The sequence below is a fragment of the Streptomyces sp. bgisy159 genome (genome assembly GCF_057707805.1).
Genome location: NZ_JBYIQX010000044.1, coordinates 1 through 56,225, shown reverse-complemented (window position 1 = coordinate 56,225; position 56,225 = coordinate 1). Strand labels below are relative to the sequence as shown.

Genomic DNA, 56,225 nt, shown 5'->3' with positions numbered 1-56,225 from the left:
CGGCGGGAGAGCGTTCGCCGGGCACGTTCCTCGGCCTGGCGTCGTGGTCGCGGCGGCGGCGCACTCCCGACGCGTTCCGCTCCGCGGGCGCCTGGTCGGCGGGCCTCGCCGCCCGGCGGCGATCGGGCGGCCCCGGCTGCGCACGGGCTGCGCCGGGCACCGGTGTCCGGACGGGAGCCCGGTCCGGGACGCGTCGGCGGCGCCCGGGCCCGGCTGACGAACACCGACGCCGGCGGCCGCAAACGGCACCGCCGCGTCTGCCGGACACCGCGGCGGACGCCCACGGTCATCGGGTGCCGCACGGGTCCCGACGGAGCCTTGCCCTGGAGGCGGCTACTGCCGCGACCGCATGGGTTGCTCGGCTTGCGCCCTCCCCCGCCGGGAGGCGTCCTCGGCGGCGCCCACCGCTGTTCGTGCCGCGTCCACGAAAGCCGCGATCGCCGGGTGCGTGCCGCCGCCCGCGCGGAAGGCGACCTTCGAGCGGCGGAAGAGGGGCAACCGGGTCAGGACGACGTCCTGCGGGGCGTGCACGGTGGCCATCTCCGGTACGAATCCGGCTCCTTGCCCGATGGCGGCCAGTGCCAGGACCGTACGGAAGTCGTTGACCTGGTGGCGGATGCGCGGCTGGAAGCCGGCCGCCTGACAGGCGCGTACGGCCATCGCGTGACCGGTCGTGCCGTCCCGGGCCGTGATCCATGCGGACCCTGCCCACGGTCCGAGCAGTTCCGCCAGCGTCTCGCCGCGTGCGGCGGGACCGGGTGGCGAGGCGCTGTCGGCGGGGCCGGCGGTGGCCAGGTACATCGGCTCCTCCAGCAGGGGCACCTGGTCGACCGTGGTGTCCGGTGTCGCGGGCACGAAGTCGTAGTCGTGGACGAGCGCCACGTCGAGTTCGCCGGCGCGCAGGCCGTCGGAGACCCGCGCCGAGTCGATCTCCCGCACCATCGGTTCCAGAGCGGGATGCCGCTGGGCCAGCGCGGCCAGCGTGGTTGGCACGATCGCGGGCCCACCGGAGGGGAACGTCCCGATCCGCAGCGGCCCGCCGATGCCCTCGCGGACCCCGGCCAGCTCGGAGACCGCCAGTTCGAGTCGTTCGAGAACGGCGTCGGCGTGGGCGACGAGAGTGCGGCCCGCGGGTGTGAGGACCACCCGTCTGCCGCTCCTCTCCAGCAGGGGCACGCCCGCCTCGCGCTCAAGCACGCTCAGTTGCTGGGAGACGGCCGAGGCGGTGAAGGTCAGTGCCTCCGCCACCGCCGCGATGGTGCCGCGTCGGTCCAGTTCGCGCAGCAGGTGGAGACGTCGCACATCGAGCATAAGGTGAGCTTACGCATAAGCGAAGAAGCATGAACTGGATCTACTGGTTCGGGTCCGCCAGGCTGGGCTCATGAAGCCTGAAGCGACCCTGACCGGCCTGTTCGTCCCCTTGGTGACCCCCTTCACCGACGACCTGCGCCTCGCCCCGGACACGCTCGCCCGCCTCGCCGACGAGGCCCTGTCGGCCGGTGCTCGCGGACTCGTCGCCCTGGGCACCACCGCGGAGGCGGCCACGCTGACCGCCGAGGAGCGGCAGGCCGTGGTCCGCATCTGCTCGGCCGCCTGCCGGGCCCACGGAGCACCGCTGATCGTCGGCGTCGGCACCAACGACACCGCCGCCGCCGTCACGGCCCTGCGAGAGCTCGCTCGGAGCGGCGACGTCGCCGCCGCGCTGGTTCCCTCGCCGCCCTACACGCGGCCCGGTGAGGCGGGAACACTGGCGCACTTCACGGCACTTGCCGAACACGGGGGCCTGCCCCTGGTCGTCTACGACATCCCGTACCGCACCGGCCAGCCCCTCGGCACCGGCACGCTGAAAGCGCTCGCAGACCTTCCTCAGGTCATCGGGGTCAAGTACGCGACCGGTGCGATCGACGCCGCCGCGATGGAGCTGCTCGGCTCGTCGACGCCCGGCTTCGCGGTGCTCGGCGGCGACGACGCCGTCATCTCGCCGCTGCTCGCAGCGGGCGCCCGCGGCGGCATCCTGGCGTCGGCCAACGTCCGCACCGCTGACTTCGTCCAGCTGATCGACCTCTGGCGTGGCGGCGCAGCCGAACCGGCCCGCAGGCTGGGAGCCGAGCTGGCCCGGCTGTCCGCCGCGCTCTTCGCCGAGCCGAACCCGACGGTGATCAAGGGGGTGTTGCACGCCCAGGGCCGCATTCCCAGCCCGGCCGTCCGACTGCCGTTGCTGGCTGCCTCGGCCTCTTCGGTCCGACGGGCGGCGGACCTGGTCGTCGCCCGTCCCCACCGGCCCCTCCAGGAGAGTGCGGCCTGACACTCGCCCGAGGCCCGCGGAGAGGAGTCCGATGGACGACGGCACCTTCTCGTGCGCGACGCGTCGAGCTCGCTCACGGCTTCGGCGGCGGCGCAGGAGGGCCAGGACTCAGGCAGGGAGCCGATAGCTGGAGCAGGACCCGGTCGTCAGGATCGGCAGGACCGGAAGGACCGGAAGGATTCGTCCGCGAGTCGCCTCCTGAGTCGAGGAGGGCCGCTGAGCGGGGCGACGCACCGCGCGCTGCCGCCGGTCGCGGGAGCGCTCCGAGCGCCGTGCAGACACCCCGGGTCAGCTCACGACCACTTCCGCCCACCGGCTGGTGCCACCGAAGTGCTCCCGGACGCCGCACCGGTCCGACAGCGCCATGACGATGTCGATGCCGCGGCCCTGCTCGTCCGGGGCTCGCTCGGCTGCCGACTGTCCGGCCGCGGGCGCGGGCCCCCTGTCGGTCACCTCGACCCGCAGTACGGTGGCCCGTCCGTGCCCCATGAGCCGCGAGAGCCGAAGCGTGGCCGGGGGCTGCGCGTGGACGACCGCGTTGGTGAGGAGCTCCGAGGCAAGCAGGAGCACGTCGTCGACGACGTCCGCGCGCAGGTGCCAGCCGGTGAGGACCGCGCGTACGCGTCGCCGGACGGCCGGGACGGCCACGTGAACGTGGGGCAGCGGAAACACGTGTACGGCCTGCCGCTCGCCCACCTCGCACGGCGCCGCTTCTCCGCGAGGAGCCGCTTCCTCGTCGGGAAACACAGTGCCGACCTGCGTCACTGTCATGTGCCCTCCTCCGGGTCGCGCTGCCGGCCAGCAGAAGGCCGGGCGTGAGGGAACGCTACGGAGCACGCCGCGACCGGTCAACGAACAGGGGTCGGCATTACCGAACGACGGTCCCCGCACCGGCTCGCCGGTCGTACGATCGAGTCATGGTCGGCCCTGTGCAGTCCATAGAACGGGCAGCGGCGATCCTGCGTCTGCTCGCCGCCGGCCCGCGCCGACTGGCACTGGGCGAGGTGGCGTCGTCGCTCGGGCTGGCCAAGGGCACCGCTCACGGCATCCTGCGCACCCTGCAGCACGTGGACTTCGTCGAGCAGGACACGACGACCGGGAAGTACCAGCTCGGGGCCGCTCTGCTCCACCTGGGCACCAGTTACCTGGACGTCAACGAACTACGGTCGCGCTCCCTCAACTGGGCCGACGCCCTGGCCGCCCGCAGCGGGGAGGCCGTCCGCCTGGGCACGCCCCTGGAAGGCAAGGTGCTCATCGTGCACCACGTCTTCCGGCCGGACGACACCCTCCAGACGTTGGACGTGGGCGCGCTGCTGCCGTTGCACGCCTCCTCGCTCGGCAAGGTCCTGCTGGCCTTCGGGGCCGCGCCGATCGAGCCCCTGCTGACGGCCGGACTCCAGGCGTACACCCGGCACACCCTGGTCCTCCCGGAAGACCTGACCAGGGCACTCGGCGAGATCCGTGAGCTCGGATGGGGAGCCGAGACGCAGGAAATGAGCATGGGTGACGCAGGAGTAGCCGCGCCGATCCGCGCCCACGGCGGCCTCGTGGTGGGCGCGATCGGCGTGTCCGGGCCCGTCGAACGGATCTGTGACACCAAAGGCCGGCCCCAACCGGCCCTGATCACCCTGCTCCGGGAGGCCGCACGGGCGATCTCCAGAGACCTGGGCGCGGCCCGCTGGTAGGCCCCGGCGGCTTCGCCACGCATCGGAAGGCAGGTCCGATCATGGTTGCACGGTATGTGATGTCCATCGACCAGGGCACCACCTCCACCCGATGCATCCTGTTCGACCACCGCGGGCAGCTGGTGTCGGTCGCCCAGCGCGAGCACCGCCAGTACTTCCCCCGTCCGGGCTGGGTCGAGCACGACGCCGTCGAGATCTGGCGCAACCTTCAGCGCGTGGTGCCCGAGGCGCTGTCCGGTGTCGGCGTGGACGCCCGGCAGATCGCCGCCGTCGGGATCGCCAACCAGCGAGAGACGACCGTGCTCTGGGACCGGCGCACCGGCACTCCGCTGGGCAGGGCGATCGTCTGGCAGGACACCCGCACCGGCGCGCTGGTCGACGACCTCAGAAACCGGCCGGGAGACGACTTCTTCCTCGAACGCTGCTGCCTTCCGCCCTCGACCTACTTCTCCGCCCCTCGGATCCGCTGGCTGTTCGACCACGTCGACGGGCTGGAGCAGCGCGCCCGGGCGGGCGAGGTGCTGTTCGGCACGATGGAGAGCTGGCTGATCTGGAACCTCACCGGGGGAACCGACGGCGGCCTGCACATCACCGACGCGACCAACGCCAGCCGCACCATGCTGATCGACATGCGGACGCTGGCCTGGGACACCGAGCTGATGGAGTTCTTCGGGGTCCCGCGCCGGATGCTGCCGGAGATCCGGCCCTCCGCCGAGGACTACGGCGAGGCCCGCGCCCTGCTGCCCGGCGTGAGGATCACGGCCGCCCTCGGCGATCAGCAGGCAGCGCTGTTCGGCCAGACCTGCTTCTCGCCCGGCGCGGCGAAGTGCACCTACGGGACCGGCAGCTTCCTGCTGATGAACACCGGTACCGACGTCGTCCGGTCCCGGCACGGACTGCTCACCACCGTCGCCTACAAGATCGGGGATCAACCAGCCGTCTACGCCCTGGAGGGCCCGATCGCCGTCACCGGCTCACTGGTCCAGTGGTTCCGGGACCGTCTGGGCCTGATCAACAGTGCCCCCGAGATCGAGACCCTGGCGCGCACGGTGGAGGACAACGGCGGCTGCTACATCGTCCCGGCGTTCTCCGGTCTGTTCGCACCCCACTGGCGCAGTGACGCCCGCGGTGTCATCGTCGGCCTCACCTCGTACATCACCGCGGGCCACCTGGCCCGAGCGGTACTGGAGGCCACCGGCTGGCAGACGCGGGAAGTCGTCGACGCCATGAACGCCGATTCCGCTCTGGCCCTGAGCCAGCTCAAGGTCGATGGAGGCATGACATCCGACAACCTGCTCATGCAGTTCCTGGCCGACGTGCTCGACGTTCCCGTGGTGCGGCCCCTGGTGGCCGAGACGGTCTCGCTGGGCGCGGCCTACGCCGCCGGTCTGGCGGCCGCCTACTGGCCGGATCTGGAGGTCCTGCGCCGCAACTGGCACCGGGCCGCCCAGTGGCTGCCGGCCATGGACCCGCAACGGCGGGAACAGGAATACGACAACTGGAAGCGAGCCGTCGAGCGGTCCCTCGGGTGGATCCGGTCCCCCGGACCCTCGTGAAACCCTCCTGGCGCGCGTCGCCCGCGCTGTAGGCATCCTCTCAGAAGCCGTCGAGGAATGTGGGCGCGTGCCGTTTCCGCGAAGTCCTCCTGATGCCCCGTCAGCGGCGTTCCGAGTCGATCGGCAAGAGACTCCGCGTCCACGCTCAGCCGTGCCTCAGGGGGTGCCGCGAAGTCGACGTCGTCCGCTCGGCAGTCGGACCAGATCGTGCCCCGGTGCCTGCCACTGGTGGTCAGCCACCATCTCCGGGCGCCGGTCAGAGGTCTCGGCAGATCTGGCGAGCCTTGGCCAGGTCCTTCTTCACCGCCGGGTCGAAGTCGAAGACCCGCGCGTGGCGCTCCTGTGAACGGCGGACGGCCCGGGCGAGCTCCTCGTACTTCGGGTCGCCCGCCGCGGCTGACGCGGACAGTGTCCCGGCTGCCGCATAGCGGTTGAGGGCGATCTCGCCGGCTGGGCCCTTCTCGGCGTACTTCTCCGGGTCGAACCCGTCGAGTGCCGCACAAGCGGCACGCGCGTCCGCTGCCGGGGTCCCGTCGGCGGCGGTGGAGGCAGGGTCGGCGCTCAGTACCCACACGGCGCCCGTCCCCGCGGCTCCGAGAACCACCCCGGCCAGGAGGGACAGCATCACGGTCCTGGCGCGTCCGACGGGCCGTTGGGAGGCCGACGAGACGGGAGCGGGGGTGGTGTGAGACTGCTGTGGCTGCATCCGGCCAAAGGTATCGTGACCTGATCTCCGCTCAGCGGGCGGTCCGACGTACCACTCCAGCCGGCCACCGGCGGGCGCTCCCTGCGCCCGTCCGGCGAACCTGCCCTCGCCTGAGATTCGTTGGGTGGACATCCGGTCGGCCCGGCATGGTCCGCGGCGCCCGCCGCTCCGGTCGGTGAAGTCCCCGTGTGCCGCCGACGCGACGGCCTCGCTCACCCGGAGACACACAAGCAGGAGGGCATGCCGGCGTTCACCCGCTCAGAGGGCGGTTTCGTAGTCCTTGAGAGAGCGAGCAGCCGCCCAGCCTCGGGACAGGGCCTTGGACACGTCCAGGACCACGGAGTGTGCCAGCTGGTCCACGGCGTAGCGGGTGAGCGGCGGCTCCGCGTGCGGGCTCAGCCGGGCCAGCTTCTGAGTGGCTTCCGCCAGGGTGCGGGCCAGGCCCAGCGGGATGTGGCGGAGGCGGGCCCGTACGCCGTGGGCGCGTAGCACCGTGCGGATCGCCTCGTCGCGGTCGTAGGGCGCCGGGTCGGCGATGTTGTAAGCGCCCGGCGGCCAGTCGGCGGCCAGCAGGCAGGCGTCGGCGAGGTTCTCGACGGCGGTCAGGCTGAGGCGGACGCTGGGGCCGGGCAGCACGAGCAGTCCTCGTCGGACGCGGAACAGCAGCCGGGGCACCAGGTGGGGGTCCCCGGCCCCGTAGACCGCCCGCGGCCGCAGCACCACGGCGTCCGCGGCGAGCGCCAGCGCCTCACCGGCGGCCTTGGTGCGGCCGTAGGCGTTGAGGTGCCCGCGTACCGGATGGTCCTCGGTGATGCGGGAGCGCCGGGTGCCGGGTGCGTAGACGCTGGCGCTGCTCACCCACACCACGGGCCGGCCGGCGGCCGCTTCCAGGAGCCGCGCCGTCCCGTGGACGTTGACGGCGTGCATGGCGTCCTCGGCCGGTGAGCCGGGCACGGGGTCGCCGACGGACGCCGCGCAGTGCACGACGAGGTCGGCGCCGGACAGGTCGGGCACCTCGCGTGCCGCGTCCCAGGGAATGTGTCGGCCGACCGGGCCTGGTCGGCGTCCGACGCACAGGACGTCGGCGCCGCGGGCGGCGGCCGTGGTGGCGACGTGGGAGCCGCAGAAGCCGCTCGCGCCGGTGACGGCGATCGTGGTCATCGGTTCTCCGTGGTGGGACGGGCGCCGGCCGCCCGGACGGTGAGGGAGTGCCAGCCGGGCAGGGCCGCGTCCCGGTCCACGCGGGCGCCCCGGACCGTGGGCCGGTGGGGGGCGAGCGCGGCGAGGGTGTCGTCGAGCTGGGTGCGGGCCAGGCGCGCGCCGGGACAGGCGTGGGGGCCGGCGCCGAAGACGAGCTGGGCGACGGTGCGCGGTGCCGGGTGACGGGCGTCCGGCGGCCGGTCGTGCGAGCGGGCGGCGTGCCGTGCGACGAGGACGAGGCGGTCCCCGGCGCGTATCGGGCGGCCGGCCAGTTCCGCGTCGGCGGCCGCCACGCGGGGCAGCAGCGGGGAGGGGGCCGTCACCCGCAGCAGTTCGTCGACCAGGGTGGGGCGCAGCCGGTCGTCGGCCGCCTGCTCCCAGAGTCCCGCGTCGGCGCACCAGGCGGCGGCGCGTGGGAGGGCGGCGACGGTGGTGTTGACGGCGGCGACCGCGAGCATGGCCCGCAGGGCCGGCTCCGTGGCGTCGCCGGGCGCCGGGGTGAGCAGTGCCTCCAGCCGTGCGGTGGCCGCGGTGGCCGCGCGTGCGGTGCCTCGTGGCCGGGGGCCCGGCAGGTGGTCGCGTACGGCGGTGGATGCCGCCGCGGCGGCGGCAGCGGCGATGTCCTCCGGGTCGCCGGTCGTGCCGAGCAGCGCGCGGACGGTGGCTCCGGCCAGTTCGCGGGCCAGCGGTACGAGGTCGACGTCGCGGCCTTCGGCGAGCGGGGCGAGGCGGCGGTGCAGAACGTCCTGCCACACCGGTCGCAGCCGCTCCACCCCGGCCACGCCGAGATCGTCGGCGACGGCGCGTCGGGTGGCCCGGTGGCCGGTGCCCTCCTGGTCGAACAGTGTGCCGCCCGTGGACAGTTCGCGGGCCGCGCCGCCGGTGGTGCCGGTGGCGGTGCGGTCGAGCGGGATCCGGGTGAGGGCCTGGCGGTAGGGATCGGTGCCGTGCACCACTACCGTGCCGCCGATGCGGGCGACCGCGCGGCGGCGGACGGCGGCGAGGAGGGCGAACAGCACGGGGTGCGATCGAGTGTAGACGCGCCGGTCGCGGCGCCGGGCGGCGCGGGTGGCGCGGGTGGTGGTGTGGGGCGGCCGGGTCATCTGATGTGTACCTGTTTCGGGTCGGAGGGTCGGTAGCGGCGGTCCCAGCTCCACAGCAGGGTCCGGCGGGCGCCCCAGGCCCGTAGGCGGCGCAGGCTGGCGTGGACCACCATGCGCTCGGCCCGTGCGATCCGGTCGCTGTGCTCGCGGGCCCGGTTGAGGAGGACGACGTCCTCGGGCGGGCCTTCCAGCGGGGTGCGGGGCGTGCCGCCGCAGCGCAGGTAGAGCGCGGCCGTGATGGCGAGGTTGTGACCGTGGCACAGTACGTAGGGCGTGCGGTAGCGCGGGTGTCGGTGCTCCGCGCGGTAGCGCCCGTACAGCGCGGTGGCCCGGACGACCGCCGGGAGCAGGTACCGCTCGGCGAGCGTGGGCCGCTCGTCGCGGCGCGGGAGGCTGCGGCCGCAGGCCATCTCGGTGCCCTGTGCGAACTCCCGGCGCGCCGCGGCGATCCAGTCGGCGGCGGGCAGGCAGTCGGCGTCCGTGCGTACGAGCGTCGTGGCGCCGTGTGCGACGGCGTACCGGAATCCCGTGTCGGCGGCGGCCCCGGTGCCGCGTTCCTCCTCGTGGACGAGGCGCACCGGGAAGGGCGCGCCGACGGCGAAGCGGCGTACGACGCGGGAGGTCGCGTCGGTGGAGGCGTTGTCCACGACCACCAGGGTGAAGTCCGTGTCGGTCTGGGCGGCGAGTGCGGCGAGGGTGGCCCCGATGCCGGCTTCCTCGTTGTAGGCGGGAACCACGGCCCACAGTGACGGTGTGCCGCCGGGCGCGGTCATCCCCGGCCCCGTTCGGCCAGTCGCCGGGCGGCGAGGCGCGCGGTCGCGGCGCGGTCGGGCTTGAGGGAGCGGCCGGCCAACGGGATGTCGGTGAGCAGTACGGCGTCGGGCCGGGCGGAGCCCATGCGTCGCAGCGGCCCGGCCAAGGCCGCGCGTAGCGCGGCGCGGTCCGCTCCGGGCTCCGGCTGGACGACGGCGACCAGCCGTTCGTCCCCGTCGTCGGCCGGCACTCCGACGAGCAGGGCCAGTTCGACGCCGGGGACGTGCAACGCCGGCTCGTACAGCCCGGGGTAGATGTTCTCGGCGTGCCGCAGGACCATGTCCTTGCGGCGGCCCTCCAGCACGATGCGACCGCTGTCGAGGCGTGCCCGGTCGCCTGTGGCGACCCACGGGTCGGGCTCCTCGCCCAGGTAGCGATCGCGCGCGGCGGGACCGGACAGCAGCAGCTCCCCGGAGGCGTCGGTCTTGGCCGCCACTCCGGGCAAGGGGATGCCGACCAGGTCGCCCTCCGCGGTGAAGGCGGCCTTGTCGGCCTGTTCGACCGCCGCGGCGGGGAACAGCTCGGTCAGCGCGTAGACGCCCCACGCCTCGTCGGCGCCCGCGTGCTTGACGCGGCTGAGCAGCTCGGCGCTCGCGGGGGCCGAGCCGGTCCACACCCGCCCGCTGAACCGGCCGCCCACGGCGAGCAGCCGGCGCAGCTGCGGCGGGGTCAGATAGGTGGCCTGGGGTGCCAGGCGGCGCAGTTGGCGGGACAGGACCTGCGGGGAACGGGCGGGCAGTGCCACCGGTGCGCCGCCGGCGAGGGAGGGCACGAGGACGAAGAAGGTGCCGCCGAGTACGGGACGCCCGGCCCGGGGCCGTACCAGCCCGGCCACCGCGGCCATGCCGGCCGCGAGCGAGGAGCGGGTGTGCACCACCGCCCGGGGCCGGGAGGTGGTGCCCGAGGTGAACACGATGACCGCGTCGCCGTCCTCGTCCACCGGGCGCGGCAGCGGTGCGGCCCGCGGGCCGGTGTCCAGGGCGGGGGCGCAGCCGGGAAGCCGCGGCCCCACCGTGGTCACCGGTCCCAGCTCGGCGAGGTCCGGCAGGGCCAGGCGGGCGCGGCGGGCGAGCGGCCGGGCCCATCCGGCGGCCGCCTGAGCGGTGGCGTCGGCGAGGACGACGTCGGGCCGGGCCAGGGCGAGCCGGGTGCGCAGCACGTCCGGCCCCGCTCCCGGGTCGAGCACCGCGGCCCGCGCGCCGAGTCGGTGCACGGCCAGCATCACCGCCAGGGCCCGGGGCCCGGGGCGCACGGCGACGCCGACGGTGCCGCCGCGTGCGATGCCTCGCGTGTGGAGGGAGGCGGTGTAGCGGTCCGCGAGGTCGGCCAGCTCCCCGTTGGTGGCCCGGGTGCGAACGGCCCCGGTCCGGGTGGTGCCGAGGACGGCGGGCCGGCCGGGGTGGCGCCGCAGGGTGTGGGCGAGGGTGTCGAGCATCAGCGTGGGTCCTCCCCGTGACGGCCGGGCCCCTTGTCGAGGTACCAGCGGGCGGTGCCGACCAGGCCGTAGGCGCGCAGCCGGCGGGTGGAGTTCTCCACGACCATGTCGCGGGCGTGGACGACGGCGGTGGTGTGGCGGCGCACCCGGTTCAGGAAGAGCCGGTCGGTGGGCGAGGGCCGGCGGGGCATCCCGCCGACCGCCTCGTAGAGGGCCGCGGTGACGGCCATGTTGTTGCCGGCGTGCATCCGGTAGGGGGCGAGGTAGCCGTGACGGCGGTGGTGGGCCGGGCGTACCCGGCCGAAGAGGGCGGCGACGCGGACCAGCGTGCGGAAGGCCGCGCGCCCGACCGGCCCGTGCTCGTCACGGCGTGCCTCGATCCGTCCGCACGCCAGGCCCGCGCCGTGCCGCAGAGCGCTGCGGGCACCCGCCGTCCATCCGGGGTGGGGCAGGCAGTCGGCGTCGGTGCGGGCCAGCAGCGTCGCGCCGTGCTCGATCGCATACCGGAAGCCGGTGTCCACGGCGCAGCCCACGCCCTTCTCCGGCTCGCTGAGGACGTGGACGGGGAAGGGCGCCCAGCGGGCGAAGTCGTGGGCGACGGCCGCGGTGCCGTCGCTGGAGGCGTTGTCCACGACGACGAGGGTGAAGTCGCGGTCGCGCTGGGCCGCGAGCGCGTCCAGCGTGGCGCCGATCCGGGTCGCCTCCTGGTGTGCGGGCACCACCACCCACAGGGACCTCATGCCTTCTCCCACACCATCGTCATGATGCTCACGCCGCCGCCCAGGCCCACGAACAGGATCCGGTCGCCGGGACGGAGCCGGCCGTGGACGCGGTCGAGCTGCACGCCGAGCGTGGCGCTGGCCATGTTTCCGAGTTCTGGGACCGTGACGACGAGCCGGTCCCGGGGGACACCGGTGAGTTCCACGAACCGCTCCAGGTACGGCACGGTGACCTGGTGCACCAGGATGTGCCGGAAGTCGCTCCACGCCAGTCCGGTGCGCTGCCGCATCCGGTCGAGCACCGAGGTGCCGACCTTCTCGAACACCTCGCGCAGTTCGCCGCCGTCACCGTGGAAGTACGTGTGCTCGTCCCCTCGGGGATGGCGCGAACCGCCGCCGAGGATGCCGCCGACCGGCCAGTGCTCGGAGTGGGTCTCGGTGTCCACGTCGAGGATGCCGCCCCGGTCCACCGCTTCCAGGACGACCGCGGCCCCGGCGTCGCCGAAGGTGTAGCCCGCGAACCCGTCCCGGAGCTGGTCGGGGCCGCGCGGATCGTGCCGGACCGCGCGGCTGGGGGTCTCCCCGGTGACGACCAGGGCGTGCCGGGCGCGGCCGGCGAGGATCATCGCCCGTGCCGTGTCGATGCCGTTGACGAAGCTGTTGCACGCGTTGGTCACGTCCAGCGCGTGCGCACGGGACCCGAGTTCGGCCTGGACGATGTGCGCGGTCGCCGGTTCGGCCACGTCCCGCGTGGCGGAGGCGAACACCAGCAGGTCCACGTCGTAGGGGGCGAGCCCGGCCCGCGCCAGCGCCGTACGCGCCGCCCTCACCGCGAGTGTCGAGGCGTACTCGGACTCCGCGGCCGTGCGGCGCGAGGTGATGCCGGTGACCCGTTCGAGCATGCGCGCCGGCAGGGACAGCCCGGAAGCCGCGGCGAGCCGTTCCTGCATCTGCCGGGACGTCACTTCGTGCTCCGGCAGGCTGGACGCCACTGCGGTGATGCCCACCCGGTGGCGCGCCGGCTCGTGGGCAGCGTGATCTATGTGCATGGGCTGGACGCTACGAGCGCATCAGGGCCACCGCCTGAGCGCTGGTACTCAACTGCCCTAGGTGATCGGCTCGGCCACCGGCTCTCTGCTCGCCCCCGTCGCACAGGCGGCCACCGGGAGATCGGCCGGCGCTGCCACCGGTCAACGCCTCGGCCACGGCGGGTGCGGAGAGCACGCGGCCGTCCGCCGGGCAGGCTGTCTGGTTCTGCGGCGGGAGTTTCCGGGCGAGTCCGGCGGTGGCTTCGGCGAACACCTCGCTTCCCTTGGCCGTGACCCTCATCCGGACGATCCGGCCCGCGCCGCGCCACCCGACGCCGGCGCCCGGTGGCTGGGCCGTGGAACCACCGGAAGCCCTATACCCGTGGCCAACCAGGTCAAGTCCGGCCGCGCAGGGACGCGACGGGCCCGCACCGGGACTTGAAACGACCGATGCCGCAGGGTGAAGGGTCGGCGAACACCGTCCGCACGGGGTTCTGTCATGCGGTTGCCCCGCCGTAGCGTCGCCGGTATGTCTGACGTTTCCCGTCGTGGGGTTCTCGGCGCTCTCGCCGGTGGAACCGCTCTGTCCTTCCTGCCGGCGTCCTTGCACCGGGCGATGGCTCTGCCGATGCCGCGCGGCGGCCTGCGTGCCGTCGAGCACGTGATCGTCCTCATGCAGGAGAACCGCTCCTTCGACCACTACTTCGGGACACTGCGAGGGGTCCGCGGATTCGGCGACCGTACGCCGTTGAGGCTGCCCTCCGGGGCGGGTGTCTTCGAGCAACCGCGTCCCGGAGGCGGAAGGGTCCTGCCGTTCTCGGCCCGCCGGGCAGCGGTCGAAGCGGGTCGCCCGGAGAGTGACATCCAGTTTCTGGGCGCGCTCGCGCACGGCTTCCGCGACGCCAACCAGGCCCGGGGCGAGGGCTGGTGGAACGACTGGGTCGCTGCCAAGACACAGAGCACCATGGCCTTCTACGACCGGCGGGACATCCCCCTCCAGTACGAACTGGCCGACCGCTTCACCGTCTGCGACTCCTACTTCTGCTCGGTCTACGGCTCGACCAACCCCAACCGCAACTACCTGTGGACCGGCACGACCGGCCACGAGCCCGACAGCGCCGCACGCGCCGTCACCAACGCCGCCTACGATCACGACCACGCGGGCTACACCTGGACCACCTACCCCGAGCGGCTGGAAGCCGCCGGGATCTCCTGGCAGATCTACCAGGAGTGGGACAACTTCACCGACAACGCGGTGGAGTACTTCCGCACCTGGAAGGAGATCGGCCGCAAGATCCTCTCCAAGGTCAGCGGCCGCTACGCCACCACCGAGCACTTCTACGAGAGCCTGCTGACCAGGAGCCCCGAGCAGCGCCAGGCCGAGCTGGCCGAGTTCCAGCAGGGTGTCGACACGCTGACCGAGGCGGAGCGCCGGCTGTTCCTGCGCGGCGCCTACCGCTCCGAGCCGGACACGCTCGTCCAGCGGATCAGGTCCGACATCCACCAGGGCACCCTGCCGAAGGTCAGCTGGATCGTGCCGACGGCAGCCCTGTCCGAGCACCCCAGCAGCTCCACCCCGGTCGGCAGCGCCAACCTCGTCCACGACCTCCTCGACGCCATCGCGAGCGACCCGAAGACCTGGTCCAGGACGGTTCTCTTCCTCAACTTCGACGAGAACGACGGCTACTTCGACCACGTGCCGGCCCCGGTCGCGCCCCGGCCGCCCTCGGGCGACGACGCCGACTGGTTCGACGGCAGCCCGGTGGGCCCCGGCCCGCGGGTGCCGATGACGATCGTGTCGCCCTGGACCGTGGGCGGATTCGTCAGTTCCCAGGCGTTCGACCACACCTCGGTGATCCGGTTCCTGGAACGCTGGACCGGGGTGCACGAGCCCAACATCAGCGCCTGGCGCCGCAGCGTGTTCGGCGATCTGACGTCGGCGTTCGACTTCCACAGCGGCCAACGCCCGCCCGAGGTCGAGCAGCCCGGCCCCGTGCCGGCACCGGTCGGCCGCTGGCATGCCGTTCCGCCCGCGGACCAGTCGCTGCCCGAGCAGGAGCCCGGTACCAGGCGGACCCGCCCGTTGCCCTACCGGTTGTCCCTGCGGACCGAGGTCACCGGCGACCGTGTCCGCCTCAGGCTCGGCAACGACGGCTCCACCGGCGCCTGGTTCAGCGCCCACCCCGGTGACGGCACCGCGCCGCGGACGTGGACCGTGCCCGCGACCGGAACAGCCGACCACGAACTCCCGTACGGCGACGACGGCTACGACCTCCAGGTGCACGGTCCCGGCTGGTCCGTCTGGGAGGTGCGCGGCACCGGTGTGGGCGCCGAGGCGTACCTCGCCCCGCATCCGGTCGACGGCCACCTGAGGATCGTGTGCTCCAACCCGTCCTCCACCACCCGCACCCTTCTCGTCGGTGAATCGGTCCACCCCCACGGGCACCGCGACCGCGTGCACACCGTCACCCTGAGGCCGGGCGCGTCCCGAACGGTGCGGCTGCGCCCTGCCGGCCACGGCTGGTACGACGTCGTGGCCGTCGACCGCGACGACCCGTCCTTCCTGCGCCGCATGACCGGCCGCCTGGCCCACGACGGGCCGGGGGTCACCGATCCGGCGACCGGCACCCCCCACGCGCTGACGGCGGTCATCGGCCTGCCCGAGCCCCCGCCGTCGCTGGACACACCGTTCACGCAGGGCAGTCCCACCGATGTCGTCGTCACCCTGCGCAATCAGAGCCGCCAGCGGCTCGACGGCCTCTCCACCGCGCTGGTCGTTCCGTCCGGCTGGACGGTCGAACGAACCGCCACGGCTCCGAGAACTCTCGCGGCCGGTGGCTTCGCGGACGTACGCTTCACGGTCACCCCCCGCAGCGACGCCTCCGCGGGCCGACTGGCCGTCGCCGCGCACGCCCAGGGTGGCGGACTGCTCCGGCTCGCCGACACCCGGGTGCGCACCGGAGTCGCCCCCGCTCTCACCGTCGCGCTCAGCGGCCCGGCGCACTCCCCCGGCACCGACGGCGCCGTTCTGTCCCCGGGCAGACCCGCCACCGTGCGGGCCGTCGTCACCAACGCGGGCAGCACGCCGCTCACGGCCCTGGCCGCCACGCCCGCCCTTCCGGAGGGCTGGAAGGCCACCGCCCGTGGCACCGTGCCGGCATCCGTCCCGGCACGGTCGAACGTGACCCTGTCCTGGGACGTCGTCCCACCGGTCTCGGCGGCACGCGTCCGCGTCACCCTCAGGACCACCGTCACGGCTGAGCGGAGCGACGGCGGGAGCGCCCTGGAAGCGTCCGCGGCCCTGCCCGTCGTGACCGGTCCGGTCATGACCGGCCACCTCCTCGCGGAGGACTTCGAGTCCGCCGCCCCCGCACTCGCCCCGGCCGCCGATCTCCCCCGCCCCGGCCTGCTCGGCTGGACCCGGACCACCCCCGTCGGCTGGACGGTCACCAACGCGCCGGACATGCCGCAAGGCAGCCGGGAACTACAGGGCTGGACGCTCATGTCCAAGCAGTTCTGGTTCCCCGCCGGGCAGAATCGCCCCCACTTCACCCGCGGGCTCGGCGTCGTGGCCGTGGCCGACCCCGACGACTGGGACGACACGGGCGGCCCGTCGGGCCGGGGCCGCTTCGACTCGACGCTGAGCAGCCCGTCGGTGGACATCCCGCCCGGCACGTCCACCCTGCACCTGTCCTTCGACTCCCACTACCGGCAGGAGAGCCCGCAGGAGGCCGAGGTCACGGTGGACTTCGACTCCGGCGACACGGTGCGGTTGCTGCATTACTCCAGCGCCGCGTCCGGCAACAGCAACCACGGCCGGGACCAGGAGAACCTGCTGGTCCGGCTCTCCTGCCCGGTCCCGGCCGGGGCCACCTCGGCCAGGGTGAACTTCCGCCTCTTCAACGCGGGCAACAACTGGTACTGGGCCATCGACCACATCCGTCTGGGCACCGCACCCATCGCCGACTCCTGATCGGAATGCCGAGCGGCCGGCGTGACGGGTGGTGCGAGTCGGCAGCACCGCCCGTCGCGCAGGAGGCCGGGGCCGGGGGACGCCCGGCTGCCGCGGTCGTACGTACCCGTCTCCTCGGACGCGTCGCACGCGGGCCCGGGGCGGCGGGTGCCGCTCCTACAATCGGACCTGCGGAGCCACGGCGGCCATGGCCCGGTCGAGGGCGTCGGCGAAGGTGCCGCCGGAGCCGCTCTCCAGCCATGCCCGCTGGGCTGCGACGAGGCAGCCGAAGGCGGCCGCGGTGATCGCCCGCAGGGTCGGGTCGGCCGCGGGACAGGGCGTGCCGGCCTCGGCGGCACGCCGGCTCAGCTCGTCGACGACGACCTCCTGCATCTGCTGCTGCTTCTCCAGGTAGCTGCCGAGCAGGTTCGGCGTGCTGAAAATGACCCGCTGGATCGGTGCGGCGACGGAGTCCTTGTCGAGGTCGTCGACGTGCGGCACCAGTAGATCGAACAGCGCCCGCAGCGACTCCCAGACCGGCTCGCCGGCCGGGCGGGCGCGCAGTCCCTGGAGCATTTCGTCGGCGAGGTAGTCGACCTTGCCGATGACCAGGTCTTCTTTGGTGGGGAAGTAGCGAAAGACACTCCGCTTCGACATGCCGACCGCGGCGGCGATGTCGTCGATGGTCGTCGCCTCGTAGCCGCGCTCGATGAAGAGGGCGTTGGCGGCCTCCGTGATCTCGCGCCGCACCGCCTGTCGCGTGCGCTCCCGCAGCCCGGACCTCGTCTTCTCCGTCGTCACCGGCCCAGGGTATCACTCACGGCCAAGATTGACACTCGATGACATGTTTGTCATTGTGTGCTGGGCGCTGTGTATCACCCCTGCCACGGAGAAGGGCGGACCGGCATGACTACGACCCGGCTCACGTCGGCGCCGCGATCCTCCCGGTCGCGGACGCCGCCGAGCCGCCGCTGCGGGTCTTCTCCGGCACCGCGCCTCGCGATCTCCGGCCCGGGCCGCGCCGCGCACCCTCAGGTCCGGCGCGCCCACGCGGCCGTCGCAGGGCCGGCCGAGGGCCACTGATCCGGGCCTCGGAACGCCCACGGCACCTGCCGAAGACACCAGAGACACGCAAGAACGAGCGAAAGACAGGCAACGACATGTCCAGCAACACCAAGGTCGCACTCGTCACCGGTGCCTCCTCCGGCATCGGCGCCGACACGGCGCTCCGGCTCAGGGAAGCGGGCTACACCGTCTACGGCGCCGCACGGCGCGTCGAGCGGATGACCGCGCTGCGCGACGCGGGCGTGCGCATCCTCGGCCTCGACGTCACCGACGAGGACTCCGTCCGCCAGGCGGTCGACAGCATCATCCGCGAGTCGGGGCGCGTCGACGTCCTGGTCAACAACGCCGGCTATGGCTCCTACGGCTCCCTCGAAGACGTTCCCCTGGCCGAGGCGCGCGCCCAGATCGAGGTCAACGTCTTCGGACTGGCCCTCCTGACCCAGCTCGTGCTGCCCCACATGCGCGCCCGGCGCAGCGGCACGGTCATCAACGTCAGCTCCATGGGCGGCAAGCTGGTCACGCCGCTCGGCGGCTGGTACCACGCCAGCAAGTACGCCGTCGAGGCGCTCAGCGACGCGCTGCGCATGGAGACGAGGCAGTTCGGGATCAACGTCGTGGTCGTCGAGCCGGGCTCGATCCGCACCGAATGGGGTGCCATCGCCGCCGAGACACTCAAGCAGACATCCGGCAAGGGTGCCTACGCGGCCATGGCCGAAGCCGTCGCCACCACCCTCGCCCAGAGTTCACGGCCCGACGCGAAGATGACCTCCGACCCGTCGGTCATCGGCAAGGCCATCGTCAAGGCTGCCGACGCGCGCCGCCCCCGCACCCGCTACCGGGTGGGTTTCGGAGCCGGCCCGGCCCTGTTCCTGCGCCGGCTGCTCCCGGACCGCGCGTTCGACTTCGCCATCCGCCGCGCCTTCGGCATCTGACCCGGGTGAGGCCCGGTACGACCGGTCACCCGGCCGGCGCCGCTCCCCGCCGCCCGATTCGCACTCCTGCTCAAGCCGCGGGGAACTCGTGTCTCATGCGGTCACACAGTTCCTCGAACTCGACCGTGCCGACGAACACCGCGCGCTCGACCGCCTCGGCACCGCCGTAGAAGGACGCCGGCCACCCGGTGCGCAGGGATGCCACGCCGTCGACCTGGTATCCGCCGCCCGCGGCCGCCACGGCCCACCCACCGCGGGTGACGTCCTCGGCTCCGTAGACGTCACCGTCGGAGTCGGCGTCGCCGACCACGGCCTTCTTCGGCACGATCTCCACCACGAACTCGGCATGTGTGCCGGCGGTCGGTCCGCGGCGCAGCACCAGGTGCTCGCCGCTGCCCTTGGGACCGCGCACGGCATCGAACGCGGTGGGTGAGACGTCGCCTCCGCATGCCTCGCCACCGGCGACGGAGTCCACTTCGACGTACAGGTCCTCCGCGATGTCCGCGGTGCCCACGAGCCGTCTCCAGTTGCCGTCGGCCGCCGACTCGGAGGTGATCTTCACGTCGGTGAGCCGTGGATTCGCCATGGCCACCAGTTCCGCCCAGTCGTCGTCGCTCGGCCCGTCGTCGGTCGCACCGCATCCGCCGAGGAATGCGGCAGCGAGGACGGTCGCTGCCAACCTGCCCCGGTGGCCGGGTCTTTCACGCATCACCGCACCAGATCGTAGCCCCCGGCCCTGAGCGGTTGCCGGCCGCCCGCGCGACGATACGGCCGGACGGCACGTGACGATGGCCGGAGAGGCCGGTCAGCACGGTGCCGGTGGGGTGGCCGCGCGCTCAGGCCGTCCCTGATCCGGTCGGCCGACGCCCTCGCTCATGCTCTCGTCCCGCTCCCGCACGGCCCGGTGCCGGGGGTACGGCCCGCCTCCCGGGCAGCGGCCAGGTCGCTGAGGTCACAGGTGCGCAGCCTCATTCCCGGTGTACGGCATCCGCTTCCCCCTGTTTCCGCCTCCGGGAAGGCGGCTCATCACTGCGACAGCGGTGGCGGTCTACTGGATCAGCTCCAGGTGCGGATGGTCCGACGACGCCGGGCAGACGTGGAGTTGGAGGTCGTAGCCCTGGGCGAGGACGATGAAGGTGTAGTTGGCCGGAGGGGTGCCGGGCGGCAGCGGGTCGCGGGCCTGGTCGCCTTCGGGGGCCCAGCTTCCGGTGCCGGCGTTCCATTCGGTCGTGGCGATGGTCAGCAGCGGGTCCATGGCGCTGTCGCACACGCGGCAGGTCCGGGGCAGGGGGTCGGTCAGGCCCCAGCGGGACCACCCGCCGACCTTCCAGCCGGGGGAAACGGACAGGTTGTTCCGGTAGAACTCCTCCGGGGCGGCTGCGTAGGAGCTGTCCACCACGGCCCCGGCGGCCTGCCACCTGTGCCACTCCCCCAGTTGCTGCCGCAGTTCCTTGCTCAGTTCCAGGAAGTGGGGGTATTCCGTGACCTGTTCCGGCGCGAGCAGGCACGGCTGTGGCAGATAGCCGGGGAACTGAACGCCGAACGGCTCGGGGGGCGAGTCGAGGACGTCGGTGACCGCGGCGGCGGACCGCCACAGCAGCGCGGTCCTGGGGTGGTCCGGGTGGTCGAAGGGGCACCACAGCACTTGGAGCAGGTCGGCCTCGGCCTGCCCGGGGGGCGGGCGCAACCGGGAGATGTCGCGCACGTACAGCTGGGCCACGGGCAGCATGGCGATCGGGCCCCCGGGCCACGGGCTGCAGGGGTCGGGCTCGTCGTCGATCGTCCCCTCCTCGGCCTCGTGCCGGACGGGGTGGGGGTCCTGCCGCGGTCGGCTTCCCGCTTCGGTGCGGATGCCCCGGCGCTCCCGCTCCTGCTCCAGGGAGAAGGCCGTGTCGACCTGCTCCCACGTGTGCGGGCCGTCGCAGTGCGGCCACGGCTCGCCGGCGGGCCACAGCAGCGGCCCGCCGACCGAACTGTCGTGCCGTGACGGCGACCCGGCGCGGGGGTGCAGCCGGGTCGCCGTGCGGGCCAGCGGGGCCAGTTGAGGGAAGAGCGCGGTGACGTCGAACGGCCGCGGGGGTGTGGTTCGGCTCATTCCGGCTCCCGGTGGCGCGAGTTCGGCTGGGGTCAGTTTCCGAGGTTGTACAGCCCCGTGTTGCGCTGGGTGTTGGAGATGTAGACATCGGGGAACAGCGGTTGCGAGGTTCCGTCGGCCCGCTCGACCGTAGCGCTCATCGTGACGCCCCGGGGAATGGTGCTGGTGTCGTCCCGGTAGTCGGGAGTGACCTGGTAGAAGATCGCGTCGTTCGGTCCGAACGCGGTGTCCGCCACCGCTGTCTGGGCCGCGAACTCGTACGTCCGCATGCTGGGGGTTCCGGTGTTCATGCCCGCCTGCCAGCAGGGGACGAGATTGTCCTGTCCGCCGTCGCGCACCTGGCCCTTTCCGCCGAGGATGTTGGCTATCAGGTGGCAGCGGGCGAGTCCGGTCCCGGGCGAGTGGTCGCCGGCGAACTTCTGCGCGTCCCGCCAGCCGGTGATGTCTCCCGTGGCCTCGCTGCCGGCGCCGAGGGTCTTCCCGAGGCACGCCTGCGCCGTGGCCGCGCGCGTGCCCGCCGGTCCGGGCGGGTCGGTGCTCTTGTTGGTGTGCGGTACCGGTTCGGTGGTGTTCCGGATCCAGCCGTTGCCGGCCGGAAGTCTCCCGGGCCGCGTGCTCTTGAGGCAGGCGGCCTGTGGCACGGGGGTCGAGCTGGTGATGGCAAGCTTGAACTCCTCGGCCTCCACCACGCGCTGGTTCACGAATCCCTCGGAGAGCTGTGCCTCGGCGGACCGGTTGTCGGCGAGGGGGGCGTGGACGCGCGCGCAGCCTCCGCCGGAGTCGCCCGCGAGCTGGTAGATGTCCCACCCTCCGCTGCTGTAGTTGGGGACGATCTCGGCGCACAGAGCGCCGTCGGTGCCGCCTTCGTGGGTGGCCGCGAAGGGGAACGCGCCGCAGCTGTCGGTCGCCACGAGGTCCGTCCGCGCCTGGAAGGGCTTGGAACTCCCGTTTCCGCAGGTGCGGCTGGTGCGGTCGGCGATGCCGCTCTTGGCCCGGGTCAGGGGCTTGTCCCGCCCCCAGCCGTCGGCGAGGTTCTCCTGTGCCCACAGGTAGCCGGCCGCCGCGGCGCCCGAGCCGGACGGCAGCGCGCTCATCTTGACGACGGGCATGACGGCGGGCACGACGCAGCCGGGGCCGGGCGTGCCGGTGGAGCTGGTCGTGTCGCGGACGTCGTCGTCGCAGCGGATCCGCTCCGGGTTGCTCCAGGAGGCGTTCGGGTCGGTGATCTGGGCGCCGGGAGAGGTGACCGCGTCGCGCTCCAGGTGGGCCATGTGGTCGGCTTCCCTGATGAGGGCGAAGGTGGAGCCGGCGATGGTGCGGGCGACCTCCTGGTTGCGGCGCGGGGACGTGGTGATGTCGTACTCCCCGGTGAAGACCAGCGCGGGCACACCGCTGATCCCGCCCTCGGGGATCAGGCCGGGATCCAGCAGGCGCCGGTGGCAGGCCGCGTGCCGCTTCACCTGCCTCCAGGTGGAGCGCAGCGCCTGCCGGCGCAACAGCCGCTGGACCGCGGCCGATTCCTGGACGCGGTGGTGCTCGCTCGTGTTGACCAGGCACCGCACCAGGTGGTCGGCGTAAGTGCCGTCCGTGGTGCAGACTGGCGTGGGCGGGCCCGGCCTCCAGTACGACGGCGCCGGCCCCGTCGCCGAAGATCGGCGCGGTCGCCCGGTCGCCGGGATCGATGATGGAGGACATCGTCTCCGCGCCCACCACGAGCACCCGGCGGGCCGTGCCCGAGCCGATCAGGCTGGCGGCGACCGTGCACGCGTACACGAAACCCGAGCAGCCCGCCATGACGTCGAACGCCGGGATGCCCGGCAGGCCCAGACGGTGGGCGACCCACGGTGCCGTCGCCGGACAGGGGTGGTCCGGCGTGTTCGAGGCCAGGACGAGCGCGTCCACACTGCCCGCCCCGGCCGAGGCCATGGCGCGGGCGCCGGCCTCCGCCGCCATGTCGCCGGTCGCCGTCCGCGGCCCGGCCATGCGGCGCTCGGCGATGCCGATGCGCTCACGGATCCACGCGTCGGAGGTGTCCATGCGGGTGCAGAGCTCGCTGTTGAGGACGCGACGCGGCGGCAGCCAGGCTCCGAGTCCGGTCAGGACGGCCGCGCCGCGACCACGGTCCGTGTCACCGGCGGTGTCGATCACGCATGCTCCCCTGCTCGTGCACGGCGCGCCGGTGCGGCGACAACTGCCCCGCCACCGTGCCGACCGGACTCGTCGGTCCATTCATGGAAGCGCTCCTCGCGGGGGTCCGGCAGCCACACCGCAAGGGAGCCAGGGCCCCCGAAAGGGCGAACCCGCAGCATCCGGAGCCACCGCGCACCGCCCCGGCCGTCACACACGCCGACGGCGCCCCGGGCCGGCCGCCGCGGCCCGTTCGGGCGGCCGCCGCCGCGCTGAAGCGGGGCCGACGCGCCGCGTGCCGGCGCCCCCGACGGTCGCCCGAGCCGCGCCCCTCGGTGGTGGCCGAGGGCAGGGCCCGCGCCGAGGGTGGCTGGTACGTCCATTCCGTGCCCGGGGACGACGGTCGGGTGGCCCGCCTCGGCGACACCTGCGCCCGGCCGCCGCGGAGGGGCGCGGCAGGGCCGCAAAACCCGGTGCCCCCGTTCGCCGCCCGCTGTGGAAGCGGGGCATCAAGCCGTTGATCACCCGACGCGGCGTCGTCCACGGGTCCGGACCGGGCAAGGTGCGCTGGGTCGTCCAGCGCGTCTTCGCCTGGCTGCACCGGTTCAAGCGGCTCCGCATCCGCCACGAGCGACGCGCCGACCTCCATCAAGGCCTGCTCCAACTGGCCTGCAGCCTCATATCCCTGCGCTGACTGCGGACATCATCCTGAAGCGATCAGCCGGCTACGCCGAACCACCCCGGCCGCACCTCGGCCAGAAGCGGTTGCAGCGACCGCACTGCGGTCCGCAAGTCCTCATCCGTGACGTCAACAGCGTCCGGCAGGCTCAGCCCATACCAGCGCAGCCGCCAGAGGTCGAAGACTTCGCTCCCGTCGGCTTCGAAGTCCACATCGACCTCAGTGCCGTTGTCACTGACGAATCGGCATCCCGCCCCATGAACCGTGTAGGAGTAGGTGCCGACGTGCCCACTCCGGCTGATCCGGCGCGAACGGGCCAGGCCAAGGACGTCTGCCAGCCGCTCAAGCGAGGGGATCGCCACCTTCATGGCCTCGTCAATCGCGTTCAGAGCACGGACGTAACCGAGCACGAGGTCTCTTGCAGCCCCGACCCGTTCCATACTGCGTCACCCCCTGAGCCCGTGGCAGAAGGGAGACCTCAAGAACGCTGCCAGGCCGGCGTGACTCAGCGCTCTGCAGGCCCGCGAACGGTCTTCACCGACAGAACCGGATCGACAGGTGGTACCAACTCTCTGCGAGCGACTTCAACAAGATGTAGCGGAGGATCGCCGTCCCTCAGAGCGGTCGCGTACTCGATGACCTGGGCATGCGTCAGCACCGGGAGTCTTTGGCGCAAGGTATGCATGGCATGCATCCGTCCGCGAGCAGCCGCGACAGCCCGAACCTCATCGTGCAGATCGTCGACTGCGGTGCGTACGGCCTGGCCTCGTATGCGAACTCGGTAGTCAACAACCCAGGCTTCGGATACCGCAGAGACGACCCCGATCCGGTGAAGGCTGCCGTCGAGGCGATCAACCAAGTACGGCCCGTTTCCGGCGAGCATGAAGTCGGAATTCCTGGTCCGCAGGTACTCCTCGGACGTCCAGCAAACCACCCAGGCCAGCTCGTGCTGCTCTACATGCGACACAGCCATGCGCATCGGCTCCGGTCTCGCCGCCAGTTCGCGCTGATACTCGCGTTCCAGCTCCTCTTCAACGATACGAACTGCCGCATCGCGCTCAATCACGTGTGCAGCATCCCGTACAGACTCCACCAGTGACCACCAGATTTCTCGGTCGCCAGAGCGCCGACCGCTGTCCGTACCGGAATACCGCACCCGCAGAACAAGTGCACTCCGCCAATACGGTGGTGGCGTGTCCTCGGCCGACGGGAGCCGTACCGGATGCCCCCGTCGCGCGGGCGGCAACGGCGGCCCACCGCGTCAGAGGCGGTGGCGTACGAAACTCATCCAGGCGAAGCTCTCGCCGTCGCGGGGCGGCCGGGTCCAGGAGCGGGTGGTGAAGGTGTGGAGACTGCCCTGCGTCAGCGCGAAGCGGGGCAGGGACAGGCCCAGTTCGCCGTGCAGGGCGTGCAGGAGGCGCAGTTCGCGGTCCGGGTCGGTGTCCTGCGGGCGGAACAGTCGTGCCGGGTCCAGGGGCGGGGGTATCGAGCCGCTGCGCTGGATGTCGGTGCCCCGCGCGCTGAACGCGTACAGCTCTTCGCCCCGCTCGGCCACCGACAGGTGGAAGACGCCGTGGCGCCCGGGCGCCGAAGGCCCCGGGTCGCACCACACCACCACCGCGCGTCCGTCGGCGGAGGCGGCCGCCGCAGGTGACCGGAACAGCTTGTTCAGGTGGCGGTGGGACCAGCCGTCGAAGGCGAAGGCCCAGCCCCGGGCCGTGCGGCCGACGGCGACCGTGGCCCGGTCCGCCCAGGGCTCGGCGTCCTCCCGCCTGTGGGGATCGGTGCCTCGCCAGAACGCCCGGCGCAGATCGGTGGGCCCGCTCAGCCGGGCGTCCTCCTCGCCGAGCAGGTCGGGCAGACGCGTGGGGTCGGTCGCCTCGGTCCAGACACAGCGGTATCCGTCGAACGGCCGTCTGCCCGCGATGGGTTCCGTGAGCCAGGCCAGGCCCGGCGGGTCGAGGTCGGGCACCTGCTCCGGGGCGGGGCCGCGCTGCCCGGACCGCGGTGTCGCGAGGATCTCCCGGCCGCGCTCCGGGGTGATCAGCGGACCCAGGACCGGGTCGGCGAGCAGACCGACGGGGGCGATCACATCGGGTCCCGGCGCCTCCCACAGCGCAAGCGCCGCCCGCAGCACCCGCCACGCGGCGTCGCAGTCGCCCCAGCGGGCCGTCTCCCGGGCCTCGGCGACGGCCCGGCCCCACGTACCGGCGGGCGCGTAGCGGTGGGTGGAGTCGCGGACCGCGTCCAGCGCCGCCCGCGCGGTCTCGCGGGCCACCCCGCGGGCGGCCATCATCCCCAGCCAGTGGTCGTCCCCGCCACGCCGCCCTCCGCCGTGCGCGAGAGTCAGGACCTGCAGGGGCAGCAGCTCGGTCAGGTAACGCGGGTCGCCCACCAGGAAGCCCTGGTCCCTGGGGCTGTGCGGAGCCATCAGCTGCCGCAGCTGGTTCAGCAGCGCGGCGCTGCCCGGCCGGCCGAAGGCCCGCGCCTCCTCCAGCAGCGGCCGGGCCTCCTCGTACCGTCCGCGCAGGACCAGCAGGCGGGCCTGCGCCACCCGCGCGTCCTGGGCACGGGTGGTCGCGTTGACGAAGTCCGGTCGGTGCGCCCGGTCGGCGTGGAAGGCGCGGTACCTGGCTTCCATATAGGCGCGGAACGACGGGTAGCGGTCGGGCAGTTCGCCGCTCCAGCCCTTGTAGACGTAGAGCGCCCACTCGCCGTCCGGGTCGCGGTCGCCGGGGTCCAGCAACGCGTACGACATGTCGGAGTCGGTCTCCAGGCGGAGCGCCCGCTGCCACATCCCGGCCAGCAGGACCTCCTCCGCGGACGGGTTGTCGCCCAGATCCCCCTGGTACAGCGGGGTCAGGCCGTGCGGATCGTGGAACCAGTCGATGTCCGCCACGCCGCCGAGCCGGTAGACGCCTGCCGTCTCGTCCACCTGCCATCCGTCGCTCACGGCGAGGAACTCCCGGTACGAGGGCGGCAGTCGCCGCCCAAGCCGCTCCTCGGAGGCGGCGATCGCCGCCTCCGGCGCGCCGGGACTGCCCAGGGGGCGGGGGTTCGGACCGCCGGGTGCGCTTGTGTACGTCTTTTCGGGCGCTTCTCCTTCCTGGTGGTCGCGCGGGACCCACTCCCGCTGCCAACGTCCCAGGAACTCGTGCCAGTCGAATGCCTCGCCGCTCATGACCGGATGGTGTCATCCGGCACTGACAGCAAGAGGAGCATCATCGCCTCGTGAGCCGGTCGGACCGTGGCGGCAGCCCGTCGCTCCGGTGGCGGCTCGGCGGTCCGCAACTCGGCGCTCCCGGCGGGGCTCCTCAGCGGTGGGTCATGAGCAGCCGCCATGCCTCGGGGCCGCGCTGCAGGTACTCCACGGCGAACGCGCCGGGGTGGCGGTCCTCGATCTGGGCCAGCAGGGGCAGCGGGTCGTGCGGGGCCACGAGGACCATGGCGCGCCCGGCGGGCACGGCGGCGATCGCGCCGAACACCGTGGCGTGCCGCAGGGAGTGCGGGATGTCGCGTACGTCGAGTTCGGGGACGTCGGCGTCGTCGGATCCGCCGCACCCGCAGCTTCCGCCGCACCCGCCGCGGGCGCCGGCCTCGGCCTCGTCGTCCTCGCGCGCGTGGCCGTGCCCGAGCAGGTCGTGCATGCCGGACAGCAGTCCGGCCAGGGAGATGTCCGGGGCGCCGGCGAGCAGCGGCAGGACGAGGGTGTTCTCCTTCGCCAGGTGCTCCTCGAAGAGCACCTGGAGCGCCCGGCCGTCGGCAGCCGCCCGCACGGCGGAGCGCGCCTCGCGCAGCGCGTCGACGAGGGCCACGATCCCCCGGTGTTCGGCCAGCATGCCGTCGACGAGGAGCCGGGCCGCAGGCAGGTCGCGGGCAGCGGGGTAGAGGGTCCGCTCCTCGGCCACCGCGTGCGGAACGAGGTCGTGGTCGCAGAAGTCGACCAGGGCGCGACGGGTTTCGTCCGCGTGCGCCGGGTCGCGCTCCGCGTCCGCGATCAGCAGGGCGACCCGCCCGGCCAGTTCTCCCGCCAGGTGCGTGTGGTGCGCCTCGACGGCCTCGGCGGCCGCCGCGTCCTGGGGATCCGATGCGAGGGTCAGGGTGCTCATCAGGGTCGTCCTTCCGGCCGGCGGCCCCTCCCGGTCGGTGCGGGGCCGATGCGGGCAATATACTACGGACATGTCCGTGGAAAATAATGGACCGCTCCCCGGTAGCGGATCGAGCCGCCTGCCGCTGTCCCGGCAGCGCCGCGGTGTCCTGCAGTACCTGCGCGGCCAGTCCGGCCCCGTGACCGCCGGCGCGCTCGCCCAGGTGTGCGCGCTGCACGTCAACACCGTCCGCGAGCACCTGGACGCCCTCGTGGACGACAATCTCGCCGTACGCGAGCGGTCGGCGCCCGCGGGGCGCGGCCGGCCCGCCTGGCGCTACCGGTCGCGGCCCCCTCAGGAGTCGCCCGCCCGGGAGTACGCGGGGCTCGCCGCCGTGCTCGCCGCCCGGATCGCCCGCTCCAGCGCCGATCCGCGGGCGGACGCCCTCGCGGCGGGCGAGGACTGGGGCCGCGTGCTGACCGCCGGTCAGGCACCGGCGGCGGACCCCGAGGAGGCGCGGCGACGGCTGCTGGACCTGCTCGCCGAGATCGGATTCGCGCCGGAGGCGGACACTCGGGCGCGGCGTGTTCGGCTCCCGCGCTGCCCCTTCGTCGAGGCGGCCCGCGAGCATCCCGGGGTCGTCTGCGGCGTCCACGAGGGGCTGGCCCGAGCGGCTCTCGGCGCCCTGGGCGAGACCCCTCAGGACGTCGAACTGCTTCCGTTCGCCGAGCCCGACGCGTGCCGGCTGCACCTGGGGACGGCCACGGCGCCCGAGGGACCGGGCGGGCCGGGGGGCGCGCCCCGGCCCGCCACGCCCGGGGACGACCGGTGACCGCCGCCGACCGGCGCGCGGGCGCCCGCCGGGTGCCTGTGCTGTCGGCCGCCGGTCTCTGTCTGCTGGCCGGCCTGGACGCCGCCCTCGGCCTGCTCGGACTGCCCGCCCCCGTCAACGGCGACCGTCTGCCGCAGGTCCACGGGATGGTGATGGTGCTCGGCTTCGCCGGCACGCTGGTGGCACTGGAACGCGCGGTCGCCCTCGGCGGCCGTCCGCCGTACCTCGCCCCCGCCTTCCTGGGCGCGGGAGGGGTGCTCCTGCTGACGCCGGTGGACCTGGCCGTCGCGCGACTGCTCCTCGTCGCCGGGTGCGCCGCCCTGGTCGTCCTGTACGTGCGCTTCTGGCACCGTGCGCCGAGTGCCGCCCTGGTCGCGCAGGCCGCGGGCGCCGTCTCGGCACTCGGCGCCGCTCTGCTGTGGCTGGGCGGCCTCGACATCCCCCGGCTGCTGCCCTGGCTGGTCGCGTTCCTCGTCCTGACCATCGCGGGGGAACGACTGGAACTCGCACGGGTCGGGTCCCTGGCGCCGACCGCGGAACACGCCTTCCTGGGCTGTGTCGGGGCCGTCGTCGCCGGGGTCGTCACCACCCTCGCCTGGCCCGCCACGGGCACCCTGCTGCTGGGCGCCGCCCTGCTCGCGCTCGTCGCCTGGCTCCTCGTGCACGACGTCGCCCGCCGGCTGCTGGGCTCCACCGGACTGCCCCGTTTCACCGCGGCGTGCCTGCTGGCCGGTTATGCCTGGCTGGGGCTCGCGGGGGCGCTGTGGCTGCTGCTCGGGCCGATCACGCAGGGCAGCCGCTACGACGCGGTGGTGCACGCCGTCTTCCTGGGCTTCGTCATGTCGATGATCATGGCGCACGCCCCGGTGATCCTTCCGGCCGTGCTGCGCCGCCCCCTGCCGTACCACCCGGTGCTCGCGGCGGCGGCCTGGCTGCTGCACCTCTCCCTGGCGCTGCGCGTGGTGGTGGGTGACCTCCGCGATGTCAGAGGGGCCTGGCAGCTCGGCGGAGTCCTCGACATCGCCGCCGTCCTGCTGTTCGTCCTCTCCGCCGCGGCCTCGTCCGTTCGGGCCGGGCGCCGGGCGCCGGTGACGGCATCCGGTCACGCCCGCCCGGGCACCGCGGCAGCGCCGTACACCGGCCTGCCCGCCTCCGCAACGGTGCGGGGCGCCGCCCGCCGCGGCCCCGCCGACACCTCAGCGGCGACCGGCCGACACGGCCCGGCCCTCCCCCGTCCCGTGAGCCCCGCCCCAGACCCCGCCGACACCCCGGCGACCGCGTCCGACTCCTCGAGGAACCCCCGGTGACCACAGACCTGACGCCCGCCGCGGCCGGCGGACCGGCCCCGAAGCCACCGCTGCGATCCGCCCGGGCTCACTGGCACCTCGGGGTGAACGCGATCGTGGTCGTCTGGCTCGCGCTGTTCGCCGCGGCCGCGACCGGCCACCACTTCCTGCCGCGCTCCTTCTGGCTGCTCGTCCACCTCCTGCTGCTGGGCGCGGTCACCAACGCCGTCGTGATCTGGTCGGGGCACTTCGCCGCGTCCGTGCTGCGGCTGCCCGAGGCCGACCGCGGCACCCCGGCGGCGCTGCGGCTGGCGTGCCTAAACGCCGGGGCCGTCACCGTGATCGGCGGCATGCTCGTGGAGCGTTGGCCCGTCGTCCTCGTGGGCGCCTGCCTGGTCGCGGCCGCGGCCACCGCCCACGCCGTCTGGCTGGTCCGGCTGCTGCGCCGGGCGCTGCCCGGCCGGTTCTCCATGACCGTGCGCTATTACACGGCCGCCTCCGCCCTGTTGCCCGCGGGTGCCGCGCTCGGGGTCCTGATGGCCCGTGGCGGTCTCGCCGGAGACCTCTCCGACCGGATGCTGGTCGCGCACGAGATGATCAACCTGCTGGGCTGGGTCGGCCTCACGGTGGCCGGCACGCTCGTCACCCTGTGGCCGACGATGCTGCGCACCCGGGTGGCGGACGGCGCGGAACGGGCGGCGCGCACCGCGCTTCCCGTCCTGCTCGCCGGCCTCTCCGCCGCCGTAGCCGGCGCGTTGCTCGCCCCGCCTGCCCTGGCCGCCCCCGGCGTGGCCGGCTACGCCGCCGGGCTCGTGATCGCGGGCGGGCCCTGGCTGCGCGAGGCCCGCGCCAAGACGCCGAACTCGTTCGCCGCCTGGTCGGTCGCGGCGGGCTGCCTCTGGCTCGCCGGCTCCCTGGCGGCCCTGACGGGCCTTCTGGTCTCCACGACGTCCTGGCCGGCGGTGGCGGAGCGCATGCACCAGCTGACGGCGCCGCTGGCCGCCGGCTGGATCGCCCAGGTGCTGCTCGGCGCGCTCAGCTTCCTCGTGCCGGTGGTCCTGGGCGGCGGCCCCACGGCCGTACGCGCCGCCACCGCCGGGCTCGCACGCGCCTGGCCGGCCCGGCTGGCCGTCACCAACGCCGCGCTGCTGCTCTGCGTGCTCCCGGTGCCGTCCGCGGTCCGGGTGGCGTGCTCACTGCTGCTGCTGGTGGTGCTGCTGCACTTCCTCGTCCTCCTGGTGCTCACCGTCGTCAGCGGTGTGCGCCGACGCCGCGCAGCGGCGCGGGGGGACGCGGGCGCGCCGCCCGCACCCGCGCACGCCGAGGGGCGGCCGGGCCCGCACAGGGTGCTCGGCGGCGTGGCGTCCGGGCTCGCGGCCGTGGTGCTGGCCGTCGCGGGGGGCGGGGCGCTGGACGTGCGTTCGCTGCCCGTCGCGGAGCGGTCCGCCGCCACCCGCGCGGACGGCGGCGGGGTGACCCCGACGGGCCGCACCACCACGGTCGACGTGACGATCCGCGCCATGCGGTTCTCCCCCGCCACCGTCGACGTGCCGGCGGGGAACCGTCTGGTGGTCCGGCTGCGCAACGGCGGCACCGACACGCACGACCTGGTGCTGGAGACCGGTGCCCGCACCGGCCGGCTCGGACCCGGCGAGCAGGACACGCTGGACGCGGGGGTCGTCGGCCGGCACCTCTCGGGCTGGTGCTCGGTGATCGGGCACCGCCGGTCGGGCATGGTCTTCTCGGTCCGGGTCACGCACGCCGAGGGATCCGGCACGGCGCGGGACGGGACGGGTTCGGGCACGACCGGCCCCGGCACGGCGCGGGACGGGACGGGTTCGGGCACGACCGGCGCGGCCCCGCACGAGCACACTGCGGGAACGCCCGCGGCGGGCGACTCGGCCGCGGAGGCGTTCGACCCGATGGCCGAACCGGCCGACGGCTTCACCGCCCGCGACGCCGCACTGCCGCCCGCCGCGGAAGGTCCCGGCCCCCGGCTGCACCGGCGGACCCTCACCGTCGAGGAAGTGCGGGCCGAGGTCGCTCCGGGCGTGCGGCAGACCTTGTGGACCTTCGGCGGGACGGCTCCGGGACCCGTTCTGCGCGGCCGCGTCGGCGACACCTTCGAGATCACCCTCGTCAACGACGGGACGATCGGCCACTCGATCGACTTCCACGCCGGGGCACTGGCGCCGGACGGGCCGATGCGCACCGTCCAGCCCGGCCAGTCGCTGACGTACCGCTTCCGGGCCACCCGCAGCGGCGTGTGGATGTACCACTGCGCGACCATGCCGATGTCCCTGCACATCGCCAACGGCATGTTCGGCGCGGTGATCATCGACCCGCCCGGTCTGCCGCGCGTGGACCGGGAATTCGTCCTCGTCCAGTCGGAGTTCTACCTCGGCGCGCAGAACGGCACGGCGGACGCCGGCAAGGTGAGCACCAAGCAGCCGGACATCGTGGCCTTCAACGGGTACGCCAACCAGTACGACCACGCTCCGCTGACGGCGCGGGCAGGTGAGCGGGTACGCGTCTGGGTCCTGGCGGCGGGGCCCAACCTGTCCAGCGTCTTCCACGTGGTGGGCGGTCAGTTCGACACCGTCTTCCGCGAAGGCGCCTATGCCCTGCGTCCGTCGGGCGCCGAGCGCGGTGGCGCGCAGGTCCTCGATCTCGCGCCCGCGTCGGGCGGATTCGTCGAACTGTCCTTCCCGGAGGCGGGTTCCTACCCCTTCGTCACCCACGTCATGACGGACGCGGAACGCGGCGCCCACGGGGTCTTCCGTGTCCGCTGACGGTCTCGTCCCGTCAGCATGCGACACAGGCGACGACACGGGGTGAAGGGCGGCCCTCGGCACGCCTGCCGGGCCGGCGCGGTCGGGGCCGCCGCCGCGGTCCGGGGCATGCGGGCTTCGGCCCGTCCCGCTCGGTGCCGTCCGCGCCTGCGACCCTCCACCCGCCCGGCACCGCCGGGTCTGACGCTTCCGCGACGCCCGCTCTACGCTGCTGCGATGCGGATGCGCCCCCTCGCCGTGGACACGCTCATCGCGGCAGCCCTCACCGGTGTGGCCCTGCTGCTGGGGCCCGAGGCGGCACGCCAGGGTCACGTCCCGCTCGACACCACCGGCTACGTGCTGGTGGTCCTGGTCCATCTACCGCTCGTCCTGCGTGACCGCGGCCCGGTGGTGGTCTGCTGCCTGGTGCACGCGAGTTGGCTGGTGTACATCGCCCTCGGCTACTGGCCCGTGGTGTGCAGCTTCGGCCCGATGCTCGCCGTGTACACCGTGGCCGCCCTGCGTCCGCCGCGCCTGGCCGTGCCCTGTGCCGCGCTGATGACCGCGACCTGGATCTGTGCCGGTGCGGTCAGCCACACCGACGGCTGGCCCTCCGTGGTCGGCCAGGCGGTCGTCTACCCCGCGGTGCTGTGGCGTTTCGGCGTCGTGGCCCGCCGCTCGGCCGAGCTGACCCGGCGGCTGCGGCGCGAACAGGCCCGGCGCGCCCGGCGCGAGGTCGCCGAGGAGCGCGGCCGGATCGCCCGCGAACTGCACGACGTGGTCGCGCATCACATGTCCGTCATCTCCGTGCAGACGGGCCTGGCCCGCTTCGTCTTCGACACCGACCGGGACACCGCCCGCGCCGCCCTGGAGACCATCGACGCCACCGGGAGGGAAGCGTTGGACGAACTGCGCCGGATGCTCTTGCTGCTGCGCGCCGACGACGACGGCGCGCCCGCCGCCCCCATGCCCGGCATCGCCCGCCTGGAGGAGATGACGGAACGCGTCCGCGGCGGCGGTGTCCCCGTCGCCCTCACCGTGCAGGGCACTCCCCGCCCGCTCGCCCCCGGGGTCGAGCTGTGCGTGTACCGGGTGGTGCAGGAGGCCCTGACCAACGTGCTGAAGCACGCGCGCGGCGCGCGGGCCGAGGTACGGCTGAGCTACGAGCCGCGGCACGTGACCGTTTCGGTCACCGACGACGGAGAGGGGGTGGTTCCGGTCAGAATGCGCAGCGGCGGCGGGCACGGCTTGATTGGCATGCGCGAGCGGGCCAAGCTCTACGGTGGACAGATCAGCATCGGCCCGCGGGACCAGGGCGGCTTCGCCGTACGGTTGACCCTGCCGACCTCAGCGCGGGCCGCAGTGCAGGGGGACGACGCCACCGCATGACCACAGTGCTCGTCGTCGACGACCAGTTCCTCATCCGGGCCGGACTCGTGGGGCTGCTGCGAGCCGCGCCCGGCATCTCCGTCGTGGGTGAGGCGGAGGACGGAGCCGAGGCCGTGGCGCTGGCCGCCCGGACCGCGCCCGAGGTGGTCCTGATGGACATCCGGATGCCCGGCATGGACGGCATCGAGGCCACCGAGCGCATCCTGGCCCAGGCATCGGGCGCCCCGCCGAGGGTCCTCGTGCTCACCACCTTCGATCTCGACGAGTACGTGTACGGGGCGCTGCGGGCGGGGGCCTGCGGCTTCCTGCTCAAGGACTCGGGACCCGACCGGCTGCTCGCGGCGGTGGCAGCGGTGCGCGGCGGCGACGCGCTCTTCGCCCCCAGCGTCACGCGCCGTCTGGTCGAGGCCTACGCCCGCCGGGCCGTCGGTGGACGCCCCGTGGACCTCGCGGAGCTGACCGCCCGTGAGCTGGAGGTGCTGAAGCTGATCGCACGCGGACTGTCCAACCCGGAGATCGCCGACCTGCTCTTCATCAGTGAGGCGACCGTCAAGACCCACCTCAACCGCACGATGACCAAGCTGGACCTCAACAGCAGGGCCCAGGCGGTGGTGGTCGCGTACGAGTCGGGGCTGGTGACGCCGGGCGGATAGCGGCTGCTGCGGAGGCCCCGTCCCGGTCCGGGACCCGGCACGGCAGGCGGGCTACGCCCGGGGGGCGGCGTTCGGCGGTGGGCCGAGGATCTCGAGGTGGTGGCGTGCGGCGGCGTGTCCGAGCGCGGCCGGGTCGAAGGGGGCCGGGTCGGGAAGCCGGTGCTCGGTGGCCGGGGCGCCGACGTCGGCGGCGAAGTCCTCGAAGCCGGACGGTGTGGTGATCTGCAGGCAGCGCAGGGGTTCGTCGGAGCCGACGACGAAGGTGTGCCGGTGCAGCGGCGGGGCGAAGCCGGCCGGGTTCAGGAACTCGGCCACGGTGAGCCGGCCCCGGGTCTGGGCACCGGCGCGGCGGCGAACCGGCTCTTCGTCGCCCGCGGGTACGCGGCCACCTCCCTCGCCGACATCGCCGCGGACGCCGCGGTGGCCCGGCCCACGGTCTTCGCGGCCTTCGGCTCCAAGGCCGCCCTGCTCCGCGAGGTGGTGGACCAGGCGCCGGCGGGCGACGACGAGCCGGTGCCCGTGGCGGAGCGGCCCTGGTTCCGGCCGGTGCGGGAGGCGCGGACCCCGCGGGCGGTGGTGCACGCCTACGCGGAGGTCTGCACGCTCATCGGCGGCCGCGCTGCGGAGATCTTCGAGGTGGTGCGCCGGGCGGCGGACGAGGGCCCGGAGCCGGCCGGCCTCTGGGAGACGATGCAGCGCAACCGGCGCGCCGGGGCCGGCATGGTGGTCGATCTCGTCGAGGCGCGGGGCGCCGGGCGGCGCGGGCTCGATCACGAGCGTGCCGTGGACACGGTGTGGATGTTCAACGACCCGTGCCACTACCGGGCCCTGGTGCGGGAGCGGGGCTGGAGCGAGCGGGAGTACGCCGACTGGATCGCCGGCCAGATGTGCCACGGCCTCGGACTCGACGCCCCCGGGTCCGGAGGCGACGGACCGACCGGCGGCGAGTAGCGGGCACGTTCGCGGCCCTGGGCGGCCGGTGACGCGGGGCGGCCGGAGCGGGGGCGGGACAGCGCGATGAGCGCGACCCGGCGTCGCGGGCCGGCCCCGCAGCGTGGCGCCGACGGCCCGCGCGCTCACCAGCAGTGCGGCGGCGCGCGGCCCTGCGGTGGCGGCCGGCCACGACGGCCCGGGCGCGGGCCGCGGCGACGGTTTCCGGACGGCCGCCGTTCGTCGCCGGGCCCCACCGGGCCGTCGTCGCGGGGGCGGAGGCGCGGGAAGACCGTGCCCCGGGTACGGTGCGACGCCTCCTCTCGCCCCGTCCGGGCGGCCCGGCGCCGGCGCGTGACGGTACGAGCCCGGCCCTACCCCGAGGGGCCCCTGTCATGCCCCCGCAGTCGAAGCGTGGTGCGGTGCACGGGCGCCGTACGTGCGCCCCCGCGCACCCTGATGGCCGGATCCTCGCGCCCGTGGAAGGTGACGGGAGTCAACAATGGGCAGGCGGTGAACACCATGTAGGCCGGACACCAGGGACACCGGCGAAGCGAGCTGAAGGGGCGGCAGTGATCCGGGTACTTCTGGTGCATGACGCGACGTTGGTGCGATCCGTCCTCGCCGACTGGCTGCGCAGAGAGCCCGACCTGCGCGTGGACGAGACGTCCTGGTACGGCGCGCCGGGCCACGCCACCTCCTTACGGCCGGACGTGTGCGCCGTCGACCTGGAGCGGTCCGGCGCCCGTGGCGTCCCGCCGCTGGGCGACCTGCGGGCGCGGTGCCTGGGCGACCGGGCGCGTCTGCTGGTGCTCGCCACCGCCAGCCGGCCGGGCCTGCTCAGACACGCCGCGGAGGCGGGGGCGGCCGGCTTCGTCGACAAGGAGGGCGCGCCGGAGAAGCTGGTACTCGGCATCCGGCGCGTCGCCTCGGGGGAACGCTTCGTCGACGACTCGCTGGGCTTCGGCTTCCTCAAGGCCGCCGAGATGCCGCTCACCCGCAGGGAGTTGAGCGTGCTGTCACTCGCCGCCCAGGGTGCCTCCGTCGCGGAGATCGCGGGAAGCCTGCACCTGTCCCACGGGACCGTGCGCAACTACATGGCGGCCATCACCCGCAAGACCGGAGCCCGCAACCGCATCGACGCCATCCGTATCTCCCAGGGACAGGGCTGGCTGTGAGGCCGGCGCCCACCGGCCCACGAGCGCACGGTAGCCGGCCGAGCGGGCCAGCAGCTCCTCGTGGGTGCCGTACGCGGTCCGCGGCCCGTCCATGAGCAGGACGCGCTCGGCGCGGCGGGCGGAGGTGATGCGGTGGGCGACGACCACGAGGGTGCTCTCGGGCCGCCCGGCGAAGGCGCGTTCGGCGCGCTCCTCCGACTCCGGGTCGAGGTGGCAGGTCGCCTCGTCGAGCAGGACGAGCGGGGCGTGCGACAGATAGGCGCGGGTGAGTGCGATCAGCTGCCGCTCGCCGGCCGACAGCGCCGCCGGGTCCACGGCCGCCCCCGGGCCGCCCAGCCGCTCCAGCAGCGGGCCGAGCCCCACCGTGTCTGTCGCGACGAGCAGTTCCCGCTCGGGCACCGGGTCCGGGCGCAACAGGGCGAGGTTCTCGGCGAGTGTGCCGGTGTGGACGTACGCCTCCTGCGGGATCAGCACCCGGCGCGCGGCCGCCGGCCGGGAGGTGGCGGGCTCGCCGTACAGCAGCACCGTGCCGCGCGACGGACGCAGCAGTCCCGCCGCCAGCAGGGTGAGCGTGGACTTCCCGATCCCGCTGGGGCCGACCACCGCCAGGTGGGCACCGGGCCGCACGTCCAGGTCGAGGCCCTCCATGATCGGGGCGGCGTCCGGCCCGTGGGCGAAGGTGACGCGGCAGAGCCGGAGGGCGGGCGTCGGAGGGCGGGGCGGGAGTGCGGTGGGTTCGGAAGGGCCGCCGACGGGGTGCCCGGCTCCGGCCGGGTCGGCGCCCGGTCCCCCCGGGTCCGGCCGGTCGCCGGCGGACCGGTGCGGGCGGGACCGGGTGCCCGGGACGTCGGCGCGGGGTACGGGCTCCGGCGCCGGCCCGCCGGGCGGTTCCGTCGGGCGGATCAGACGCCGGGCCACCACGGCCAGCCGGGAGCCGCCCGTGCCGAGGCCGTGGACGAGGTTGTTCAGGGCGGGCAGCAGTGACTGGGTGACGTAGGCCAGGGCGCCGACCAGGGCACCGGGGGTCACCCCGCGGGCCAGCAGCCAGGGTGCCGTCGCCAGCAGCAGGACCACGGGGAGCTGGCCGCCGAGCGCCAGCGCGGCCACCCGGGCCACCGACCAGCGGGCCAGCGACCGCGCGGCACCCGCCTCGCGCTCCACGTACTCGGCGAGGCCTGCGGCGACAGGCTCCTCCGCCCCGGCCGCCGTGACGTCCCGCAACCCGGGACAGACGGTGGCCAGTTGCCCGGCCAGCGCCTCGTCGGCCACCAGGAACTCCTCCTGACGGCGCGCCAGCGGGCGCAGGGTCGCCGCGAACAGGCCGACTCCGGCGGCCAGCGGCGGGACGACGACCAGGAGCAGCGGCGGAGCGAGCGAGAAGAGCCCGAGGATCGCTCCGGCGGCGGTGAACACGAACGACCGCGACACCATGACCAGACCGGCGAACGTGTCCCGGGCGATCTCCACCTGCTGGGTCAGCGCGGACAGCGCGCCGTCGTCCGCCTCCCGCACCCCCCGTGCGACGACCCGCTCCACGAGCCGGTCCCGCAACGGTTCCACCAGCGCGGCCACCGCCGCGTACGCCCGGCCGGTGCCGTAGGCGCCGGCGAGAACGCCCACGCCCGCCAGAGCCAGCCAGGCCGTTCCCGTGCCGGGCCGCCCGGCGAGGAACCCCGCGTCCAGGGCGCGCGCCAGGGCGTAGCCCAGCAGGAAGGTCTGTCCGGTCTCCAGCACCGACCAGCCGGCCAGCCGCAGCAGCACCCGCCACCGCCGGCGCAGGAAGGACAGTCCGCGCCGGTACACCTCGCCGCCGGCGGGGCCGTCGCCCACGCCGCGGCGGCGCGGCCTCGCCGCCGCTCCCCCGCTCCGCCGCGCGTGTCCGTCGTCCGCTGTCCGGCGCCGGGCGCGCACCGGCCCGTCCTTCCCGGTCGTCCCGGGCTCGCCGACCGGCATCCGGGTGTCCGTCTGCCCGCCGTGGCGGGCGCGTCGCCGCTCGGTCACCGCGCACCGCCGTTCGCCGCCTTCGTCGTGCTCCCCCGCCCGTCGCTCGCCTCCGGCGGGTCCGCGGCGCCGAAGACCGCCCGGTACTCGGGCTGCGCCCACAGCGCGTCGTGCCGTCCCACGGCGCGGACCAGGCCCCCGTCCAGCCAGGCCACGGCGTCGGCGCGGGCGGCCGTGGCGGCGCGGTGGGCGACGAGGAGGCGGGTGCCGGGTGTGCCGGGCGCGGTGAGCGCCTGGGTGACGCGGTGCTCGGTGACCGTGTCGAGGCTGGACAGGGCGTCGTCCAGGACCAGCAGGCGCGCGTGCCGGGCGAACGCCCGTGCCAGGCCCAGACGTTGGGTCTCGCCGCCCGAGCGGGGGGCGTCGGCGCAGACGGTGGCGTAGCCGTGGGGCAGCCGGCGGACGAAGTCGTCGGCGTGGGCGGTGCGGGCGGCCTGCCGGAGCGCGGCCGGGCGGGGGTGCGGCAGGCCGAGTCCGATCGCGTCCTCGACGGTCCGGCCCAGCAGGACGGGCCGGTCGAAGGCGCACGCGACGGCGCGCCGCAGTTCCTCGCGCGTCAGCTCGCGCAACGGCACCCCGTCGAGCACGACCTCTCCGGCGTCCGGGTCGGCCAGCCGGGCCGCGAGCGCGGCCAGCAGCGACTTGCCGGTGCCCGAGCGGCCGACGACGGCGAGGGTCGTGCCGCCGGGCACGACGAGGTCCACTCCGGTGAGGACGGCGCGGTCGCCGCGCCGGACCGTCACGCCGTGGAACTCCAGGCGGCCCGGCCCGTCGGGCGGCAGCCCGCGCTCCCCGTGGGCGGGGGCCGGTTCGGCGTGCAGTTCGCCGAGGCGGCGGGCCGCGGCGCGGGCGCGCACCAGGCCGGAGATCTGTCCGACGAGCACCCCCACCCCGGTGGCCAGCACCGCGTACCGGGAGGCCGCGAGCACGTCGCCGGCCGACAGCCGGTGGCGGGCCAGCAGCAGTCCGGCCACGGCCACCACCCCGAGTTGCAGCAGCGGGGCGACGGCGACCGCCTGGGCGGCGGCTCGTCCCTGCACCCGCCACATGCGCCGGCCGGCGCGCGAGAGGTCGGGCAGCGGCCGCAGGACGCGGGCCGTCTCCTGTTCCTCCAGGCCGGCCGCGCGGATGGTGCGGCGGCCTGCGACGGCCTCCGCGAGCGCCCCGGCGATACGGCCCTGGACGCGCTGGTACTCACTCACGCAGGCGGAGGTGTCCCGGGCGAGGACCCGCAGCAGCAGGGCGAGGAGCGGCGCTCCGGCGAGGAACACGGCGGCCAGCCACGGGTCGATCAGACAGAGGGCCACGACGCCGCCGACGGGGCCGGCGAGCGCGGCCGGCAGCACGGCCCGCGCGGCGGGGGCGGTACCCGCCTGGGCGGCGTTGCCGACCAGGCGGGCGATGAGGTCCCCGGCACCGAAGCGGGTGCCGGCCCGGGCGCCCGCCGCGAGCAGGTGTCCGGTGGCCCCGCGGCGCAGCCGGGCGGTGGTCCGGGCGTCGACCGTGCCGTGCAGGACGGTCTCCACGGCGTCCAGGACGGCGACGCCCAGCACCAGCACCGCGCAGTACAGCACCCAGCGGGTGGCCGGCGCGTGGGCCAGCAGCAGATCCAGGGCCCGGCCGAGGGCGGCGGGCAGCAGCAGCCCGGCGCCCGCCCCGGCCGTGCTCACCAGGCACAGGGCCGCGCGCCGGGCTGCGCTGTGCCGGCCGGCCGTGCGCAGCAGCGCACGGGTTACGTCGGTGACCGGGTCGTCCTGCCGCGGCCGAGCTCGCATCCGCCTGCTCCCGAAAGTGTGAGGGCTCCGGGCGGCCGCGTCCCCGGTGCGGGGGCGAGCCGGCCGGAGCCGTGGGTCGCGCGGTGCCCGTCCCCGGCGGCACTCGGTGCCGGCCGGGGACGGGCACGGTCTCCGTCAGTGCGGCACGCGGAGGCCGCCCGTGACGGGAGCGGAGTCCGCCTCCGTCAGAGGCAGAGCAGCACGCTCGCCGCGCTGATGCAGGACAGCAGGCTGACCGTGCTGGCGCCGCCGCCGCCGGTGTTCTCGTCGGACTCCAGGGTCTGCAGGTCGAGCAGTGCCATTTTCTGATCCTTCCTGTAGTGGGACGGGGATGCGTCACGACCGCGCGGAGTGCGCGACCGCGTCATGAGGGCCGCATGAGCGGCGGCAGGAACGGCAGGTGCGCGGAGCCGGGCCCGTCGAGGGCCGCGGCGAGGGCCAGCAGGCAGCCAGCCGTTCCGGTGGCGAGGTCCATGGAGAGGCGCATCATCTGGTGTCCGGGGAAGGCGAGTTGGCCTTGATAGTCCATCGCGTACCAGCCGAGTCCGGCGATCTGGCCGGCGAGCCGGTCGTCCGGGTCGCCGGTGCGGCCGAGGTGGAGGATCATTCCGGCGCGGCCCTGGAAGAGTCCGGGCTGGGCGTAGAAGCGGGCGGAGGCGGCGGTCAGGATGGCGTCCCGGGCCCGCCGCAGGTCCTCTCCGGACCCGTACTCGCTCCCGCTCCCGTACTCGCCCCTGTCGCCGTCGCCGTCGGCCGGCCGGTCGTGGAGCGCGAGGTGGTCGTCGAGCACCATCCCGATGCCCGCGCTGCCGTCGCCGAGGTACGGCAGCGTCCGCCAGCCCTCGTCGACCTCCAGGGAACCGCCCCGCTGGGTCACGCACTTGTCCAGGTCGCGGCGGAGTGCGGCGCCCGCGGCGTCGAGCAGGGCGCGTTCGCCGGTGCGCCGGTACTGGCGCAGCAGGAACAGTGCCGGACCGCTCGCTCCGCGCAGCAGGCCGGCCCGCCGCTTCGGCTCGGGGGGCTGGGACAGGCGGCTCAGCAGGATCCGGGTGATGTCGTCGGCGTGGCCGCGCAGTTCGCTCTCGCCGGTGGAGTCCGCGAGGCCGGCGAGGACCAGGCCGAGGCCGGCCAGGCCGCCGTGGAGATCCGAGGGCAGGTTCTGCCAGCGCTCCCGCAGGACGGTGTCGGCCAGGTCCAGCGCCCGCTGCCGGTGGCCCAGGAGGTCGAGGACGTGGGCGACGCCGGCGAGCCCGTCGTACAGGCCGAGCGGGGTGCCCGGCGGGGGTGGGTCCGTGTGGTCCAGCAGCCAGCGCTCGCCCTCCTCGTAGCGGGTGGAGCCCGCCGTGGCGAGGGCGTACAGCACGCCGGCCGCGCCGTGGGCGAGCCCGAGTCCTCCGCCGTCGGAGAACTGGGCGATGTCGCCGGGGAAGAGCCGGTCGTCGCGGTCCGGAGTGGCCGAGGCGAGGACGGCCTTGACCATCGAGTCCCTGCTGTGCGGCCAGTCGGCGGGTTCGACGAGCGCGGCGGGGCCGGGGCGGGGCCCGGAGGCCTCCCGGGTGATCTCGGCGACCGCCTCGGCGAGGAATCCGTCCGGCAGGCCAGGGAACTGGGCGGCGATCACCTCGGCCAGGTGGGCCGCCTTGCCGCGGTCGACCACGAACAGCGTGGTGACCGGCAGGAACAGCGCGAGGCGCAGACACGCGAGCGCGTAGCGGTCCACGTCGGTGCCGCGGCGGTCGGGCGGCGCGAAGAAGCCCGGGTGCGCGACGACCTGGCGGCCCCGCTCCTGCGCGGGCGCGGCCGCCTCGAAGTCCAGCAGCACCACCGACTCCTCGTCGGGGGCGACCATGATGTTGAAGACGTGCAGGTCGTTGAAGACGATCCCCCGCGCGTGCACCTGTTCCACCGCGCGCTCGACCGCCGCGTGGACACGTACCGCCCACCGTGTGTAGGCGGCGACCTCGGCCGGGTCCGGGTCCGCGGTGAGCAGCGGGTGCCGTTCGGCGAAGTAGGAGTTCAGCGGCCGTCCCTCGACGAAGTCCGTCACCAGGAAGCGGTGGTCGCCGAGGGTGAACCAGTCGCGGACCTCGGGCACCACGCCGGTGCCCGCCAGCCGTTCGAGGGCTTGCCGCTCGCGTTCCAGGCCGGCGACCGCGTCGGCCCCGTCCGCGGCGAGGCCGGCGTGCGGGCGCGCCTCCTTCAGCACCACCTTGGCGCCGGTGCGGGTGTCGGTGCCCGCGTACACGCCGCCGCCGTTGGAGAAGTGCAGTGCCTTCTCCACGCGGTAGGGCAGGTCGCCGACGGTCGTGGTGTTGCGGGCCGCCAGGTGCGGCGCCAGGAAGTCGGGCAGCGTCACCCACTCCGGGACCTGGAAGGAGGGGGTGCGGCGGTCCGGGACCAGCCGGCCCTCGGCGTCACGCACCGCCGGGACCAGGGCGCCGCGCTCGTCGACGACGAAGGAGCGGGCGAAGGCGCCGTACCGCACGTGCAGCGGGCCCTCGCCCCACCGCAGGTCGGTGAGGATGTAGGGGCCCTGGAAGCCGGCCAGCAGGTCGCCCAGTTCGTTCAGTACGGTGTGCAGTTGCTCCTCGCCGTCGGGGTAGACGGTGACGAACTTGCCGCTGCCGTCGCGCGGGGCGTACTTGGCGTTGCGCAGGTGGACCAGGTGCGCGGCCGGCACGAACTTGAACGGTATGCGGCGCGGCACGCAGTAGTCCCAGACGATCGCGGCGATCCGGTCGGCATCGGCGGGCGTCGCCGAGGAGTGGATCTTCCAGCCCTGTGCCGGGCCGGGCTGCGGGCGCCCGTCCGGGCCGAGCGGCGTCAGCGTCAGCCAGTCCCCGGTGCGCGCCGCCTCCCAGCCCTCGGGCACCGTACGGCGCGCCGTGTCGAGCAGGGGCGCCCGCGCGCCGTCGGCCGGCGCCGTCCGGTCCGGCGTGTCGTAGAAGTGCCGGTCGGCGAGCGCGTACACCTCGTACCGCTTGTCCATGGATTCCCCTCCGTGGTCCGGCCACGACACTTCCAGTACGCGGGGGGTCGCCGACAGTCACGGCTGTCACGACATCGGTGTGCGGTACGCATGCGTCAAGACCTGTTCGACGCGTTTCGATCCGCCGGTCCGGGCGGCGCCCCGGACCGGCGGGAACGGTGGCCGCGGCCGGAACGGTCTTGCCCGCGGTCCGGTTCATCAGGTAGAGCGGTTGTACGAGGCAGAGGCTGGTATGACCCCGAGGGTGCTGAGAGTGATGTGTTCGTGACGGGTCCGGGTTCCGAGGGCGGCCGGACGCAGGGACGCGGGGACGGTCCCGAGGCTGTCGCGCATGTGGTCGCCGACGCGGTGGACAGCCTGGTCAACCTGTGGGGCCTCGCGGTGGAGGACTCGACGCTGCGTCTGTCGCAGCATCAACTGCGGGCGCTGCGGACACTGCAGTCCGCCCCCGGGCTCAATCTGACCGGTCTGGCGGAGGAGTTGGACATAGGGCTGCCCACGGCCAGTCGGCTGTGCGACCGGCTGCAGGCCGCGGGTCTGCTGGAGCGCTCCCTGCACCCGGAGAAGCGGCGGGAGGTCCGGCTGGCGCTGACCGCTCAGGGACAGCGCACGCTCGGGGACGTCGCCGCGCGGCGGGAGCAGGCGCTGGCGGCGGTCCTCGCGGACATGAGCGCGGCGCAGCGGGCGGCGCTGAGCGAGGGTCTTGTGGCGTTCCTCACCGCCCGCTCGAACGGGGAGCCGTAGGCGGCGGAGCCGTCGCCCGGCCGGCGGTGTCCGGGGCCGGGCGGGCCAGGGACCGGTGGCCGGGCCGGGCGCCCGGCGGAGCCTCACTCCGTGGACGGCTCGTCGGACCGGCCGGGGCCGAGGGTACGGCACAGCAGCAGGCACACGTCGTCGTCGCGCTCGGAGTCGTGCAGCATCGGCTTGAGCAGGGACTCGGCGCTGGCGTCCAGGTCCTCGAGGTCTGCCGGGGACAGTCCCGCCAGCGCGTGCGCCAGCCGTTCGATGCCCCGGTCGATGCCGTCCGCCCGACGCTCGACCAGGCCGTCGGTGTACAGGGCGAGCGTCGATCCCGGGAGCAGGTCGAGGGCATGGTCCTCGTACTCGTACGGGATCGGTACGCCCAGCATCACCCCGGGTTTGGCGTCGAGGACGGTCACTGCGCCGTCGGGGGCGCGCAGGACGGCCGGCGGGTGGCCGGCGGCGGCCCATTCGGCGCGGGGGTGCCCCGGCCGGAAGCGCGCGACGAGCGCGGTGGCGTAGAGCTCGGGCTGCTGGTGGCGGAGCATGCGGTGCAGCCGGGTCAGGATGCCGGCGGGGCTGTCCCCGTCGACGGCGTAGGCCCTCAGCGCGGTGCGCAGTTGGCCCATGACGACGGCGGCGTGCAGACCGTGCCCGGTGACGTCCCCTATGACGGCGAGGATGGCGCCGTCGGGCTGGCGGAAGGCGTCGTACCAGTCGCCGCCGATGTTCAGGCCGCGGGTGGCCGGAAGGTAGCGGGCGGCCAGCCGCAGGCCGTCGACGGCGGGCAGTTCGGTGAGCTGGGCGCGCTGGAGCGCCTCGGCGGTCTCCCGGTGCTGCTCGTAGCGGCGGGCGTTGTCCAGGGCGACGGCCGCCCGCCGGACCAGCTCGACCAGCATGACGCAGGTGTCGGGGTGGAACCGGGGGCCGGGAGCGGTCAGCGTCAGCACGCCGAACACGGTGCGGGCCATGAGCGGGACGGCGAGCAGGGGCCGGTCGACGGAGAGCACGGAGGGCGGTAGGTCGTCGACGCCGGGCACGCCCACGGGGTGCCCGGCGGCGTGCTTGGGCCGGCCGGTGCGCGCGGCGGCCACCGCCGCGGCCGCGTGCTGGGCACCCCGGGCGGGCTGTTCGTCGTCGAAGAGCCAGACGTCGACGTGCGAGGCGTACTCCGGGACGAGGAAACCGATCAGGCGGTGCAGGACGGCCTCGTGCTCCAACGAGGAGGTCACGGCGGCGCTGGCGTCGGCGAGGAGGCTGAGCAGGCGGCGCGCACGCTCGGCCTCGGAGCGGGCGACGCGTTCGGCCTCCAGCAGTTCGCGCTGCGCCAGGACGGCGGCGTCGAGTTCCGCGTGCAGCGCCAGCACGCCGTGGTTGGTCTGCTGCAGTTCCTCGCGGTGGAAGCGGACCATGTCCTCCTGTTCCGCGAGGAGCGTCAGGAGTCCGGCCGCGTCGTCGTCGGCCGCCAGCAGCGCCTCGGGGAGCGGGTCCGGCTCCGGGGCCGGCGCCAGGTCCGGCCGGGGAGTCCGGGGGCAGGGGACCGTGAGCCGCCACCGGGGTTCGCGCCCGTCCGCCGGGGAGGCGGTGACCCGAAGCTCCGTTCGCCCGTCGCCCTCGGCGGGGTCCAGTCCCACCGACAGCTCCCACGCCCCGCCGTCGGCCAGGCACTCCCGCAGGTGCGCGGTCAGCGCGGTGAGGAAGCGCGCCCGCTCGGGCAGCGGGACGTCGGCCGCCGTGGTCAGCCGGGCCACCAGGGCTCGGGCGCGGGCCGCGTCCCGGAGGGTGGCGACCGGCCAGACGGCACAGGGGGAGTTCATCGTGGTTCGTTCCCGCGGTCGGGGGCCAGTACGGCCACGCTGGTGTCGTCGCGCACGGTGCGGGCGGCGCTGCCGGCGTCCCGCAGGACGGCCGCGGCCACCACGGCGGGGTCGTGGGCGAAGAGCTCGGGGTCACAGGGCGGCGTCCAGCGGCTGGGCAGGCCGTCGCTGTGCAGGATCAGCAGGCTGTCCGGCGTCCACGGCAGCCGGTTGAGGGGGACTCTGGCCGGGAAGTGGGCGCCGACTATGCCGGGGTGCGATATGAGGGACCGCCAGCCGTCGTCCCGCGTGTGCAGCCGGGCGCCGACGTTGCCGACGCCGGCGAAGTGCAGTTCCCCGGCCTCGGTGTCCAGGCGGGCGACGGCGACGGCGGCGCCCCGGGTCGGCCGCAGCGCCCGGTGCATCTGGCGCAGTACCTCGTCCAGGGGCAGGTGTGCGGTGCGGCGCAGCGCCGTGACGGCCGCGTCGGAGGCCCACGCCGCCTTGGCCCCGTGTCCCAGGCCGTCGGCGAGCAGCAGGGTCAGGTGTCCCGCGGCGCGCACCCAGCCGATCGCGTCGCCGGAGTGCTCGGCGTGCGGCAGCGGGATGTTGACCCCGCCGACCCGGGGGCCGGGGGGCGCCGAGCGGGTCCGTGCGCGGGTGGTCGGCGCGGTGGGGCCGACGCGCGCCACCGCGACCGTACCCCGGTCGCGGTGGCTGTGGAGGTCGAAGCGGTCGGCCGTGCGCACGCAGGTGCCCAGGCCGGCGCCGAGGGAGGACGGGGCGGTGCTGTAGCCGTCCCGCAGCGCGGCCGCCACGTCGGCGATGCCCGGCCCGTGATCGAGGGAGGCGATCTGCACGTGGCGCTCCGGGTCCTGCGAGACCGCGTCCGGATCGGGCACGAGGTTGACGACGACGCGTCCCCCTCCGGCGTGCTTCAGCAGGTTGGTCGCCAGCTCCGTGGCCACCAGGGCGGCGGCCGCGGCGCGGGGCGACTCCAGCCCGGCGGCGGCGCAGGCGGCCTCGGCGGCCACTCGTACGTCCCTGACCCGGGTGGAGTCGTGTACCGGAACATCCCATACCCGGCTCATTCGGCACCTGTTCGTGGCGTGGGCAGACCGTAGGCCCACATCCGGATGGTGACGGTGGTGCCGCGGCCCGGCCCGGTGTCGATGGCGAAGTCGTGCACCAGGCGCCGGGCGCCGCTCAGGCCGAGACCCAGACCGCCGCCGGTGGTGTAGCCGTCGGTCATCGCCTGCTCCACGTCGTGGATGCCGGGGCCCTTGTCGGCGAACGACACCTCCAGCCCGCGGCTCTGCGGGTGGTCCAGGACGGTGAGCACGGCCTGTCCGCCGCCGCCGTGCACGAGGGTGTTGCGGGCGAGTTCGCTGGCCGCGGTGACCACCTTGGTCTGCTGCACCAGGCCGAACCCGAGTTCGGCGGCGGTCTGGCGCACCCGTTGCCGCACGAGCGCCAGATCCGCCTCGCAGCCGATCGGCAGGGTCACCGGCCCGGCGAGAGGAGAGGCCTGCATCAAGGGCCCTCCTCCCGAACCCGTGGCACCGGCTGGGAGAGCTGTCCCAGCAGGTCCACCGCCCTCTCCACGTCGAGGGCGGTGAGCAGCCCGGGAAGGGTCAGCCCCAGCTCGACCAGGGTGATCGCCACAGCCGGCCGCATCCCGGCCAGCACGGTGTGGGCCGCCATGAGCCGTGCGCCCGCCGCGATCTCGGCGAGTACCCGGCCCAGGAAGGAATCCACCATGTCCACGCCGGAGATGTCGATGACCACACCACGCACGAGGGTCTCGGCGCCGACGATGCGCTCGGTGATGTCGTGCTGGAGCTGCTCGGCCAGTGAGTCGTGCAGTTCGCCCTGCAGGGTGACGAGCAGGATGTCGCCCAGTGCCAGGACCGGCACGGAGGGAGTCGCGGAGAAGTGGTTCACCGTCGCTTCGTCTCCCCGGCCGGGCGCGAGGAGATGACGACGCCCTGCTGCCCGAGCGCGTAGGCGAGGGCGTCGGCCAGACCCGCGCGGGTGATGATGCTGCTCAGGTCGATGCCGAGGTGCACGATGGTCTGCGCGATGGCCGGGCGGATCCCGGAGACGACGCATTCGGCGCCCATCAGGCGGGCGGCGGCGACCGTCTTCATCAGGTGCTGCGCGACGAGGGAGTCGACCGTGGGCACGCCGGTGATGTCGAGGATGGCGTACCGGGCGCGCTGGTCGACGATCGCCTCCAGGAGGCTTTCCATCACGATCTGGCTGCGGGCGCTGTCCAGCGTCCCGATCAGCGGGACGGCGACCACGCCGTCCCACAGCTTGATGACGGGGGTGGCCACCTCCATCAGTTGCTGGCGCTGACGGGCGATCAGTTCCTCGCCGGCGCTGAGCGCCGTCTCCATCACCACCACCCGCAGGGTGCACAGCAGGAGCGTCAGCGGCAGCATGCACTCCTGGGCCCGGGTGTCGGAGGTCTCCGCGAACTCCAGGCGCAGCAGTTCGGCGACGGGTTCGCGCAGCGCGGCGACCTCGTCGGAGATCTGCGCCGGGGTGGAACCGCCGCGGGTCCGGGAGGCCACCATCTGCCCCAACTGCTCGCGCACCGCGGTGAACCCGGGCGCCGAGAGGTCCTCCAGCCTGCCGCTGGAGGCCACTTCGGCCAGGGCGTCCACCACCGTCTTGCACGCGTCGACCGCCTCGTCACGCGAGACCGTGAAGACGGTCCGGAACAGCGCGGCGTCGGCCCAGCGCTGGGCGATCTGCTCACGGCGGCGCGCGAGGAAGGCGCCTACCTCGTGTGCGGCCGCCCGCTCGGTCAGGTCCTGCTCCGCCACTGCGTCGTCTCCTCCGTGTTGCCTGCTCCCGCTTCCGACAGAGCCCGCCGGAAACGATTGTTGCCGTGCGGCAAACGTTAGCGGTCACCGCCTGACACGAACAACACGCCCCGGAACAGCCCGGATACGGCCGCCCCGGTTCAGGACGGGTGCCCGTACCAGTCCAGGCAGACCACCAGGGCGTCGTCGTCCGGCACCGGGCGGCCGCGGTGCCCGGTCAGCTCGCGCAGGACGGCGTGCGGGACCTCGGCGGCCGGCAGCAGCCGGGTGGCCTGGATCGCGCGCGCCAGCGCCGCGGTGCCGTACGCCTCGCCACGGGGGGAGGCGACGTCGTGCACCCCGTCGGTCACGAGGACCAGCCGGTCGCCGGGCCGGACCTCGAAGTCCTCGGCGACGTAGTCGGTCTCCTCGAACATGCCGAGCGGCAGCTGGGCGTCGAAGGCGATCCACTCGACGGCCCCGTCGCGCAGTCGCAGCATCCGCGGCGAGCCGGCGTCCACGACCTGAACCCGGCCGGTGGCGAGGTCGAAGTCGAGCATGATGGCGGAGAGGTAGCGGTCGCCCTGGTGGTGGGCGTAGACCGCCTGGTCGGCCAGGGCCGCCTGGTCGGCGATCGACAGGCCTGCCCGGCGGGCGTTGCGCAGCGCGCTGACGGCGAGGCTCGTCAGGAGGGCGGCCTCCACGCCCTGCCCCATGCCGTTGGTGACGTACAGCGAGAGGCGGTCCGCGGCGGCGGACCAGTCGTAGTTGTCGCCGTGGACGGCGTACGCCGGTTCGAGCTGGGCGCCCAGCGCGTACTCGGGCCGGGTGCAGGAGCGAGTCGGCAGCAGCTGCCACTGCATCTCGGCGGCCAGCGTCATGCGCTCCTTGCGGCGGGCCCGCAGGTAGACGTCGGTGTGCCGCTCGGCCACCGTCACCTCGCGCGCCAGCACCCCGGCCACTTCCGCGAGGTCGGCGACGGTGCCGGGCAGGTCGTCCTCGTCGCGCAGCGCGACCGAGAGCACGCCCAACCGGTCGCCGTGCACGGTGACCGGGAGGTGGACGCGCGTCAGGCCCTCGCCCGCGGATTCCACGAACGGCTCCTGAGCGCCGAAGGCCCGGCCCTCGGGGCTGCTGTGCACCGGCACGGCCGGTCCGCCGTGCGGCGGCGGCGCGGACAGCGGCTGCAGCACCGTCAGGCCGTGGTCGACGAGGAACACCTCGACGGACTCGGCGGCGTGGCCCTCCGTGAGAGCCAGTTCGAGCACGTCGAACAGCTCGTGCGGAGCCGCCGCGCGCAGCGCGCGCTCGACGGCCGGATATCTGTTCACGATGACGTCATCACCCTCCTCGACGGCGCCTCGGGACGGCGCGGCGACCGTCGGATCGCTGGGCCGTACCGGTTTGCCCCGGTCCTTCCTGGCTCTCTCGCCTGCTAGTACCCTGGCTGCCGTCCCAGTGCCTGCGAGAGTGTGACAGTGAGAGCTTTCCCGCCCCGTCCTCAGCCCGACGAGGTGGCCCGGATGACCTCGACGGCCGCGGAGCTGCTGGAAGTGCTCTGGGGCCGGGCCTCCACCGCGCCGGCGTCGGTCTCCCAACTGCGCGTGCTGCTCGTCCTCGAACACCACGACGGCATCAATCTGGGTACCCTCGCCGATGCCCTCGCCTCCACCGCGCCGTCGACCAGCCGCCTGTGCGACCGGCTCCAGGCCGCCGGCTTCGTCGAACGCGCGGTGGGCTCCAACGACCGGCGCGAGGTGCGCCTGCACCTGAGCAACCGGGGCCGCGCGTTCCTCGACGACCTGCGGGCCCGCCGGGGAAGCCAGCTCCAGGAGATCCTGGCGCTGATGTCCCCGGGGCAGCGGGCGGCCCTGCTGGAGGGCCTGGAGGCGTTCTGCGCCGCGGCGGCGGCGCAGATACACGACGCCGGCGAAGGCTCCGGAAGCCGGACCGCCTGACACACGGTCCGCCGTCCGCGGGACGGGATCCTGTCGGCCGTTCGGCGGCCTGTCACCGGGCCCGGTGGGCCGGTGACAGGCCGCCGAACGGCCGGGCGGCGCTGGTCCGCCCCCGGCCGCCGGGCGATCAGCCCGCGAGCAGGGAGTCGTCCTTGGTGCGGGCGCCGGGCAGGCGATGGCGAGCGGCGATCAGTGCCGCGTCGACGTCACGGGTGCCGGTCGACACGCACAGGGTGTAGGCGATGTCGTCCATGCGCTGCCGTACCGCCGGTCCGCTGTCCTGGGCGCGCAGGATCCGCAGGGTCTCGTACTGCTCGACGAGGTTCTTCAGTACCGCCGGATGGGCCATCAGCATGGGGAACCTCCCTGTCCACACTCACTTGTACTGGGCACAGACGCATATGCCCCGCTTCGGCGGCACCATGCCTGTCCGCTTCGCCGGGACGCCGCGTCGGGTCGCTGGGGGGACCGGCCGGACGCGCGCCTCGGTGGCGACCGAGGCGCCGACGGGCGAGAATGCTCCGGCCTGACGGGGCATACGAGCCTTCGGGCCCCAGGGGCACCACCGGTCACCCGTGGGCAGCGGCGACCGGGCGCGGCACATCGAAGGAGGCCAGGGCATGGCAGGGGCGAGAGACACGGAGGAACAGCGGTCCGCGGTGGTGTCCGGGGCCCGGCTCGCCGACGCGCTGCGGGTCATCGGCACCGGAGCGTACGTCGTGGACGAGCAGGGCCACATCCTCGCCGTGAACGCCCGCGCCCAGGCATTGCTCGGCCGCCCCGCCGAAGCACTCGTCGGCCAGGACGCCCACGAACTGCTGCACCGCGGCCCGCAGGGCGAGCCACTGCCCGCCACACGGTGCGGCATGCGTCAGGCGTTCCACGCCAGGCGCACGGCGCAGTCCGACGAGGACCACTTCCTCCACGGCGACGGCTCGCTGCTGTCCATCGGTTGGCTGATCAGCCCGTTCGCCCTGGACGACCGCGACACGCTCACACTGGTGCTCTTCCACGTCCACGAAGAGGCGCCCGGCTGCGGGCCGCGTCCGGAGCAGATCGCGCAACCACTGGGCGAACTGGAACGCCTGGCCCTGCTGGCCGAGACCACCGCCCGGCTGACCTCGACCCTCAACGTCGAGGAGGCGTTGCGCCGCCTGGTGGCCCTGGTCGTGCCCCGGCTGGCGGACTGGGTCGTCGTCGACCTGATCACCGAGCACGACGAGGTGTGGCGGACCTCGGTGGTCCATGCGGAGGAGGGCGGCCTGGTGTCCCGCGAGGACCTCCAGGGGCCGATGCCGCCCGTCCCCGAGCACTCGCCGATGCCGTTGTCCCGGGCGCTGCGCGGCGTCGCCTCCGCCCTGGCCGGCCCGCGTACCTACGAGGGCGCCCCGGACTCCGGCATCGCCGTGGAACAGCGGCACCTGTTCGACGCCACCGGCATCCGTTCCGCGGCCATCACCCCCATCCGCGGAACCCGGGAGGTGCTGGGGGCCCTCACCCTGGGCCGCGCCACGAAGCCCGGGGACTTCACCACCGACGACCTGCCGCTCATCGAGGACATCGCCCGCCGCGCGGGCATCGCGTTGGACAACGCGCGCCTCTATCAGCGTCAGCGCGCGGTCGCCGAGACCATGCAGCACCACCTGCTGCCCCAGATGCCGCGCGTTCCGGGGCTGCAGATGACGGTCCGCTACCTGCCGGCGCCGGACGCCTCACAGGTCGGCGGGGACTGGTACGACGCGTTCACGCTGTCCGACGGCACGACCGCGCTGGCCGTCGGGGACGTCGTCGGCCACGATCTGGAGGCGGCGGCCGGCATGGCCCAGCTGCGGAACGTGCTGCGCGCCTACGCCTGGGCGCAGCAGGAGCCGCCCAGCCGGATCGTGGAGCGGCTCGACGAGGCGATGATGCACATCACCGACGTGAGCATGGCCACGCTGCTCTTCGCCCGCGTCGCGCGGTCCGCGAAGGGGAACTGGCGACTGTCCTGGACCAACGCGGGCCATCCGCCGCCGCTGCTGGTCAGCCGCGACGGTCTGACCGAGTACCTCACCGACGGGCACAGCCTGCTGCTCGGCACCGGGGCCGGCGTGTCCCGTCCCGACGCGACGGTTCTGCTGCCCGCGGGCTCCACTCTCCTGCTGTACACCGACGGGCTGATCGAAGCGCCGGGGCGCACTCTCGACGAAGGGCTCGACCGGCTGCGCCAGCACGCCGCCGCCCTCGCTCACCGGCCTCTGCCGGCCTTCACCGACGAGTTGTTGCGCCGTGTCAAGCCGCCCGGCCTGGACGACGTCGCCCTTCTGGCCCTGCGCCCGCCGGTGGGGGCGGAGACGGAGGGCGGGTTCCTGGAGTGACCGGTACGCGGCGGCGGGCGGTGCGACGGCGGGCGGGGGCGGCCGGACCGGGAGGCGTCGGCGTGTACGGCCGAGCCCGGGCATCGGCCCTGGGGCGGTGTGGTGTACCGGGATGGCCGGGCGGCACCGGGGTGTCGCGGCCGGCGTGTCGGGTGCTGTGGCCGGGGAAGCCGAGTGCTGGGGAGCCGGAGGCGGGGACTCGGGAGCAGGGGGGCGTGACACGGGAGGCGAGTGCGGTGACCGCGCCGGAGGCGACGCCGTCGTGCCACGGCCGCGCGGGAGCCCGTCCCATGCCGCGCCGGGCGACGGGCGGACCGGACCGAGCCAGGCCGAGGGGCCGGGCCCAGCCGGACCGAGCCGAGCCGAGCCGGGCCGGGCCCAGGCGCCGGGCCGGGCCGAGCCGGGCAGTGGCCGGATCACTCTCCGTCCGGGCGGGCGCCGGGGAGCCGTCACCGGGAGCGGTCGACGACATCCCGGCCGTTCGTCGTGCCGTTCCGTTCGCCGGGCGGTGTGCCCGGCGGCACGGCGGCGTCGGCCGCCGCCCCGGACACCGGGGCCCGGCCCCTCAGCCGTAGGGCGAGAGGCTCGGTGTAGCGGGCGGTGAGCGGCCCGAGGATGACGAGGATCAGTACGTAGGCGGTGGCCAGCGGGCCGAGGGCGGGCTCAATGCCGGCGGTGACCGCGAGACCGGCGATCACGATGGAGAACTCGCCACGCGCCACCAGGGCCCCACCCGCACGCCACCGGCCCTTGTGCGAGACACCGGCGCGGCGTGCCGCCCAGTAGCCGGTGGCGATCTTCGTCAGGGCTGTGCAGGCCGCCAGGGCGAGGGCGGGCAGCAGCACCGGGGGGATGCTCCTCGGATCGGTGTTCAACCCGAAGAAGACGAAGAAGACGGCGGCGAAGAGATCGCGCAGGGGGGCGAGCAGGTTGTGCGCGCCCTCCGCGACCTCGCCGGAGAGCGCGATGCCGACGAGGAAGGCTCCCACCGCCGCCGAGACCTGCAGTTCCTGCGCGAGGCCGGCGATCAGCAGGGTCAGGCCGAGCACCACCAGGAGCAGTTTCTCGGGGTCGTCACTGGAGACGAAGCGCGAGATGTGCCGGCCGAACCGTACCGCCAGCAGCAGCACGAGTCCGGCGGCGGCGAGCGCGACGGCGAGGGTGGCGGCGCCGGCAGCCAGACCGGTCCCGGCCAGCAGGGCGGTGACGATCGGCAGGTACACGGCCATGGACAGGTCTTCCAGGACCAGGATGCTGAGGATCACCGGGGTCTCCCGGTTGCCCAGGCGTCCCAGGTCGCCGAGCACTTTGGCGATCACTCCGGACGAGGAGATCCAGGTCACTCCGGCCAGGACCACCGCTGCCACCGGGCTCCAGCCCAGCAACAACGCGACGGCGGCCCCGGGCACGGCGTTCAGGGCTGCGTCGAGGAGGCCGGCGGGGTACTGGGTCCTGAGGTTGGTGACCAGGTCGCTGGCCGTGTACTCCAGGCCGAGCATGAGCAGCAGCAGGACCACGCCGATCTCGGCGCCGACGGCCACGAACTCCTTGCTCGCCCCCAGGGGCAGCAGACCGCCCTCCCCGAACGCCAGCCCCGCCAGCAGGTAGAGCGGGATCGGTGAGATCCGGAAGCGTCCGGCGAACCGGCCCAGCAGTCCCAGACCGAGGACGATCGCGCCGAACTCGATCAGGAAGACCGCGGACGAGTGCACCGCCGGATCACCTCCGGCCGAGCATCGCCGCGGCGGCCTCGACGCCCTCTCGAGTGCCGATCACGATCAGCGTGTCCCCGCCGGCGAGCCGGAAGTCCGGTCCCGGGGAGGGGATCGCCTCGGCCCGCCGCAGGACCGCCACGATCGACACACCCGTCTGCGTGCGCATCCGGGTGTCGCCCAGGAGCCGCCCGTTCCAGTGGGAGGTGCCCGGCAGTTCGATCCGCTCCGCGACGAGTCCGAGGACCGTCGTCGACAGCAGGTTCGGACTGTGGTGCGCGGGCATCAGGGCGTCGATGAGCGTCGCCGCCTCTCCCGCGCTCAGCCGCACGGACAGCGCGCAGGCGTCGGGGTCGTCCTCGCGGTACGCGTTCAGCGTCCGGGAACCGTCCCGGTGGGCCACCACCGACAACCGGCGCTGCTCCCGTGTGGTCAGGTCGTACCGCACGCCGATCCCCGGCAGCGGCGTACTGCTCATGCGCGCAGCGCCCACGACTGTCCCCCTGTCTCGTGCTGTCTCGTGCTGGTGCCTCTTCGGCCGGCTGCTCGACCGATTCCTCGACCAGCTCCTTGACCGTTCCTTTAACGACACCCTATCGATCGCGCGGGATTCGGCCTCCCGGCCGGCGCCGCTCGGCCCTCACCGGCCCGCCCGGCTCGTCCGTGCGCCCGCCCGGAACAAATCCCGGCCGGACCGTGTTGGACCTGATACCCCGCTGGGTATACGAGAGGAGCGCGGAACCCATGCCGACCGTCGAACTGACCAAGGACAACTTCGAGGAAACCGTCATCGGCTCGGAGATCGTGCTGATCGATTTCTGGGCGGCCTGGTGCGGGCCGTGCCGGGTGTTCGGCCCCGTCTTCGAGAAGGCGGCCGAACGCCACCCGGACATCGTCTTCGGCAAGGTCGACACCGAGGCCCAGCCCGAACTCGCCGGCGCCTTCCAGATCTCCTCGATCCCCACGCTGATGGCCGTCCGCGACCGCACCGTGCTCTACGCCCAGCCGGGCGCCCTGCCCCCGCAGGCCCTGGAGGACCTCATCGACCGGATCCGCTCGATCGACATGGAGGACGTACGCCGCCAGGCCGCGGCCGCGAAGTCGGCGTCCAGGGGTTGACGACCCCACGAGCCCGCGACCTCCGGGGCGCCGCACACCGGCGCCCCGGAGCCGTGGGCGGGCGATCCGATCGGAGCCGGCCGGATCCCTGGCGGTCGACGGCATCCCGAACCGGGACGTACAGTACCCCGAGGGGTATTTCATCGAGGAGTGGTCGTGGAACTGGAGCTTGAGGGTGCGGATCTGAAGGCCGTACTGAACCGGCTGCGCCGTGCGCAGGGCCAGATCTCCGGGGTGATCCGGATGATCGAGGAGGGACGCGACTGCGAGGACGTCGTCACGCAGCTCGCCGCCGCCTCCCGCGCCCTCGACCGGGCCGGGTTCGCGATCATCGCCACCGGTCTGCAGCAGTGCGTGGCGGACCTCGACTCCGGCCGTGTGAACGGCGAGGACCCGGTCGCCATGCGCGCCCGGCTGGAGAAACTCTTCCTCTCCCT

General features: G+C 74.1%; 47 protein-coding genes and 3 pseudogenes. 18 read left to right on the top strand and 32 right to left on the bottom strand.

The genetic code is table 11. The features are described 5' to 3' along the window. Positions 1-333 precede the first annotated feature (333 nt). Positions 334-1,311, bottom strand: a complete 978-nt coding sequence (locus AC3ET3_RS30000) for a LysR family transcriptional regulator (protein WP_435613224.1) — start codon at positions 1,309-1,311, stop codon at positions 334-336. A gap of 70 nt (positions 1,312-1,381) precedes the next feature. Here AC3ET3_RS30000 and AC3ET3_RS29995 point away from each other — a divergent pair, with 70 nt between their 5' ends. Continuing rightward, positions 1,382-2,305 (top strand): dihydrodipicolinate synthase family protein, encoded by a 924-nt coding sequence (locus AC3ET3_RS29995; protein ID WP_432158161.1) that lies wholly within the window; start codon positions 1,382-1,384, stop codon positions 2,303-2,305. A 288-nt stretch (positions 2,306-2,593) separates the two neighbouring features. Here the strand turns inward: AC3ET3_RS29995 and AC3ET3_RS29990 are convergent, their stop codons facing one another. Further along, positions 2,594-3,076, bottom strand: coding sequence for an ATP-binding protein (locus AC3ET3_RS29990; RefSeq protein ID WP_435613223.1), 483 nt, complete (start codon positions 3,074-3,076; stop codon positions 2,594-2,596). A 146-nt stretch (positions 3,077-3,222) separates the two neighbouring features. Between AC3ET3_RS29990 and AC3ET3_RS29985 the strand changes: the two genes are divergently transcribed. Beyond that, on the top strand, positions 3,223-3,990 hold the full coding sequence (locus tag AC3ET3_RS29985; protein ID WP_432135245.1) for an IclR family transcriptional regulator: 768 nt from the start codon (positions 3,223-3,225) through the stop codon (positions 3,988-3,990). Between the two features lie 41 nt (positions 3,991-4,031). Continuing rightward, positions 4,032-5,546 carry a glycerol kinase GlpK gene (gene glpK / locus AC3ET3_RS29980; RefSeq protein ID WP_432135246.1) on the top strand — a complete coding sequence of 505 codons (1,515 nt, stop codon included), beginning with the start codon at positions 4,032-4,034 and terminating at the stop codon, positions 5,544-5,546. A gap of 256 nt (positions 5,547-5,802) precedes the next feature. Here the strand turns inward: glpK and AC3ET3_RS29975 are convergent, their stop codons facing one another. The 7 genes from AC3ET3_RS29975 to AC3ET3_RS29945 form a co-directional block, all read right to left on the bottom strand. Continuing rightward, entirely contained in the window at positions 5,803-6,252 is a 450-nt protein-coding gene (locus tag AC3ET3_RS29975) for a hypothetical protein (protein WP_435613222.1), read from the bottom strand. A 258-nt stretch (positions 6,253-6,510) separates the two neighbouring features. Next, a complete protein-coding gene (locus AC3ET3_RS29970; RefSeq protein ID WP_435613221.1) occupies positions 6,511-7,413 on the bottom strand; it encodes an NAD-dependent epimerase/dehydratase family protein in 903 nt (300 codons plus the stop codon). Continuing rightward, positions 7,410-8,555 carry a cytochrome P450 gene (locus AC3ET3_RS29965; protein WP_432135249.1) on the bottom strand — a complete coding sequence of 382 codons (1,146 nt, stop codon included), beginning with the start codon at positions 8,553-8,555 and terminating at the stop codon, positions 7,410-7,412. The genes AC3ET3_RS29970 and AC3ET3_RS29965 overlap by 4 nt, the downstream gene beginning before the upstream one ends. Beyond that, complete coding sequence (locus AC3ET3_RS29960) at positions 8,552-9,328, bottom strand: glycosyltransferase family 2 protein (protein ID WP_432135250.1); 777 nt, start codon at positions 9,326-9,328, stop codon at positions 8,552-8,554. Before AC3ET3_RS29960 ends, AC3ET3_RS29965 begins: the two co-directional genes overlap by 4 nt. Next, positions 9,325-10,803 (bottom strand): class I adenylate-forming enzyme family protein, encoded by a 1,479-nt coding sequence (locus tag AC3ET3_RS29955; protein WP_432158158.1) that lies wholly within the window; start codon positions 10,801-10,803, stop codon positions 9,325-9,327. The genes AC3ET3_RS29960 and AC3ET3_RS29955 overlap by 4 nt, the downstream gene beginning before the upstream one ends. After that, positions 10,803-11,543, bottom strand: a complete 741-nt coding sequence (locus AC3ET3_RS29950) for a glycosyltransferase family 2 protein (RefSeq protein ID WP_432135252.1) — start codon at positions 11,541-11,543, stop codon at positions 10,803-10,805. The genes AC3ET3_RS29955 and AC3ET3_RS29950 overlap by 1 nt, the downstream gene beginning before the upstream one ends. Next, positions 11,540-12,571 carry a 3-oxoacyl-ACP synthase III family protein gene (locus tag AC3ET3_RS29945; RefSeq protein WP_432135253.1) on the bottom strand — a complete coding sequence of 344 codons (1,032 nt, stop codon included), beginning with the start codon at positions 12,569-12,571 and terminating at the stop codon, positions 11,540-11,542. Before AC3ET3_RS29945 ends, AC3ET3_RS29950 begins: the two co-directional genes overlap by 4 nt. A gap of 508 nt (positions 12,572-13,079) precedes the next feature. Between AC3ET3_RS29945 and AC3ET3_RS29940 the strand changes: the two genes are divergently transcribed. Beyond that, positions 13,080-16,523: a phosphocholine-specific phospholipase C gene (locus AC3ET3_RS29940; protein WP_432135254.1), complete on the top strand. Its 3,444-nt coding sequence runs from the start codon at positions 13,080-13,082 to the stop codon at positions 16,521-16,523. A gap of 156 nt (positions 16,524-16,679) precedes the next feature. On the opposite strand, the gene AC3ET3_RS29935 is transcribed toward AC3ET3_RS29940, so the two are convergent. Continuing rightward, on the bottom strand, positions 16,680-17,303 hold the full coding sequence (locus AC3ET3_RS29935; protein ID WP_432135255.1) for a TetR/AcrR family transcriptional regulator: 624 nt from the start codon (positions 17,301-17,303) through the stop codon (positions 16,680-16,682). A gap of 359 nt (positions 17,304-17,662) precedes the next feature. Between AC3ET3_RS29935 and AC3ET3_RS29930 the strand changes: the two genes are divergently transcribed. Next, on the top strand, positions 17,663-18,499 hold the full coding sequence (locus AC3ET3_RS29930) for an oxidoreductase (protein WP_432158154.1): 837 nt from the start codon (positions 17,663-17,665) through the stop codon (positions 18,497-18,499). Between the two features lie 70 nt (positions 18,500-18,569). On the opposite strand, the gene AC3ET3_RS29925 is transcribed toward AC3ET3_RS29930, so the two are convergent. From AC3ET3_RS29925 to AC3ET3_RS29910, 4 genes and pseudogenes are all read right to left on the bottom strand, one after another. Continuing rightward, positions 18,570-19,178, bottom strand: coding sequence for a hypothetical protein (locus AC3ET3_RS29925; RefSeq protein WP_432158153.1), 609 nt, complete (start codon positions 19,176-19,178; stop codon positions 18,570-18,572). 369 nt (positions 19,179-19,547) lie between these two features. Further along, positions 19,548-20,594, bottom strand: a complete 1,047-nt coding sequence (locus AC3ET3_RS29920; protein WP_435613227.1) for a hypothetical protein — start codon at positions 20,592-20,594, stop codon at positions 19,548-19,550. Between the two features lie 32 nt (positions 20,595-20,626). Further along, on the bottom strand, positions 20,627-22,156 hold the full coding sequence (locus AC3ET3_RS29915) for a DNA/RNA non-specific endonuclease (RefSeq protein WP_435613220.1): 1,530 nt from the start codon (positions 22,154-22,156) through the stop codon (positions 20,627-20,629). Between the two features lie 106 nt (positions 22,157-22,262). Next, positions 22,263-22,388, bottom strand: a pseudogene (locus AC3ET3_RS29910) (3-oxoacyl-ACP synthase); the annotation flags it as partial. An 817-nt stretch (positions 22,389-23,205) separates the two neighbouring features. On the opposite strand from AC3ET3_RS29910, the pseudogene AC3ET3_RS29905 reads away from it, so the two are divergent. Beyond that, positions 23,206-23,415 (top strand): annotated as a pseudogene (locus tag AC3ET3_RS29905) (IS5/IS1182 family transposase); the annotation flags it as partial. A 23-nt stretch (positions 23,416-23,438) separates the two neighbouring features. On the opposite strand, the gene AC3ET3_RS29900 reads toward AC3ET3_RS29905, so the two are convergent. From AC3ET3_RS29900 to AC3ET3_RS29885, 4 genes are all read right to left on the bottom strand, one after another. Continuing rightward, positions 23,439-23,840 (bottom strand): DUF6896 domain-containing protein, encoded by a 402-nt coding sequence (locus AC3ET3_RS29900; protein WP_432158149.1) that lies wholly within the window; start codon positions 23,838-23,840, stop codon positions 23,439-23,441. 65 nt (positions 23,841-23,905) lie between these two features. Continuing rightward, positions 23,906-24,466 (bottom strand): YrhB domain-containing protein, encoded by a 561-nt coding sequence (locus tag AC3ET3_RS29895; protein WP_435613219.1) that lies wholly within the window; start codon positions 24,464-24,466, stop codon positions 23,906-23,908. Between the two features lie 195 nt (positions 24,467-24,661). After that, a complete protein-coding gene (locus AC3ET3_RS29890) occupies positions 24,662-26,581 on the bottom strand; it encodes an SMI1/KNR4 family protein (protein ID WP_435613218.1) in 1,920 nt (639 codons plus the stop codon). 133 nt (positions 26,582-26,714) lie between these two features. Beyond that, positions 26,715-27,509: a DUF2249 domain-containing protein gene (locus AC3ET3_RS29885; RefSeq protein WP_435613217.1), complete on the bottom strand. Its 795-nt coding sequence runs from the start codon at positions 27,507-27,509 to the stop codon at positions 26,715-26,717. Positions 27,510-27,579: 70 nt separating this feature from the next. Between AC3ET3_RS29885 and AC3ET3_RS29880 the strand changes: the two genes are divergently transcribed. From AC3ET3_RS29880 to AC3ET3_RS29860, 5 genes are all read left to right on the top strand, one after another. Further along, positions 27,580-28,320, top strand: coding sequence for a helix-turn-helix transcriptional regulator (locus tag AC3ET3_RS29880; RefSeq protein ID WP_432135264.1), 741 nt, complete (start codon positions 27,580-27,582; stop codon positions 28,318-28,320). Further along, positions 28,317-29,627 (top strand): hypothetical protein, encoded by a 1,311-nt coding sequence (locus AC3ET3_RS29875; protein WP_432135265.1) that lies wholly within the window; start codon positions 28,317-28,319, stop codon positions 29,625-29,627. The genes AC3ET3_RS29880 and AC3ET3_RS29875 overlap by 4 nt, the downstream gene beginning before the upstream one ends. Continuing rightward, positions 29,624-32,398 carry a multicopper oxidase domain-containing protein gene (locus tag AC3ET3_RS29870; RefSeq protein ID WP_432158145.1) on the top strand — a complete coding sequence of 925 codons (2,775 nt, stop codon included), beginning with the start codon at positions 29,624-29,626 and terminating at the stop codon, positions 32,396-32,398. Before AC3ET3_RS29875 ends, AC3ET3_RS29870 begins: the two co-directional genes overlap by 4 nt. Positions 32,399-32,614: 216 nt before the next feature. After that, positions 32,615-33,766 (top strand): sensor histidine kinase, encoded by a 1,152-nt coding sequence (locus AC3ET3_RS29865; RefSeq protein WP_432158144.1) that lies wholly within the window; start codon positions 32,615-32,617, stop codon positions 33,764-33,766. Further along, positions 33,763-34,419: a response regulator gene (locus tag AC3ET3_RS29860; protein ID WP_432135268.1), complete on the top strand. Its 657-nt coding sequence runs from the start codon at positions 33,763-33,765 to the stop codon at positions 34,417-34,419. Before AC3ET3_RS29865 ends, AC3ET3_RS29860 begins: the two co-directional genes overlap by 4 nt. Before the next feature lie 51 nt (positions 34,420-34,470). On the opposite strand, the gene AC3ET3_RS29855 is transcribed toward AC3ET3_RS29860, so the two are convergent. After that, positions 34,471-34,734, bottom strand: coding sequence for a cupin domain-containing protein (locus AC3ET3_RS29855; RefSeq protein WP_432135269.1), 264 nt, complete (start codon positions 34,732-34,734; stop codon positions 34,471-34,473). Here AC3ET3_RS29855 and AC3ET3_RS29850 point away from each other — a divergent pair. Next, the gene (locus AC3ET3_RS29850; protein WP_432135270.1) at positions 34,690-35,370 is read left to right on the top strand and encodes a TetR/AcrR family transcriptional regulator; all 681 of its coding nucleotides are present in this window, start codon (positions 34,690-34,692) and stop codon (positions 35,368-35,370) included. The two genes, AC3ET3_RS29855 and AC3ET3_RS29850, sit on opposite strands and share 45 nt — an antisense overlap. A 374-nt stretch (positions 35,371-35,744) precedes the next feature. Beyond that, positions 35,745-36,443, top strand: a pseudogene (locus AC3ET3_RS29845) (LuxR C-terminal-related transcriptional regulator); the annotation flags it as partial. Here AC3ET3_RS29845 and AC3ET3_RS29840 read toward each other — a convergent pair. The 4 genes from AC3ET3_RS29840 to lanKC all read right to left on the bottom strand — a co-directional run bounded on the left by AC3ET3_RS29840 (position 36,369) and on the right by lanKC (position 43,292). Further along, complete coding sequence (locus tag AC3ET3_RS29840) at positions 36,369-38,480, bottom strand: ATP-binding cassette domain-containing protein (protein ID WP_435613226.1); 2,112 nt, start codon at positions 38,478-38,480, stop codon at positions 36,369-36,371. The pseudogene AC3ET3_RS29845 and the gene AC3ET3_RS29840 sit on opposite strands and share 75 nt — an antisense overlap. 44 nt (positions 38,481-38,524) lie before the next feature. Then, positions 38,525-40,303, bottom strand: coding sequence for an ATP-binding cassette domain-containing protein (locus AC3ET3_RS29835; protein WP_432158143.1), 1,779 nt, complete (start codon positions 40,301-40,303; stop codon positions 38,525-38,527). Positions 40,304-40,488: 185 nt separating this feature from the next. Continuing rightward, complete coding sequence (locus AC3ET3_RS29830) at positions 40,489-40,605, bottom strand: SapB/AmfS family lanthipeptide (RefSeq protein WP_432158142.1); 117 nt, start codon at positions 40,603-40,605, stop codon at positions 40,489-40,491. Between the two features lie 62 nt (positions 40,606-40,667). Next, on the bottom strand, positions 40,668-43,292 hold the full coding sequence (gene lanKC / locus AC3ET3_RS29825; protein WP_435613216.1) for a class III lanthionine synthetase LanKC: 2,625 nt from the start codon (positions 43,290-43,292) through the stop codon (positions 40,668-40,670). 264 nt (positions 43,293-43,556) lie between these two features. Here lanKC and AC3ET3_RS29820 point away from each other — a divergent pair, with 264 nt between their 5' ends. Further along, positions 43,557-44,036 carry a MarR family winged helix-turn-helix transcriptional regulator gene (locus AC3ET3_RS29820; RefSeq protein ID WP_432135274.1) on the top strand — a complete coding sequence of 160 codons (480 nt, stop codon included), beginning with the start codon at positions 43,557-43,559 and terminating at the stop codon, positions 44,034-44,036. An 83-nt stretch (positions 44,037-44,119) separates the two neighbouring features. Here the strand turns inward: AC3ET3_RS29820 and AC3ET3_RS29815 are convergent, their stop codons facing one another. The 6 genes from AC3ET3_RS29815 to AC3ET3_RS29790 all read right to left on the bottom strand — a co-directional run bounded on the left by AC3ET3_RS29815 (position 44,120) and on the right by AC3ET3_RS29790 (position 49,973). Further along, positions 44,120-45,850 (bottom strand): PP2C family protein-serine/threonine phosphatase, encoded by a 1,731-nt coding sequence (locus AC3ET3_RS29815; protein WP_435613215.1) that lies wholly within the window; start codon positions 45,848-45,850, stop codon positions 44,120-44,122. Beyond that, entirely contained in the window at positions 45,847-46,920 is a 1,074-nt protein-coding gene (locus AC3ET3_RS29810) for a SpoIIE family protein phosphatase (protein ID WP_432135276.1), read from the bottom strand. Before AC3ET3_RS29810 ends, AC3ET3_RS29815 begins: the two co-directional genes overlap by 4 nt. Then, a complete protein-coding gene (locus AC3ET3_RS29805; RefSeq protein WP_432135277.1) occupies positions 46,917-47,363 on the bottom strand; it encodes an ATP-binding protein in 447 nt (148 codons plus the stop codon). Before AC3ET3_RS29805 ends, AC3ET3_RS29810 begins: the two co-directional genes overlap by 4 nt. Next, positions 47,363-47,773: an STAS domain-containing protein gene (locus AC3ET3_RS29800; RefSeq protein ID WP_432135278.1), complete on the bottom strand. Its 411-nt coding sequence runs from the start codon at positions 47,771-47,773 to the stop codon at positions 47,363-47,365. The genes AC3ET3_RS29805 and AC3ET3_RS29800 overlap by 1 nt, the downstream gene beginning before the upstream one ends. Further along, positions 47,770-48,663, bottom strand: a complete 894-nt coding sequence (locus AC3ET3_RS29795; RefSeq protein WP_435613214.1) for an STAS domain-containing protein — start codon at positions 48,661-48,663, stop codon at positions 47,770-47,772. Before AC3ET3_RS29795 ends, AC3ET3_RS29800 begins: the two co-directional genes overlap by 4 nt. 140 nt (positions 48,664-48,803) lie before the next feature. Next, on the bottom strand, positions 48,804-49,973 hold the full coding sequence (locus AC3ET3_RS29790; RefSeq protein WP_432135280.1) for a PP2C family protein-serine/threonine phosphatase: 1,170 nt from the start codon (positions 49,971-49,973) through the stop codon (positions 48,804-48,806). A 192-nt stretch (positions 49,974-50,165) separates the two neighbouring features. Between AC3ET3_RS29790 and AC3ET3_RS29785 the strand changes: the two genes are divergently transcribed. Then, complete coding sequence (locus AC3ET3_RS29785) at positions 50,166-50,600, top strand: MarR family winged helix-turn-helix transcriptional regulator (protein WP_432135281.1); 435 nt, start codon at positions 50,166-50,168, stop codon at positions 50,598-50,600. A gap of 127 nt (positions 50,601-50,727) precedes the next feature. On the opposite strand, the gene AC3ET3_RS29780 is transcribed toward AC3ET3_RS29785, so the two are convergent. Further along, entirely contained in the window at positions 50,728-50,955 is a 228-nt protein-coding gene (locus AC3ET3_RS29780) for a DUF5133 domain-containing protein (protein WP_432135282.1), read from the bottom strand. A 265-nt stretch (positions 50,956-51,220) separates the two neighbouring features. On the opposite strand from AC3ET3_RS29780, the gene AC3ET3_RS29775 reads away from it, so the two are divergent. Beyond that, the gene (locus tag AC3ET3_RS29775; protein ID WP_432135283.1) at positions 51,221-52,957 is read left to right on the top strand and encodes a SpoIIE family protein phosphatase; all 1,737 of its coding nucleotides are present in this window, start codon (positions 51,221-51,223) and stop codon (positions 52,955-52,957) included. 449 nt (positions 52,958-53,406) lie between these two features. Here AC3ET3_RS29775 and AC3ET3_RS29770 read toward each other — a convergent pair whose 3' ends face one another. Together AC3ET3_RS29770 and AC3ET3_RS29765 are read right to left on the bottom strand one after the other, a co-directional pair. Further along, positions 53,407-54,669 carry a cation:proton antiporter gene (locus tag AC3ET3_RS29770; protein ID WP_432135284.1) on the bottom strand — a complete coding sequence of 421 codons (1,263 nt, stop codon included), beginning with the start codon at positions 54,667-54,669 and terminating at the stop codon, positions 53,407-53,409. Between the two features lie 7 nt (positions 54,670-54,676). Continuing rightward, positions 54,677-55,147: a cation:proton antiporter regulatory subunit gene (locus AC3ET3_RS29765; protein WP_432135285.1), complete on the bottom strand. Its 471-nt coding sequence runs from the start codon at positions 55,145-55,147 to the stop codon at positions 54,677-54,679. Positions 55,148-55,413: 266 nt separating this feature from the next. Between AC3ET3_RS29765 and trxA the strand changes: the two genes are divergently transcribed. Together trxA and AC3ET3_RS29755 are read left to right on the top strand one after the other, a co-directional pair. Beyond that, the gene (gene trxA / locus AC3ET3_RS29760) at positions 55,414-55,788 is read left to right on the top strand and encodes a thioredoxin (protein ID WP_432135286.1); all 375 of its coding nucleotides are present in this window, start codon (positions 55,414-55,416) and stop codon (positions 55,786-55,788) included. Positions 55,789-55,944: 156 nt separating this feature from the next. Continuing rightward, positions 55,945-56,225, top strand: a 281-nt coding sequence (locus AC3ET3_RS29755; protein WP_435613213.1) for a metal-sensitive transcriptional regulator, incomplete at its 3' end; no start/stop codon positions are given.

Coding starts and splice junctions, on each gene's coding strand:
- AC3ET3_RS30000 (WP_435613224.1), bottom strand. CDS start 1,311: ATGCTCGATGTGCGACGTCTCCACCTGCTGCGCGAACTGGACCGACGC.
- AC3ET3_RS29995 (WP_432158161.1), top strand. CDS start 1,382: ATGAAGCCTGAAGCGACCCTGACCGGCCTGTTCGTCCCCTTGGTGACC.
- AC3ET3_RS29990 (WP_435613223.1), bottom strand. CDS start 3,076: ATGACAGTGACGCAGGTCGGCACTGTGTTTCCCGACGAGGAAGCGGCT.
- AC3ET3_RS29985 (WP_432135245.1), top strand. CDS start 3,223: ATGGTCGGCCCTGTGCAGTCCATAGAACGGGCAGCGGCGATCCTGCGT.
- glpK (WP_432135246.1), top strand. CDS start 4,032: ATGGTTGCACGGTATGTGATGTCCATCGACCAGGGCACCACCTCCACC.
- AC3ET3_RS29975 (WP_435613222.1), bottom strand. CDS start 6,252: ATGCAGCCACAGCAGTCTCACACCACCCCCGCTCCCGTCTCGTCGGCC.
- AC3ET3_RS29970 (WP_435613221.1), bottom strand. CDS start 7,413: ATGACCACGATCGCCGTCACCGGCGCGAGCGGCTTCTGCGGCTCCCAC.
- AC3ET3_RS29965 (WP_432135249.1), bottom strand. CDS start 8,555: ATGACCCGGCCGCCCCACACCACCACCCGCGCCACCCGCGCCGCCCGG.
- AC3ET3_RS29960 (WP_432135250.1), bottom strand. CDS start 9,328: ATGACCGCGCCCGGCGGCACACCGTCACTGTGGGCCGTGGTTCCCGCC.
- AC3ET3_RS29955 (WP_432158158.1), bottom strand. CDS start 10,803: ATGCTCGACACCCTCGCCCACACCCTGCGGCGCCACCCCGGCCGGCCC.
- AC3ET3_RS29950 (WP_432135252.1), bottom strand. CDS start 11,543: ATGAGGTCCCTGTGGGTGGTGGTGCCCGCACACCAGGAGGCGACCCGG.
- AC3ET3_RS29945 (WP_432135253.1), bottom strand. CDS start 12,571: ATGCACATAGATCACGCTGCCCACGAGCCGGCGCGCCACCGGGTGGGC.
- AC3ET3_RS29940 (WP_432135254.1), top strand. CDS start 13,080: ATGTCTGACGTTTCCCGTCGTGGGGTTCTCGGCGCTCTCGCCGGTGGA.
- AC3ET3_RS29930 (WP_432158154.1), top strand. CDS start 17,663: ATGTCCAGCAACACCAAGGTCGCACTCGTCACCGGTGCCTCCTCCGGC.
- AC3ET3_RS29920 (WP_435613227.1), bottom strand. CDS start 20,594: ATGAGCCGAACCACACCCCCGCGGCCGTTCGACGTCACCGCGCTCTTC.
- AC3ET3_RS29900 (WP_432158149.1), bottom strand. CDS start 23,840: ATGGAACGGGTCGGGGCTGCAAGAGACCTCGTGCTCGGTTACGTCCGT.
- AC3ET3_RS29890 (WP_435613218.1), bottom strand. CDS start 26,581: ATGAGCGGCGAGGCATTCGACTGGCACGAGTTCCTGGGACGTTGGCAG.
- AC3ET3_RS29885 (WP_435613217.1), bottom strand. CDS start 27,509: ATGAGCACCCTGACCCTCGCATCGGATCCCCAGGACGCGGCGGCCGCC.
- AC3ET3_RS29880 (WP_432135264.1), top strand. CDS start 27,580: ATGTCCGTGGAAAATAATGGACCGCTCCCCGGTAGCGGATCGAGCCGC.
- AC3ET3_RS29865 (WP_432158144.1), top strand. CDS start 32,615: ATGCGGATGCGCCCCCTCGCCGTGGACACGCTCATCGCGGCAGCCCTC.
- AC3ET3_RS29860 (WP_432135268.1), top strand. CDS start 33,763: ATGACCACAGTGCTCGTCGTCGACGACCAGTTCCTCATCCGGGCCGGA.
- AC3ET3_RS29840 (WP_435613226.1), bottom strand. CDS start 38,480: ATGCCGGTCGGCGAGCCCGGGACGACCGGGAAGGACGGGCCGGTGCGC.
- AC3ET3_RS29835 (WP_432158143.1), bottom strand. CDS start 40,303: ATGCGAGCTCGGCCGCGGCAGGACGACCCGGTCACCGACGTAACCCGT.
- AC3ET3_RS29830 (WP_432158142.1), bottom strand. CDS start 40,605: ATGGCACTGCTCGACCTGCAGACCCTGGAGTCCGACGAGAACACCGGC.
- lanKC (WP_435613216.1), bottom strand. CDS start 43,292: ATGGACAAGCGGTACGAGGTGTACGCGCTCGCCGACCGGCACTTCTAC.
- AC3ET3_RS29815 (WP_435613215.1), bottom strand. CDS start 45,850: ATGAACTCCCCCTGTGCCGTCTGGCCGGTCGCCACCCTCCGGGACGCG.
- AC3ET3_RS29810 (WP_432135276.1), bottom strand. CDS start 46,920: ATGAGCCGGGTATGGGATGTTCCGGTACACGACTCCACCCGGGTCAGG.
- AC3ET3_RS29805 (WP_432135277.1), bottom strand. CDS start 47,363: ATGCAGGCCTCTCCTCTCGCCGGGCCGGTGACCCTGCCGATCGGCTGC.
- AC3ET3_RS29785 (WP_432135281.1), top strand. CDS start 50,166: ATGACCTCGACGGCCGCGGAGCTGCTGGAAGTGCTCTGGGGCCGGGCC.
- AC3ET3_RS29780 (WP_432135282.1), bottom strand. CDS start 50,955: ATGCTGATGGCCCATCCGGCGGTACTGAAGAACCTCGTCGAGCAGTAC.
- AC3ET3_RS29775 (WP_432135283.1), top strand. CDS start 51,221: ATGGCAGGGGCGAGAGACACGGAGGAACAGCGGTCCGCGGTGGTGTCC.
- AC3ET3_RS29765 (WP_432135285.1), bottom strand. CDS start 55,147: ATGAGCAGTACGCCGCTGCCGGGGATCGGCGTGCGGTACGACCTGACC.
- trxA (WP_432135286.1), top strand. CDS start 55,414: ATGCCGACCGTCGAACTGACCAAGGACAACTTCGAGGAAACCGTCATC.